The sequence below is a fragment of the Pseudomonas sp. LARHCG127 genome, from assembly GCF_052871455.1.
The window spans coordinates 56,608-114,278 of the sequence record NZ_JBIXJT010000014.1 but is presented as its reverse complement, the minus strand read 5'-3'; the positions used below and the strand labels follow the sequence as shown (position 1 = coordinate 114,278).

Sequence of the window (57,671 nt, the reverse complement as noted above, 5' to 3'; positions counted from 1 at the left end):
CACTTGCGTGTACTGCTTGCCCCCCGGCGCGCCATTGAGCGCCGCCAAGCCGTGGCCGACGACCCGTAGCATATGCGGAACCCAAGGCTCGCAGTCATCCGCGCAAGTGCCAGGACGGTAGCGCACGGTCAGCGTTTGTTGGTCGCGGGTCACGTCGGTCAAAGTCGGGTCGGAGCGCTTGATGCGGTGTTCGATGGTCAGCCAGGTTTTTTGTTCGTCGCTGGTGCCCTCGGCAACGACCGGATTCAGCGGACCGCGTTGGCATTCGTTGACGCCCAGGACGATGAGCATGCCGGTCAGGATGACCGCGAGGGTGGCGCCGCCGATTTGTACGTTCATGGACACACTCTGCTGGAGGAAGTCGCACTGTACGGTAAAGGGGGCAGGCGGTGGCAGAGCGCTTAGAGGGGGCGTGCTGGAACAGTGACGCGGTTGCCATTATCGATCAATAAATCAAGTTGAAGTAGTCGCCGTCCATCAACCTGCACAGTCGTGTATCCGCGCTTTCGCAGCGATTGCTTACCCACTTTGAAAAGGCCGGTTCCTGGATCTGTTGATAGTCCAGCTTCAGGTTGATCGCCCCGTACCTGCATGTGATGGTCGCACGGGAGGGTGTCTGCTCGCCTCCATCGTCCTTATGGATAACGTACTCGGCCCCTTCGAATTGCAACGATGCCGGGTTGACCACGTCCACCAGGCTTTCGCTCGCCCATTCGTGGTCGTCCTGTACATCGACGAAAAACACGTCTTCAACCGATTCGATGTTTCTGCGGATGTCAGTGACGGCGGGACAGGTTATTTCACCGGCCTGGACGTGGCCAATGATCAGCAAAAGCAGCACCGCGCCTCCAGCCAGTATTTTTTTCATGTGCCAGGCTCCAGGGCTCAGTTCAACGATTCACGGCTTTGGTCGGGCGGGTTACTGTCGAGGCTGACAGTTATTTATGTCAATTTTGAACTGTATATGGATGTTTGGTAACTTTTGGCTATATAAAAAAGCGCGGTTTTCGTTAAATCAGACAGTTCTTACGACCTCGGAAGAATTTTCTGTGGTGGCTATCGGCTATTAGCCTAATACCTTTAGGAACAATCTCCGCCCGCGCCAGTCCAAAGCACGCTTTACGCCGCTCATCATGGGCGGCTTTTTCGTGTTCAAGAGGATGTCCGGGATGAAGGTTTCACGCGGTTTTGCACTGTCTTGGCTGTTGATACTCGCCGCCAGCCCGGCCTTCGCGCAGTTCAGCCTTAGCGATGCCGCCAATGTGGTGTCGGCCATGCAGGGCAGCTCAGGCGAGGAAGAGGGTATGGTGGCCGCTGCACCGAAAGCGGCCGGGTTGCTCAACACCCTTGGATCGGAACTGAAAATCACGCCGGAACAGGCCATCGGCGGTGCCGGTGCGATGCTGGGGCTGGCGAAGAATCGGCTTAGCGAGCCGCAATTTTCCGAACTGAGCAAAAGTGTGCCGGGCCTGGATCAGATCGCCGGAAACAGCGCCATCGGCGGGCTCAATGGCTTGGGTGGTTTGCTCGGTGGCGGGTCGGATAACAATGCCTTGCTCGACGGCCTGCTGGGTAACGTCAAGGATACCGGCGACCTGAACAATGCCTTCAGCGCGCTGGGCATGGACAGCGGCATGATCGGCCAGTTTGCCCCGATCATTCTGCAGTACCTCGGCCAACAGGGCGTTGCCGGTTCGCTGCTGCAGAACCTGGGGGGGATTTGGGGGAATGGTGCGGGCGTTTGATGAGCGTGGCGACATCGAACATCCGCCACAGGGGTCTCAGAATCTCAAGCTGAGGTAGTCGGCGTTTTCCCGCCTGCACGTGTGAGGGAGCTGGCTGGCGCAACGCGTGTCCAGCCCCGGCATCAAGGTCGGTTCTTGGGCCGTGGGGTAATCCATCAGAACTGTTAGGTTCCCATCCCCTCGTTGCGCAATTGGGCGATGCGCCGGTCCTTTTCAGTCCAGAGCCGATTAACCCAGTCCTGCACCTGCTGGCGAAACACCGGGTCATTTTCGTAATCGCCCTGCCAGAGTGCCGGGTCCAGTTCGCGGGTCTGGATGTCGATGATGACCCGGGGCACTGCGCCGCTGATCAGGTCCCAGAACCCGGGAATGCGGTCTTGCGGATAGACCACGGTCACGTCCAGCACCGCGTCCAGTTGTTCGCCCATGGCCGCCAGCACGAACGCCACGCCGCCGGCCTTGGGCTTGAGCAGGTGGGTGAAGGGCGATTGCTGTTGTTGGCTTTTGGCGGCGGTGAAGCGGGTGCCTTCGAGGTAGTTGACCACGGTGACCGGTTGGCGCTTGAACAGCTCGCAGGCGGCCTTGGTGATTTCCAGGTCCTTGCCGGCCAGCTCCGGATTCTTTGCCAGGAACGCCTTGGTGTAGCGTTTCATGAACGGGTAATCCAAGGCCCACCAGGCCAGCCCCAGGAACGGCACCCAGATGAGTTCTTTCTTGAGGAAGAACTTGAAGAACGGCGTGCGCCGGTTGAGGGCCTGGACGAGGGCAGGGATGTCCACCCAGGATTGGTGATTGCTGATCACCAGGTAAGACGTATCGCCGCGCAGGTCCGCGCCGCCGCGGATGTCCCAGCGGGTGGGGATGCACAGGGCAAAGATCTGCTTGTCGATCTCGGCCCAGGTCTCGGCGATCCACATCACTGCCCACGAGGCATAGTCGCGAAAGCGCCCGGGCAGGACCAGTTTGAGCAGTGCGAACACCATCAGCGGTCCGAACAGCACCAGGGTGTTGAGCAACAGCAACAGGGTGACGAAACAGCCGGTGAGCAGGCGGCGCATAGATGACTCTTGCAAACGGGTGGGCGGGCCATGATAAGCAAGCTTCGGGTGGTAGGCCAAATCGGCTTGGACGAAAGTTTCACTTGGGCTTGGCTAGACTGGGCTGGCTTTTGTGGCCAGAGATTGCTCCCGCTGGGCCCAGTAGGAGCTGCCGAAGGCTGCGATCTTTTTGGACTCAAGTGTCTTTGGAAAGATCGCAGCCTCGTTTCACTCGACAGCTCCTACAGGGCCCAGCGGGAGCAATCTCTGGCCGCTGTGCGATCAACCGAACGAATTCATCAGCCACGGTCTAAAAAACCACGCCCACAATGGAAGCCCTAACTACATGAAATCAGTTCTCGCCCTGCTTTCCCTGATGGCCCTTCCGGTGCTGGCCGCCGAGCCAACCCTGTACGGGCGCTACGAATACATCGCGCTGCCGGAAATCGGCGGCGAAGTGCTCAAGGCCAAGATGGACACCGGCGCCCTGACCGCCTCGCTGTCGGCCAAGGACATCGAGACCTTCACCCGCGACGGCGACGATTGGGTGCGCTTCCGCCTGGCGACCAAGGACGCGGACAACAAGGTCTACGAACACAAGATCGCCCGCATCAGCAAGATCAAGACCCGTTCCGAAGAGGATGAGGACGACGACGAAAAGATCGCCCCCACCAAGCGCCCGGTGGTCGATCTGGAGTTGTGCCTGGGCAACGTCAAGCGCACGGTCGAGGTCAACCTGACCGACCGCAGCAGTTTCAATTACCCGTTGCTGATTGGGGCCAAGGCGTTGCGTGAGTTCGGGGCGGCGGTGAACCCGGCGCGGCGGTTTACGGCGGATAAGCCGGACTGCTGATTTCCCTGATTGACTCACCCCAAGCCTTGCGGCACCGTTCCGGCAACTTTACTGCCGGGCCCGCAAGCCATGCCTCATATTCTGATTGTCGAAGACGAAGCCGCCATCGCCGATACGCTGGTGTTTGCCCTGCAAGGGGAGGGGTTTGATACCACTTGGTTGAGCCTTGGCGCAGCCGCTCTTGAACACCAGAAAAACACCCCGGCGGACCTGATCATTCTCGATGTGGGCCTGCCGGATATCAGCGGATTCGAGACTTGTAAAAAAATCAGACGTTTCAGCGACGTTCCGGTCATCTTTCTGACAGCCCGGGATGGCGAGATCGACCGGATCGTGGGCTTGGAAATCGGTGCCGACGATTATGTAGTCAAACCCTTCAGCCCCCGCGAAGTGGCGGCCAGGGTCCGGGCGATCCTCAAGCGCGTGGCGCCGCGGCCGGTGGCGGAGGTGGGCACGGCGTTGTTTCAGGTCGATGCCGACCGCGTGCAAATCAACTATCGCGGCACCCCGCTGAACCTCACCCGCCACGAATTTCGCCTGCTCAATTGCCTGCTGGAGCAGCCCGAGCGGGTTTTCAGCCGCGAACAATTGCTCGATGCCCTGGGCGTTGCCAGCGATGCCGGCTACGAGCGCACCATCGACAGCCACATCAAGAGCGTGCGCGCCAAATTGCGCCTGGTCCGCGCCGAGGCCGAGCCGATCCAGACCCATCGAGGCCTGGGCTACAGCTACAGCCCGGGGCACAGCTGATGTCGCTGGGGATCCGGATTTTCCTGGTGTATGTGCTGTTTATCGCCCTGACCGGTTATTTCGTGCTCAACACGGTCATGGAGGAAATCCGCCCCGGCGTGCGCCAGTCCACCGAGGAAACCCTGGTGGACACTGCCAACCTGATGGCCGAGATCCTGCGGGACGATTTCAAGGCCGGCACCCTCAACCAGAATCGTTGGCCACAATTGCTCAGGGCTTATGGCGAGCGCCAGCCGGCGGCGACGATCTGGGGCTTGCCGAAAAACCAGGTCAGCCATCGCATCTATGTCACCGATGCCAAGGGTATCGTGGTGCTCGATTCCAGTGGCGTGGCGGTGGGACAGGATTATTCACGTTGGAACGACGTCTACCTGACCCTGCGCGGCCACTACGGCGCCCGTTCGAGTCGCAGCGATCCGGACGATCCGGCGTCTTCGGTGATGCACGTCGGTGCGCCGATTCGCGACAACGGCCGGATCATTGGCGTTGTCACCGTCGCCAAGCCCAACAGTTCCTTGCAGCCTTATGTCGATCGCACCGAGCGGCGGCTGTTGATCTATGGTGCCGGGCTGGTCGCCCTGGGCTTGTTGCTGGGCGGCTTGTTGTCCTGGTGGCTCAGCGCGGCACTGCGGCGTTTGACGATCTACGCCCAGGCGGTCAGCCAGGGGCGTCGGGTGGAAGTGCCGCATTATCGTGGCGGTGAATTCGAGCAACTGGCCGGTGCGGTGGAGCACATGCGCACCCAACTCGAAGGCAAGGCCTACGTCGAGCGTTACGTGCACACGCTCACTCACGAACTCAAGAGCCCGCTGGCGGCGATTCGTGGCGCTGCCGAGCTGCTGCAAAGCGACATGCCCGCTGCCCAGCACCAGCGCTTTGTCAGCAACATCGACAATGAAAGCGTGCGCATGCAGCAGTTGATCGAGCGCTTGCTCAACCTGGCCCAGATCGAGCAGCGCCAAGGGCTGGAGGAAGAAGTCGCAGTGCCGCTGGCGGCGCTGATGGCTGAGTTGCTGGAAGCGCGCGGCGGTTGGATTGAAAGTCGCCAGTTGACGGTTGAACAGCAGATCGCTGGCGACCTGGCACTGACGGGAGAGCCGTTCCTGTTGCGCCAGGCCTTGGGCAATCTGCTGGAAAACGCCTTGGACTTCACCCCCATCAACGGCCTGCTGCGAGTGAGCGCCGAGCGCCGTGGGAATCGTGTCGAGATCCGCCTGTTCAATCAGGCCGCGCCGATCCCCGACTACGCACTGCCGCGCTTGAGCGAGCGCTTCTATTCCCTGCCGCGCCCGGACAGCGGCCGCAAGAGCACCGGCCTGGGGCTCAACTTTGTCGAAGAAGTGGTGCAGTTGCATGGGGGGCAATTCAGTATTGGCAATGTCGAGGGTGGGGTGGAGGTGGTGCTGAGGTTGCCCTGAACACCCAGTTACTCAGTTTGGAACACTCTTGTGGCGAGGGAGCTAGCTCCCGCTGGGCTGCGAAGCGGCCCCTTTTGCGACTGCTTCGCAGCCGAGCGGGAGCAAGCTCCCTCGCCACAGGTTTCATGGGTCAGGTGGATTTCAGTCTCCACACAATCTCCACATTTCCCCCATAAACCCCTCACACAACCACCCCAGACTCTCCCTCATTCGAACAGGGAGAGCCCCACATGAACCGCAGCCTCGCCATTAAACTGGGCATGATCGCCCTCTTGATCCTCTTGCTGATGATCCCGCTGTTGATGATCAATGGCCTCATCGACGAGCGCCAGGAGTTGCGCGACGGTGTGCTGCAGGACATCGCCCGCAGCTCCAGCTACAACCAGCAACTGATCGGGCCGATGATCGTGGTGCCGTTTCGCAAGAGCGTGAAGGTCTGGAACACCAACGAGAAGACCGGTGTGCGTTTCCTGGAAACCGTCGAACGAACAGGCGAGTTATATTTTTTGCCTGAGCAATTCGAGCTCGACGGCCAGATCCGCACTGAAACCCGTGCCCGGGGCATCTACGAAGCGCGGATGTTCCACGCCGACAACCGTATCGATGGCCGCTTCAAGGTGCCTGAGCGCTACGGTGTCGCTGCCAAGGACTTTGCCGATTACCGTTTTGACGAGCCGTACCTGAGCGTCGGCATCAGCGATATTCGTGGCATCGAGAATGCGTTGACCTTGACGCTGAACCAGCAGACCGTTGATTTCCTGCCCGGCTCGCGACTCGGCTGGCTGGGGCAGGGCGTGCATGTGCCGCTGCCGATGATCACCGCCCAGGGCGGCCCCGAGCTGACCTTCGGTTTTGACCTGCGCCTGCAAGGCACGGGCGACTTCCAGATTCTGCCGGTGGGCAAATCCACCAAGGTGCACCTGTCGGCCGACTGGCCACACCCCAGCTTCATCGGCAACTACCTGCCCACCAACCGCGAGATCAATGAGCAGGGTTTCAGCGCTGACTGGCAAACGTCGTTTTTCTCCACCAACCTGTTGGAAACGCTGCAAGCCTGCGAGCCTAGCGATAGCTGTGAAGCGTTCCGCAGCCGTGCCTTCGGGGTGAGCTTCATCGATCCGGTGGACCAATACCTCAAGAGCGACCGGGCGATTAAATATGCGTTGCTGTTCGTCGCGCTGACCTTCGCCGGCTTCTTCCTTTTCGAAGTGCTCAAGAGCCTGGCGGTGCACCCGGTCCAGTACGCCTTGGTGGGCGTGGCGCTGGCATTCTTCTACCTGCTGCTGTTGTCGTTGTCGGAGCACATCGGCTTCACCCTGGCGTACCTGGTGTCGGCCAGTGCCTGTGTCGTATTGATCGGGTTTTATGTCTGCCATGTGCTGCGCAGCGTGAGCCACGGCCTCGGGTTTTCGGCGGGGCTGGCGGGCTTGTACGGCTTGCTCTACGGCCTGTTGAGCGCTGAGGACTACGCACTGTTGATGGGGTCGCTATTGTTGTTCAGCCTGTTGGGCGTGTTCATGGTGTTGACCCGCAAGCTGGACTGGTATGGGGTCGGGTCGAAGCCGGCCGCGGCGATGAACTTCGAGTTGGGAGAGGTGAAGTGAGCCGGTCGCTGGGGTTGCGGGAGGACCAACGGGTGCGTGAAGTGTTGGTGATGCGCATTGCTGGGTTGTTTCCGCTGGATCCGTGCGCTGCCATCGCGAGCAAGCTCGCTCCCACAAAGAACACCACAGTCCCCTGTGGGAGCGAGCTTGCTCCGGGCGGCGTTCCGACGATGAGGCCGGCACGGTTAACGCAAGGCTAAACCCTGGGCACCGTCTCGATCATCGAGGGCCGCACGCTCACCTCGGCAAACCACTGCGCCAATTGCGGATTGGCCTTGCGCCACTCCAGGTCGGGATGGCGCAGGTCCAGGTAGCCCAGGGCGCAGGCCACGCTGATGGAGGCCACGTCGAAATGGCTGGCCAATTCGGCAATCGCCTCGGCTTCGAGCAGGCCCAGGGCACGGCGAATCTTGTCCCGTTGCGCATCGAGCCATTCGTCCCAGTGTTTTTCCACGGGGCGTAGCGCGGTTTCGTAGCGGATCATCACCGCCGCATCCATGATCCCGTCGGCCAGGGAGGCGAGGGTCAGGCGCCGCCAGCGCGCCGCGCCGTCCCGGGGGATCAACGGGTTGCCAACGTGCTGGTGGTCGAGGTAATCGAGGATCACGCGACTGTCATGGATCACTGTTCCGTTGGCCAGGCGCAGGGCCGGGATCTTGCTCAACGGGTTGTCATCGATGAGCGCCCGGTCCGGCTTGACCGGCGTGAGCTGGCTAAGCTGCAACGCCACGCGGTCTTGCTGGCCGGTTTCGTGCAGCAGCACCAGGACCTTGCGCACGAAGGGCGAAGCGGGATTGTGGAACAGCGTCATGCTGGGGGTGGACATGCGGGTATCCTCGATTGGGCGGCAGGGGCTTAGCCTAGACAGTTGAAGGGCGGCTGGCGAGCGGCGGATTGACCGATATCTCCACTGTGGGAGCGAGCTTGCTCGCGATGGCGGCGTGTCAGTCGACATCAATGCAACTGGCCTTCCGCTATCGCGAGCAAGCTCGCTCTCACATTGGCTCTGTGTTTGGCTGGCGTTATCCGCGTTTGATCAAGCCCCAAGTCCCCAGCACCGTGGGTATGCCCAGCCCAACCCAGCTCACCGCATCCCAGCCTCCGTCACCGAGCAATGCACTGAACAATCCCGCAGCGCTTAGCGCACCAATCATCACGGGAATACCAAACACCTTCCAGAAATTCGACTGCCGAGGCCTCACGAAGCAACCTCCGCGCCGACGGTTGCACGTTTGGCGGCCTTGCGCCGAACCACCCACAGATACACGCCGCTGCCCAGGACAATGATGGTCAGGACATCGAGGGTCGCCCAGAAGATCTGCATCGGCCGGCCACCGTAGTCGCCGAAGTGCAACGGCAGGGACAGGCTCATCATGTCCATGTACCACGGTCGTTCGGCGACGGCGGTGACGTCCAGGGTGGTGGCATCGATCAGCACGGGCGTGAGCAGGTGCGAGGTCAGGTGGGTGTCACCTTTCATGAACACGCTGTAGTGGTGCTCACTGGAGAACAGCGTACCGGGGAAGGCGATGAAGCTGGGCTCCATGCCCGGCGCGACGTCCTTGGCGATGTCCAACAAGCGCGTGGCAGGAGCCAGTTGGGTCAGCGGCGGGGCGTTGCGGTAGGGTTCGACCATGGCACTGAGGCTGTCGTTGCGCCACGCCGCGATGAGCAGGTCGGCGCACGCGGCGATGACGCCGGTCACGCCCACGGTCAGTGCCCAGACCAGCGTGACCACGCCGATCAGGTTGTGCAGGTCGAGCCAGCGCAGGCGCGTGGATTTGTCCTGGCGCACCGTGGCGAACTTCAAGCGGCGCATGAACGGTAAATACAGCACCACCCCGGAGACGATGGCAATCACGAACAACAGCCCCATGAAGGCCAGCAGCAGCTTGCCCGGCAAGCCGGCGAACATGTCCACGTGCAGGCGCAACATGACCATCATGAAACCGCCATTGGCCGAGGGCATTTCCAAGGCTTCGCCGGTGCGCCCGTCGAGCATGAAGGTGTGGGAGGAATTGGGTTCGGTGCCCGGCGTCGGCGCCATGATGGTGATGACGCCGTTGGGCTCGTCCTCGTCCCAGCCAAAATACTGGACCACTTCACCTGGGCGATGGGCCTTGGCTTTTTCCACCAGTTGCTGCAAGTCCAGCGGCGGCGTGCTGGCCGGCATCTCCCGAAGCTCGGGGGCGTCGCCCAGCAGGTGTTCGATTTCATGGTGGAAGATCAGCGGCAGCCCGGTGATCGCCAGCATCAGCAGGAATACGGTGCAGATCAGGCTGGTCCAGGTGTGGATGAAGGACCAGCGGCGAATGGTTTTGCTTTTCATGAGCGATCCGAATGCAAGAGGGCACCTGGGGATAACACTGTTCACCTGGAGGACAGCCATTGTGGCGAGGGAGCTTGCTCCCGCTGGATTGCGCAGCGATCCCAAGCTTTTGGGGCTGCTGCGCAGCCCAGCGGGAGCAAGCTCCCTCGCCACGGTTTTCCTTACATGAACAGCTTCGCCAATTGAGCACCCTCAAAAGGTTTTGCAAATGCTAACCGTTTACCATTTGTAATTCACGCTGGCGACGACATTACGTTGGTCACCGTAGTAGCAGTAGAAGCCGTCGCAAGTGGACAGGTAGTCCTTGTTGAAGATGTTTTTGGCATCCACCGCCACCGTGACGCCCTTGAGGGTCTTGTTCAAACGACCCAGGTCGTAATGGGCCGAGGCGTCGTACACGGTGTAGGACCCGACATGGCCCCAGTCGGTGTTGGTGGTGTTGCCGTAGGTGTCGCCGACATAACGCACACCGGCGCCGACACCGAAGCCATCCAGCGGGCCGTTGTGCCAGGTGTAGTCCGCCCAGGCAGTGGCCTGGTTACGCGGCACCTGGGCCATGCGCTTGCCTTCTTCAGCCGCGGTGCCCTTGGTGATTTCGCTGTCGTTGTAGGTGTAGGAACCGACCAGTTTCAGATTGTCGGTCACGTTGCCCGAGGCTTCCAGTTCCACGCCCCGTACTTGGACTTCACCCACTTGGCGGGTGACATTGTTTTCGGTCACGGAGTTGTTTTTCTGGGTCAGGTCGAACACCGCGGCGGTCAGCAAGGTCTTGGTGCCGGGCGGTTGGTACTTGATACCGGCCTCGTACTGTTCGCCTTCGGTCGGCTTGAACGCTTCGGTGCTGTTGACGATTGAACCTGCCGCCGCCTGGAACGACTGGGCGAAGGAAAGGTACGGCGTCACACCGTTATCGAAGACGTAGCTCAATGCCGCGTTGCCGCTGAATTTCTTGTCGCGCTGGGTGTTGGTGACGTTGTTCAGGTTGTGGAACACGGTGCCGGTGTGAATCCAGTCTTCACGACCACCGAGGGTCAGGCGCCAGTTGTCCAGGGCAATCTGGTCCTGGACGTACAGGCCGGTCTGGTGGGTCTTCTGGTTGTAGTCATACATGGTGAAGTACTGGACGTTGGAGAAATCCTGTCCATAGGTAGGGTTGTGGATGTTGCTGGTCGGCACGCCAGTCGAACCCCAATCCCAGCGCGAATTGCTGTTGGAGCGCTGGTGATCCAGGCCCAGCAGCAGGGTGTGGCTGAGGGCGCCGGTCTGGAAGTCGGCCTGGAAGTTGTTGTCCACGGCGAACTGGCTGATGTCTTCATTGATGACGCTGGCGCTGCGCTTGACGTTGCCGTCGGCGTCCACCGATTGGTCGGGGCCGTCTGGCCAGAATTGGCCGCCAGCCGAGATACCTTGGGTTTCCAAATCGCTCTTGGTATAGCGCAGGTTCTGGCGGAACTGCCAGGTATCGTTCAAGCGATGTTCAAACGCATAACCGAGCGCGTAGTAGGTGCGGTCGTAGAATTCCCAGTCCGGATCGCCCAGGTTCTTGTGGTGGGAAATCTTGCCCGCCGGCGAGGACAGCTTGGTGCCTTGCAGTGGCAGGAATTGCCCGGTGATGCCGGTGTCGTCGCGGGTGTATTGCGACAGGAAGGTCAGGCGCGTGTCGTCGTTGATGTTCCAGGTCAGGCTCGGCGCGAGGTTGTAGCGCTTGTCCGGGATGTGATCGACCTGGGCGTTGCTGTCGCGCACGGTGCCGCTGACCCGATAGAGGAACTGGCCTTCGTCATCGACCTTGCCGGTGCTGTCGAAGTTGATCTGCTTGTGTTCGTAGCTGCCGGCCTGCAGCTCGACTTCATTGCTGCTTTCGGCTTGTGGGCGGCGGCTGACCATGTCCAGCATGCCGCCGGGTGGCGTCTGGCCGTAGACCGACGAGGCCGGGCCACGCAGCACGGCGATGCGCTCAAGGTTCCAAGGCTCGATTTTCGGCGTGATGTAGTTGCCCCTGGGCAGCGGCAGGCCATCGAGGAACTGGGTCGGCACGAAGCCGCGCACCAGCAGCCAATCGTTACGCGAGTCCGAGCCGTAGCCGCTGCTCTGCACACCGGCGGTGTAGCGCAGCGCGTCGTTGAGGTTGAGCACGGAGCGGTCTTCCATCTGCTGGCGGGTGACCACGGAGACGGAGCGCGGCAGTTCGACGACCGGCGTATCGGTCTTGGTCCCGGCGGCGGTGCGGGTGGCGGCGTAGCCCTCGGTCGGGCCCCACGCGGTTTCACTGAGACCGGCGCCGATCACGCTGGTTTCCGGCAGGGCCATGACCCCTTCAGGCATGGCCACCAGGCTGTAGGTGCCGGCGCTGCTTTGTTCCAGTTGCAGGCCGGTGCCGCGCAAGGCCTCGCGCAAGGCGCCGGTGGCGTCGAACTGGCCTTGGACCGGGGCCGAGGTCTTGCCCGAGGCCAGGGACGGATTCAGGCTCAGCGCAAGGCCGGCCTGGCTGGCAATCTGGTTCAGGGTGCTGGCCAGGGGCGCGGCGGGCAGGTTGTAGGCGCGCACGCTGGTGGCCTGTTCGGCGGCCAGCAGGGGGGCGCTGGTCAACGGGGCGGCAAAGGCAATGGCAACGGCCAACAGGCTGGGGCGCAACAGGGTGTCTAGCGGGCGGGACATACGGCGGCTCCTGAATGGAAATATTTCTCAATTGCCTGAGTGCCGGATGAAAATCGAAAAGTGATAGGGCTGGATGAAAATAATTTAGATTCTGTTTGCGGGCGGTGGTTTTTTGGTGGGACGAATGGCCTCATCGCGAGCAAGCTCGCTCCCACATTGGAATACGAAGCCCTGTGGGAGCGAGCTTGCTCGCGATGAGGCCATCACTGACAACAATGTGCTTCAGGGCTTGGTTTCAGCCCGCGGCCCCACCACCACCCACCACCGCGTGTGATGCTCGACCTGCACCGGCAAGGTCGGCAGCAAGGCGGTCAGGGCCAGGTCGGTGTCGTGCAGCGGGAAACTGCCGGTGATGCGCAGGTCGGCCACTTGTGGTTCCACGCCCAGGTAGCCGCGCCGGTAACGGCCCAACTCATGGACCAGGTCTTCGAGGCGGGCGTTGTCCACCACCAGCATGCCGCGGGTCCAGGCGTCGGCGCCGGGGTTCAGGGCGATGGTAGGGCCGAGACCGTCGTGGCGCATCAGCACTTGTTGGCCTTCGCGCAGGATCTGTTCGACGTCCGTGGCCTGGGGATGCGCCGCCACGGCGGATTTCAACACGCTCAGGCGCGTGCCTTCGTCTTCACGCTTGACCAGGAATCGTGTGCCCAAGGCACGCAGGCTGCCTTCGCGGGTCTCGACGATGAACGGACGCGGGTCGTCGTGGCCGGTCTCCACCAGGATCTCGCCTTCCTGCAGGATGATGCGGCGCTGTTTGTCATCGAAACGCACGTCCAGCGCGCTGTGGGTGTTGAGGTTGATCAGCGTGCCGTCGGCCAGGCGCAGGGTGCGTTGCTCGCCCGTCGCGGTGCGCTGGTCGGCCAGCCAATAGTCCAACGGCAGGTAACGCTCCCCGGCAAACAACGCCAGGCCGATGGCCGCGACAACGCTGGCAAGGCCGCTGCCCACCTTGCGTATCCGCCGGCGAATGCTCACCCGCGATTGCAGCAACGCCGCCCGCGCCGGCCCGTTGGCCAAGCTGAAGCGCTGGTCGAGCATGCCTAGCTGTCGCCAGGCCCGGGCGTGTTCTTCATCGGCGGCATGCCAGCGGGCGAACGCTTCCCGCTCCTGGGCGCTGCTCGAGTCCAGGGACAACTGCCAGGCGATGGCGGCGTCCAGCACGCTGGCCGAGACCGGTTTGGCATGGACCTGGTTCACGTCGGTTCTCCATACAGGGCGATGTAGCACTGGCGGATGCCCTGCGCCAGATACTGCCGTACCCGCGGCACCGAAACCCCCAGGCGCTCGGCAATTTCGGCGTGGCCGAGGCCGTCGAGGCGGTTATAGAGGAAGGCTGCGCGGGCCTTGCTCGACAGTTTGCCGAGCAGGCGGTCGATGGCCTTGAGGTCTTCCAGGATGATTTGCTGTTCTTCCACCGAGGGCTGCTCGGCCTCGGGGATCAGCATCAGTTCGGTGAGGTAAGCCTGCTCCAAGGCTGCGCGCCGGAAATAATCGAACAGCAGGCCCTTGGCGATGGCCACCAGAAACGCCCGGGGCTCGCGGGGTGCTTTCAGTTCCTCGCGACCCAGCAAGCGCACGAAAGTGTCCTGGCTCAGGTCCTCGGCCCGGTGCGCACAGGCCACGTTGCGTCGCAGCCATGCCAATAGCCAAGCGCGATGGTCACGGTACAACGCACCAACCAAATCACTATGGGGAGTGGGGACTGACGACACGGATCATCACCGATGTTTTAAGTAACGAGAATTGTTCGCGATTGTGGCAGAGGGTGGGGAGGGAAAGCAATTGGCGCTGGTCGGGACGAACGACTCAACACCCCTGTGGGAGCGAGCTTGCTCGCGATTGCGGTGAATCAGCTGCGTTGACATCGACCGACACTGCGCTATCGCGAGCAAGCTCGCTCCCACAGGGAGGGCTTTATGTGCCCAAGGCTTCTAAAGCGAAGGCGCCTGCTGCCGCCGTTTCCACTGGCCCAGGCGCTGTTGCAGCTCAAGCGCACTGTGGATCTGTTGCTGACGGGCGCGGCTGAACAGGATCAGCGCCAGTTCCGCCGTGGCCAGGGCGTCGGCGCTGGCGTTGTGGCGGTCGAAGACTTGCAGCTTGAACCAGTCGATCCACTCGTCCAGGCCGGACCTGCGCAGATGGGCCTGGGGGCAAAGCATCGGGGCCAGGTCCGCCACGTCGAGAAACGGATGCTGCAGGCGATAGCCCAGGTAGTCTTTCAAGGCGCGCCCGAGCATGTGGGAATCGAACGGCGCGTGAAAGGCCAACAGCGGACTGTCGCCGATGAATTCCATGAACGCCAGCAGCGCCTCTGCCGGGTCGCTGCCAGCGGCAATGGTGCTGGGGGCCAGGCCATGGATCAACACGCTTGGCCCGAGTTTCTGCTTATCGCATTGCAAGGTCCGTTCGAACTGTTGGCTGAAGTCGATGGCGCCGTCTTCAATGACCACCGCGCCGATGGACAGCACTTGGTCCTTGTTCAGGTTCAACCCGGTGGTTTCCAGATCCACCACGACCCAGCGTTGCTCCCGCAGGTTGCTTTCACTCAGCGGCGAAGGCGCGGGGAGGCGCTCCAGGCGCTGTTGCAGCGCATCGGGTACCGTCGGTTGGGCCGGGCGCAGCCAGGAAAAAATACTCACAACTGATACCTCAGCGTCAGGCTGCTTTGCAGGCGTTGGGCTTGGCGCAAGGATTCACGCAGGATGCGTCGATCCAGATGGTTGAGGCTGTCGGGGTCTACGCGGTTGGAATAAGGCAGGTTCTCGCGGGTTTGCAGTTGATGTTGCTGCATGCGGGTCTGCTGGATGAAGTGATAGGCCTCTTCATAGGCCGCGCCATCGAGCGGTTCGATCACCTCCTTGACGACCAATTGCCGCAAGCGCTCCAAGGTGTTGTTGGCTTCGATGCCGTTGGCCAGTGCCAGCAGGCGGGCGCCATCGACGAAGGGTGTCAGGCCCTGCACTTTCAAGTCCAGGGTTGCCTTTTCACCATTCTTGCGGCTCAGCACGAAATCCCTGAAGCGGCCCACGGGCGGGCGATGGCGCAGCGCATTCTCGGCCATCATGCGCTGGAACAAGCGATTGTCGGCCACCTGGCCGAGGATCTGCTGGCGCAACTGCTCGCAGCCTTGCTCTTCGCCCCAGACCACCCGCAGGTCGAAATAGATGCTCGAGCCCAGCAGGTTTTCCGGCGTCGCTTCACGAATGAATGCCGAGAAGCGCCGGGCCCATTCGGCGCGGGACAGGCACAGCTCGGGGTTGCCGGCCATGATGTTGCCCTTGCACAAGGTGAAGCCGCACAGGGCCAGGCTCTGGTTGATCTGTTGGGCGATGGGCAGCAGCAAGCCACGAATCTGCGCGGCATGGGCGGCGTCCCGGGCGTCGAACAACATGCCGTTGTCCTGGTCGGTGTGCAGGGTTTGCTCGCGCCGGCCTTCACTGCCGAAACACAGCCAACTGAACGGCACGCCCGGGTCGCCCTTGTCGGCCAGGGTCAGTTCGATGACGCGGCAGACGGTGTGATCGTTGAGCAGGGTGATGATGTGGGTGATCTGGGTCGACGACGCACCATGGGCCAGCATGCGTTCCACCAGTTGTCCGATCTCACCGCGCAGGGCCACGAGGTTTTCCACCCTGGGGGCGTTGCGGATGGTCCGGGCCAGGTGCACCAGGTCGACGCGCTGCAAGGAAAACAGATCGCGCTCCGACACCACGCCACACAGGCGCTGGTCCTTGACCAGGCAGACGTGGGCGATGTGGCGCTCGGTCATGGCGATGGCCGCGTCGAAGGCGCTGTGGTCCGGCGAAAGGAAGAAGGGTGCTTGGGTCATATGTCCTACGATGGCCTGGGAAAAGTCCCCGGAACCATCGGCCACAACCTGTCGGAGGTCGCGCAGGGTGAAAATCCCCACCGGCGCTTTTTGCTCATTCACCACCACGATGCTGCCGACCTGCTGCTCATGCATCAGCTTCACGGCTTCGCGCAGCGGTGTGTCCGGGCTGCAACTGACCGGGTGGCGCATCGCCAATTCACCCAGTCGGGTATTGAGGGAGTATTGGGTGCCGAGGTTTTGCGCCGATTTTTGCTGGACCTGTTGGTTGACCTGGTCGAGCAAGCTGCTGACCCCGCGCAGGGCGAAGTCGCGAAACGGGCCGGACAAGGCGAACAGCTTGATGAAGGCGAGTTTGTTCAGTTGCAGGCAGAACGTGTCTTCGCCGGCCCGGTGCTCGGTGCGCGTGGCTCGCTCGCCCAGCAGCGCGGCGAGGGGGAAACATTCGCCGGTAGTGATCTCGAAGGTGGTCTCGGTGCCACCCTTGGCCGAATGCGGACGTTCGCCCACCACCCGGCCCTGCTTGACGATGTAGAAGTGTTCCACCGGGCCGTCGGCCGGCTTGATGATGGTGTCACCGGGTGCGTAGAAACGCAGCAGGCATTGCTCCACCAGATAGGCCAGGTGGGCGTTTTCCATTTGGTTGAACGGGGGAAAGCGCTGGAGAAACTGCAGCGTCCCCTGGATGTTTTGCAACACCGCGGTTTTCCCTGCCTGGATGAAGGCGTCCGCTTTTTTCATAACCATTACGCAGTCTTATTCGAATTGTTGTGGTCGGATCTGTTTCCCATGGTCGGCCCCTCAGCGCAGGGTGCCCATTGGACGTAAGTCTAGGTCGGTACCTAAGGCTGGCTTACGGAAAAGTCCTACGCTAGACGTCAGAAAAATCTTCGTTGAATGTTCTTGGAAAAAAATCCGACGAAGTGCACATTGAAGCGCCTCGGAACGATGTCTGACCACTGTGCCAGGGGATCGATTTATAGAACGTAGAGAGCACCATGTCCGACCACGATATTTTGAGTGATGCCGAGCGCGAGGCGCTGAGTGCCGTCATGCTGGAACCTGACCTGCCGCCGCAGCGCGTCTTGATCGTTGACGACGACAAGGACGCACGGGAGCTGTTGTCGGAGATCCTGGCATTGGACGGGATTCACTGCATGACCGCCGCCAGTGGCGAAACGGCACTCAAGATGCTGGAAACCAAGCCGTCGATCGGTCTGCTGATCACCGACCTGCGCATGGGCAACGTCGATGGCCTGGAGCTGGTGCGCCTGGTGCGCGAGTCCGAGCGGGCGGCATTGCCGATCATCATCGTCTCGGGCGATGCCGACGTGAAGGATGCCATCGAAGCCATGCACCTGAGCGTGGTGGATTTTTTGCTCAAGCCGATCGATACCGAAAAGCTGTTGGGGTTGGTCAAGCATGAGTTGGGGATGGATCTCTAGCCCATCTTCTTCAATCGTGCCGAAGTGCTTTTGTGGCGAGGGAGCTTGCTCCCGCTGGGCTGCGAAGCAGACCCTTTTTCCAGAACTCGGAATCTAATTGACTGTATTGCGGTCGCTGCGCGACCGAGCGGGAGCAAGCTCCCTCGCCACAAAAACAGTCAGGTGTTGCAAATGAAAAAGCCCTGATCGAGAGATCAGGGCTTTTTTGTGTGCCGCGTCTACCGCTCAATCACAACCCATTGGCTGCCTTGAACTCACGACGACGGCGGTGCAGCACCGGCTCGGTGTAGCCATTCGGCTGTTTGGTGCCTTCGATCACCAGCTCGACCGCCGCCTGGAAGGCGATGTTGCTGTCGAAGTCTGGTGCCAGCGGGCGGTACAGCGGATCGCTGGCGTTCTGGCGGTCGACCACCGGCGCCATGCGCTTGAGGCTTTCCATCACTTGCTCTTGAGTGACGATGCCATGGCGCAGCCAGTTGGCGATGTGCTGGCTGGAAATACGCAGCGTCGCACGATCTTCCATCAGGCCGATGTCATTGATGTCCGGAACCTTGGAGCAACCGACGCCCTGGTCGATCCAGCGCACCACGTAGCCAAGGATGCCCTGGGCGTTGTTGTCCAGTTCGTTCTTGATCTGCTCCGGCGTCCAGTTCGGGTTGACGGCCAGCGGGATGGTCAGGATGTCATCCACCGACGCGCGGGCGCGCTTGGCCAGTTCGGCCTGGCGGGCGAACACGTCGACCTTGTGGTAATGCAGCGCGTGCAGGGCGGCGGCGGTCGGCGAGGGAACCCACGCGGTGTTGGCGCCGGCCAGCGGGTGAGCGATTTTCTGTTCGAGCATCGCCGCCATCAGGTCCGGCATCGCCCACATGCCCTTGCCGATTTGCGCGCGGCCTTGCAGGCCGGTGCTCAAACCGATGTCGACGTTCCAGTTTTCATAGGCGCCGATCCACTTCTCGGCTTTCATGTCGGCCTTGCGCACCATCGGGCCGGCTTCCATGGAGGTGTGGATTTCATCGCCGGTACGGTCGAGGAAGCCGGTGTTGATGAACACCACGCGCTCGCTGGCGGCCTTGATGCAGGCCTTGAGGTTGACCGTGGTACGGCGCTCCTCGTCCATGATCCCGACCTTGAGGGTGTTGCGCGGCAGGTTCAGCACGTCTTCGACGCGACCGAACAGCTCGTTGGTGAACGCGGCTTCTTCAGGGCCGTGCATCTTCGGCTTGACGATGTACACCGAACCAGCGCGGCTGTTGCGGCGCGAGGTGTTGCCGTTGAGGCTGTGGATCGCCGCCAGGCTGGTGACCAGGCCGTCGAGGATGCCTTCCGGCACTTCGTTGCCATCCTTGTCCAGTATCGCGTCGATGGTCATCAGGTGGCCGACGTTGCGCACGAACAGCAGCGAGCGGCCGTGCAACGTGACGCTCGAACCGTCGACGGCGGTGTAGACACGGTCAGGGTTCATGGTCCGGGTAAACGTCTGGCCGCCCTTGGCGACTTCTTCCGACAGATCACCCTTCATCAGGCCGAGCCAGTTGCGGTAGATCACCACTTTGTCATCGGCATCGACGGCGGCGACCGAGTCTTCGCAGTCCATGATGGTGGTCAGTGCGGCTTCCATCAGGATGTCTTTGACACCCGCGGCGTCGGTCTGGCCGACCGGGGTGCTGGCATCGATCTGGATTTCGAAGTGCAGGCCGTTGTGTTTCAGCAGCACGGCGGTCGGTGCCGAAGCATCGCCCTGGAAACCGATCAACTGGGCATCGTCACGCAGGCCGCTGTTGCTGCCGCCCTTGAGGGTGACCACCAGTTTGCCGTCGATGATTTTGTACGCGGTGGAATCGACATGGGAGCCGGCCGCCAGGGGCGCCGATTCGTCGAGGAAAGCACGGGCGAAGGCGATGACCTTGTCGCCGCGGACCTTGTTGTAGCCTTTGCCTTTTTCCGCACCATCGGCTTCGCTGATGGCATCGGTGCCGTACAGCGCGTCATACAACGACCCCCAGCGGGCGTTCGAGGCGTTGAGGGCGAAGCGGGCGTTCATCACTGGCACCACCAGTTGCGGGCCGGCCATGCGGGCAATTTCGTCATCGACGTTTTGGGTCGTGGCCTGGAAATCCGCCGCTTCTGGCAGCAGGTATCCAATGTCTTGCAGGAAGGCTTTGTAAGCCACGGCGTCGTGAGCCTGGCCGGCACGGGCCTGGTGCCAGGCATCGATCCGCGCCTGGAAATCATCGCGTTTGGCGAGTAGGGCTTTGTTCTTCGGGGCCAGGTCGTGGATGACCTTGTCGGCACCGGCCCAGAACGCGTCGGCGGTGAGGCCGGTTCCGGGAATGGCTTCGTTATTCACGAAGTCGAACAGGACTTTGGCGACCTGCAGGCCACCGACTTGAACGTGTTCAGTCATTGCTTGCCTCACTCTGCTCAGCTATTTCGCTTTTCAGCTCTTCGATTTTGACAATGAAGCCTCGGGACATTTAAACCACAAACCCCGGAACCAGTACATGCCATCGCTGGCGGCTGGGTATTCAAGCCTTGCTGACGGGGCTTTTCAGGGATGCGACTGGCCTTAAGCAGACATCGGTACAACAGGGGTATCGCGATTATGTAGTGCGCGCTGCGGAATACTACATGATCAATTGCGGTTGTGAAAATTAGACTAATTGCGTCGTTCCGCGACCGACTAAAGTGTTACGGTCACGTCGGGACACGGGATGTTCTCAAAAAACAGAGTGATTGTTCCAGATAATTTTAGGTTTCGTGCACAAACCCCCTGGGCGCGGGTGTGTGCACCCCCTTCTGTGCGAAGCACTGATCCAACCCTTCTGGGCCCGCTACGCGGTCCAGCGGGAGCAAGCTCCCTCGCCACGAAAGCGCGACCGTGTTGATTTTCTGCCTTGCCTATACTGTCTCTTCCATCAACAAGAGGACTGCGCCATGGACCACCTCGTCATCACTGTTTTCGCCCCGGACAAGCCCGGGCAGGTCGAGCGCATCGCCGATTGCATCGCCGCCCATGGCGGTAACTGGCTGGAGAGCCGCATGTCGCGCTTGGCCGGGCAGTTTGCCGGGATCCTGCGAATCAGCGCCCCGGCCGAGGCCCATGAAGAATTGATCGAAGCGCTGCAAGGGTTATCGGCCCACAGTATTCGTGTGTTGATCGCGCAAAGCCCCGTCGAGGAGTCCTGCTCCTGGAAACCCATCACCATGGAGCTGGTGGGCAATGATCGTCCCGGTATCGTGCGGGACATCACCCGGTTGTTGAGCGAGCAGGGCGTCAATGTCGAACGCTTGGTGACCCATGTCCGGCCGGCACCGATGAGCAGCGAGCTGCTGTTTCATGCCGAGGCGTTCCTGGGCGTGCCCTTGACCCTGTCGCTGGAGGCGTTGCAGGAACGCCTTGAGACCTTGGCCGATGAGTTGATGGTAGAACTCAAGTTCAGCGACGAAGCGTGACGAGGGTTATCCAAGGAAAAACTGCGCCTGCCTGTGGATAACCTGTAGAGACCTAGCCCCAGCCCAGGCCTGCCGGGGCTCAGCGGCAGATGATCAAAAAATCACCAGTTTTCAAGGGCTTGTGCACAAACGGCGGGGATCACGCTGTGGATAACCTTGGGAAGGATAAGCGCAGGCCACGCCAGGCGTGGCCTGTAGAGATTTGTATGTTTTTTGATCAGTTACGTCGGCGCATGCTGATCACGGCATCGACGCTGTACACCGCCAGCCCGGCCCAGATAAACAGGAACGCTACCAGCGTGCTGGACGACAGATGCTCACCGAACAGCAGCACGGCGAGCAACAGCACCAGTGTCGGCGCGATGTACTGGAGAAAACCGATGGTCGTGTAGGGTAAATGCCGGGTTGCGGCGTTGAAACACACCAACGGCACCAGCGTCACGGGGCCGGCCGCTACCAGCCACCAGGCTTCGGAGGTGGTCCAGAATGCCGCCTGGGCACTGGTGGCCGTGGGGTTGAACAGCAACCAGGCGATGGCGATTGGCACCAGCATCCAGGTTTCCACCACCAGTCCCGGCAAGGCCTTGACCGGCGCCTGTTTGCGGATTAGCCCATAGAAACCGAAGGTCAGCGCCAGCACCAGCGACACCCACGGCAGGCTGCCCACTTGCCAGACCTGCTGCGCCACGCCGACTGCCGCCAATCCTACCGCCAGCCATTGCATGCGGCGCAGGCGCTCACCGAGGATCAACATGCCCAGCAACACGTTGACCAGCGGGTTGATGTAATAACCCAGGCTGGCTTCGAGCATGCGCTCGTTATTCACTGCCCAGACGTAGGTCAGCCAGTTGGCCGCGATCAGCGTCCCGCTCAGGGCGAGGATCGCCAGGCGTTGTGGATTGTCCCGCAGTTCGCGCCACCAGCCCGGGTGTTTCCACACCAGCAGCAACGCCGCGCCGAACAGGGCCGACCACAGCACCCGGTGGATGATGATTTCCACCGACGGCACGCTGGCGATGGCCTTGAAGTAGATCGGGAACAGACCCCAGATGATGTAGGCACTCAGGCCCAGGATGTACCCGCGACGCGGGTTGGCGGCTTGCATGCAGAATCCTTGCTTAGGCAGCTAACAAAGGGTGATTGTAAGGAGATTTGTCTGGTTGTGCTGTGAACCTTGTTAGGAAGTGGTTCCACCGCAGGCCCCCTGTGGGAGCGAGCTTGCTCGCGATGGCGGTGGAACAGCCGCCATTTATATTGACTGACACGCCATTATCGCGAGCAAGCTCGCTCCCACAGGAGATTTGCGGTGGCTGTTGGGGCCGAGACCAATCAGAACAGCTTCAACGGCTCTTCATTGAGCGCCGCCAGTTGCTCGCGCAACGCCAGCACCTGGTCGCCCCAGTAGCGTTCGCTGCCGAACCACGGGAAGCTGCGGGGGAAGGCCGGGTCGTCCCAGCGCCGCGCCAGCCAGGCGCTGTAGTGCATCAGGCGCAGGGCCCGCAGCGGCTCGATCAGCGCCAGTTCACGGGGATCGAAATCATGGAACTCCTGGTACCCGTCCATCAATTCCGACAACTGTCCCAGGCATTCCTGGCGATCGCCGGCGAGCATCATCCACAAATCCTGCACCGCCGGGCCCATGCGGCAATCGTCGAGGTCGACGATGTGGAACACCTCATCGCGGCACATCATGTTGCCGGGATGGCAATCGCCGTGCATGCGGATGTTCTGGTGGGGTGTGGCGGCGTAGACCTCTTCGACGCGCTTGAGCAGGTCCCGGGCGACCGACTCGTAGGCCGGCAGCAGGCCGCGGGGGACGAAGCCGCTTTGCAGCACTGTCTCCAACGAGTCGTGGCCGAAATTCTTCACGCCCAAGGCTTCACGGTGCTCGAATGGCCGGGTCGCCCCGAGCGCGTGCAGGCGCCCAAGCAGTTGTCCCAGGCGATAGAGTTGGTCGAGATTGCCCGGCTCCGGCGCTCGGCCGCCGCGACGGGGAAACAGGGTGAAACGGAACCCGGCGTGCTCGTGCAGGCTGGCGCCGTTGTGGATCAGCGGCGCCACCACGGGCACTTCGTAGTCTGCAAGTTCGAAGGTAAAGCTGTGCTCTTCCAGGATCGCTTCGTTGGTCCAGCGCTGGGGGCGATAGAACTTGGCGATCAGCGGCTCGGAATCTTCGATGCCGACTTGATAGACGCGGTTCTCGTAGCTGTTGAGGGCCAACACGCGGGCGTCGCTGAGAAAGCCGATGCTTTCAACGGCATCGAGCACCAGGTCGGGCGTGAGGGTTTCGAACGGATGGGACATGCTGACTCCTGCGCAGCGGCAGGGCTGCCGCGTCCGGCCCAGCATGGTAGCGCAGACAGAGGCAGATAGGTGGTGGCTGTGGTGGCTGTACTGAAGCTATCGCGAGCAAGCTCGCTCCCACAGGGATAGACGGTACGCCGAAGATCCATTGTGGGAGCGAGCTTGCTCGCGATGAGGCCCAATCAGGCGCCGATGACTCCGCCATCCTCCCGGGTGATCACCATCACCGACGAGCGCGGCTTGCCGTTGGGCAGGTGCTCAGGGAAAGTGGAGCCGCCGCTGGGATGCTGGATCCCGACGAACAGCGTCTTGTAGTCCGGCGCGAAACTGATCCCGGTCACTTCGCAGCCTACCGGCCCGACCATGAAGCGGCGGATCTCACCGCTGTTGGGGTCGGCGCACAGCATCTGGTTGTTGCCCATGCCCGCGAAGTCGCCTGCGTTGCTCGAGTCACCGTCGGTCTGGATCCACAGCCGCCCGGCCTTGTCGAAGCCCAGGCCATCGGGGCTGTTGAACATGTTCTGCGGGTTGATATTGGACGACCCGGCCTTCGGCGTACCCGCGTGTACCGTTGGGTTGCCGGCGACCACGAACAGGTCCCAGTCGAAGGTCTTGGAGGCGTGGTCGTCACGGTCGGTGCGCCAGCGCAGGATCTGCCCATAGACGTTCTTGGCCCGCGGGTTCGGCCCGTCCACTGGCTGGCCGGCATCGCCACGCTTGGAGTTGTTGGTCAGGGTGCAATAGACCTGGCCGTCCTTGGGGCTGACCACGATCCACTCCGGGCGGTCCATGCGCGTGGCGCCAACGGCAGTGGCGGCCAGGCGCGCATGGATCAACACCTCGGCCTGATCAGCGAAACCGCTGCTGGCGTCGATGCCGTTCTTGCCATGGGTCAATTCGATCCATTGGCCTTTGCCCTTGGGATGGTCCGGGTTGCCGTCGCCGGCATCGAAGCGCGCCACGTACAAGGTGCCATGGTCCAGCAGGTTGCGGTTGGCCTTGGCATTGCGATGGTTGATGCGCTCGCGGCTGACGAACTTGTAGATGAACTCGCCACGTTCGTCATCGCCCATGTACACCACGGCGCGACCGTCATTGGTCTGCGCAAGGGCCGCGTTTTCATGCTTGAAGCGGCCCAGGGCGGTGCGCTTCACCGGGGTGGACTCTGGATCGAACGGATCGATTTCCACTACCCAGCCGTGGCGATTGAGTTCGTTGGGGTTCTTCGCCAGATCGAAACGCGGGTCGTGCAAGTGCCAATTGATTTCGCTGCTGGTGACGGTGGCGCCATAGCGTTTTTGTGCCGCGTCGAATTGCAGGTCCGACTTGCTGCTGCCGAAGCAGTCAGTGAAGTTCTCTTCGCAGGTCAGGTAGGTGCCCCACGGGGTCATGCCGTTGGCACAGTTCTGGAACGTGCCGAGCACTTTCTTGCCACTCTTGTCGGCGCTGGTCTTCAGCAGATCGTGGCCAGCGGCCGGGCCGCGCAGGCGGATTGGCGTGTTGCCGTGGATCCGGCGGTTGTAGCGCGAGTCCTGGACGAATTGCCATTGGCCGCGACGGCGCTGGATTTCGATCACCGACACGCCTTCGCTGGCCTGGGCCTTGCGCACGTCTTCGGCCGACTGCGGTTGGCCGCCGTGAGGGAACAGGTATTGGTAGTTGGTGTACTCGTTGTTGATCGCCAACAGCGCCCGGTTCTTGTCGCCGGGGAATTCGAACAGGCTCATGCCGTCGTTGTTGTCGCCAAACTGCACTTCCTGTGCACGGGCGGTGCCATTGCCGCTGGGGTCGAACGCCGGTGCATTTTTCTTCAGCGGCTGGCCCCAACTGATCAGCACCGAGGCCTTGTAGCCTGGCGGCAAGGTAATGGTGTCGGCGGTGGAGGCGGCAATGCTGTTGAAGCCCAGCATGCTTTTATTGCCTTCGCTCACGGCGGCCGCCATGACGCTGCGGCTCAGCAGGTTGCCGCCCAGGAACATCGCCGCGCCGCACAGGGCGCCAGCGCCGATGAAACGGCGACGGCTCAGGCCGACGATCTTTTCCAGGTCGGTGGATTGGTTTTCTTCTAATAGGCTCATCATCAGGCTCCCTGCTGGTTTTGGCAGTCACCTTAAAGCGGGTCGATGAAACTATTGTTGCAACGCGCTACAGCGGTGTGCCGAGCAGCACATTTGTCGCTGAAAACGTCACTTGCACAGGCGAGCCGGTTGCCAGGTCCTGCGCTTGCAACTGTAGCGGATCGGCCAGGGCGCACAGCGTCTGGCCGTTGGGCAGGCCGATGCGCACTTCGCTGGGACCGTTTTCGGCGGCGTCGACCTGCTCGATCACGCCGCGCAAAATATTGATCCCCGGTTTTTCCCCTTGCTCGACAGGATGCAATTGCAGCCAGCCGGCCTTGATCAACGCCACCACGTCGGTGCCGACTCCCAACTCCAGGCGCAATGTGCTGTCGTGGGTGATCTGCGCTTCGATGACCAGGCCCCGGGCCAGCTCCAGGCGTACCCGGTCGTTATGTCCCTGGGCCTCGATGCCCAGGACTTTGCCGTGCAATTGATTGCGGGCGCTGGTGCGCAGCATCAGGCGGCTGAGCAGGCCCAGGTCGCCAGCGTCTTCGCTGGCTTCGAGCAGTTGCACCTGCAGTGCTTGCAGGCGCAGATACAGGCGCAGCACCCGTTGGCCTTCCTCCGACAGCTTGGCGCCGCCACCGCCCTTGCCGCCGACGCTGCGCTCCACCAGCGGTTGATCCGCGAGGTTGTTCAACTCATCGATGGCGTCCCACGCCGCCTTATAGCTCAGGCCCGCGCTCTTGGCGGCGCGGGTGATCGAACCTTGTTCGGCGATGTGCTGCAGCAGGGCGATGCGTTGAGGTCGCCGGACGATGTGCTGGGTCAGGAGCGTGGGCAATGACATGACAGAAAACTGCGTGCGAAGGTCGATGGGCGGACGTTGGCGCCTTGGGCGCGGCACGTCAAGCCGGCTCACCGGGTTTCGGCGTGCGGGCCAGGCAGTACACATCGACCCGCGCGGCGCCGGCATCGAGCAATAGAGCCGCCAGCGCCTGGGCGGTGGCGCCGGTGGTGAGCACATCGTCGACCAATGCCAGGTGACGGTCACGCAACGTTGCCTGGGGCACCAGGGCAAAGGCCTGGCGCAGGTTATGTCGTCGGGCCTTGGCATCGAGGGCCTGTTGGGCGGGGGTATCCTGGGTGCGGCGCAGCAGGTTTTCTTCGCAAGGGATGGCCAACGATCCACTGAGCCAGCGGGCCAGCAGCGCCGCTTGGTTGAAACCCCGCTGGCGCAGGCGTCGCGTCGCCAGTGGCACCGGTACCAAGGCGTCGGGCCGTTCCAGCCCTTCGTCGAAATGATGTTGCAGCGATTGCGCCAGCAGTTCGCCCAGCAGCCGGCCGAGAGGCCATTTCGCCTGATGCTTGAAACGGGTGATCAGGCTGTCCACCGGGAAGTCATAGGTCCAGGGCGCCAGGACCCGTTCGAAGGCCGGCGGTCGCGAGGTACATTGGCCGCAACGCAACCCGGCCATGGGCAACGGCAGGGCGCAGACGCTGCATTGATCGCCGAGCCAGGGCAGCTCGCTTTCGCAGGGGGTGCAGATAGGCTGCGGCGTATCGGTGCTTTCGCCACACAGCAGACAGAATTGTTTGTTTTTTAACCAGATGTAAACCGGTCCTTTGTATCGTGGTTGACAGCGCATGACTCTTCCTTAAATATGCCGAACATCCGTGTCGCGCCTGTGGGTATTCCATGCCCCAGGCGCCAGCCAAGCATAATCAAGGAAATGCCCATGAGCGCCAGCACCACTGCCAACCTGCGTCATGACTGGTCTTTGGCCGAAGTCAAAGCACTCTTTGTCCAGCCATTCAATGACCTGTTGTTCCAGGCGCAGACCGTGCACCGCGCGCACTTCGACGCCAATCGCGTCCAGGTTTCCACGCTGCTGTCGATCAAGACCGGCGCTTGCCCGGAAGATTGCAAATATTGTCCGCAGTCCGGTCACTACAACACCGGGCTGGATAAAGAGAAATTGCTCGAAGTGCAGAAGGTCCTCGAAGAGGCTGCACGGGCCAAGGCCATCGGTTCGACCCGTTTCTGCATGGGCGCGGCGTGGAAGCACCCGTCGGCCAAGGACATGCCGTATGTGTTGGAAATGGTCAAGGGCGTGAAGGCCATGGGCCTGGAAACCTGCATGACCCTGGGCCGCCTCGACCAGGAGCAGACCGAAGCACTGGCCCAGGCTGGCCTGGACTACTACAACCATAACCTCGACACCTCGCCGGAGTTCTACGGCAGCATCATCACCACCCGCACCTACAGTGAGCGCCTGCAAACCCTGGCCTACGTGCGTGATTCGGGAATGAAGATCTGCTCCGGCGGGATCCTGGGCATGGGCGAGTCCCTGGATGACCGCGCCAATCTGCTGATCCAACTGGCGAACCTGCCGGAGCACCCGGAATCGGTGCCGATCAACATGCTGGTCAAGGTCGCCGGCACGCCGCTGGAGAATGCCGAAGACATCGATCCGTTCGATTTCATCCGCATGCTCGCCGTGGCGCGGATCATGATGCCCCAGTCCCACGTACGTCTTTCCGCCGGTCGCGAAGCGATGAACGAGCAAATGCAGGCCCTGGCATTTTTTGCCGGCGCCAACTCGATTTTCTACGGCGACAAGCTATTGACCACCGCCAACCCGCAGGCCGACAAGGACATGCAGTTGTTCGCACGCCTGGGCATCCAACCCGAAGCCCGCGAAGAACATGCTGACGAAGTGCACCAGGCGGCCATTGAACAGGCGTTGGTGGAGCAGAAGAGCAGCGAGCAGTTCTACAACGCCGCTGTTTGATCACGCACCGATTCCCGGATTGGCATGCAAGGCCCTGTGGGAGCGAGCTTGCTCGCGATGGCGATGGAACATTCAACATTTATGTCGACTGGCTCACCGCTATCGCGAGCAAGCTCGCTCCCACAAGGGGCTTTGGCCAATCCTTAAACAGTTGAGGCCTGCATGCCCTTCGATCTCGCCGCACGCCTGGCTGCCCGTCGTGCCGACAATCTCTATCGCCAGCGCCCGCTGCTCGAAAGCCCCCAGGGCCCGGAAGTGGTGGTGGACGGCCAGCCCCTGCTGGCGTTCTGCAACAACGATTACCTGGGCCTGGCCAACCATCCGCAAGTGATCGAGGCCTGGCGCGCGGGGGCGGCCCGTTGGGGCGTCGGCGGTGGCGCTTCCCATCTGGTGATCGGCCACAGCGGTCCGCATCACGCCCTGGAAGAAGCCTTGGCCGACCTGACGGGGCGTCCGCGAGCGTTGCTGTTCACTACCGGTTACATGGCTAACCTCGGCGCGGTCACCGCGCTGGTGGGGCAGGGCGACACGGTGCTGGAAGACCGTCTCAACCACGCCTCGTTGCTCGACGCCGGGCTGCTGTCCGGTGCGCGCTTCAACCGATACCTGCACAACGATGCCCGGAGCCTGGCCCAACGCTTGGAAAAAGCAGTGGGCAACACCCTGGTGGTCACCGACGGTGTTTTCAGCATGGATGGCGATGTGGCCGATTTGCCGGCGCTCGCCCGTGAAGCCAAGGCCAAGGGCGCCTGGCTGATGGTCGACGATGCCCACGGTTTCGGTACGTTGGGCGTTGCCGGCGGCGGTGTCGTCGAACATTTCGGCATGAGCCGGGAGGACGTGCCGGTGCTGGTCGGCACGTTGGGCAAGGCGTTTGGCACGGCCGGTGCCTTTGTGGCGGGCAGTGAAGAACTGATCGAAAGCCTGATCCAGTTCGCGCGCCCCTACATCTACACCACCAGCCAGCCGCCGGCCCTGGCCTGCGCCACCCTCAAGAGCCTCGAACTGCTGCGCAGCGAACATTGGCGGCGCGAACACTTGCAGGTGCTGGTCCGCCAGTTCCGCCAGGGCGCCGAGCAGATCGGCCTGCAACTGATGGACAGCTTCACGCCGATCCAACCGATCCTGATTGGCGATGCGGGGCGGGCCATGCGCATGTCGCAGATGCTGCGTGAGCGCGGGCTGATGGTGACGGCGATCCGTCCACCCACCGTGCCGGCCGGCAGCGCTCGCTTGCGTGTGACCCTGACCGCCGCCCACAGCGAGGCCCAGGTGCAGCTATTGTTGAATGCACTGGCCGAGTGTTTTGCCCTGTTGGGGCCGGAGCCAAGCCATGCGTGATCGACTGATTCTAATACCCGGTTGGGGCTTGGGCGTTTCACCGCTGGAACCGCTGGCGGCGGCCCTGCAAGGACTCGATGAACACCTGCGGGTGGAAATCGAACCGTTGCCGGCATTGCTGTCGAGCGATCCCGATGAATGGCTCGAAGAGTTGGACGCCACCGTGCCCCAGGACGCCTGGCTCGGCGGCTGGTCCTTGGGCGGCATGCTGGCCTCGGCGCTGGCGGCGCGTCGGGGTGAGCGCTGCTGCGGCTTGTTGACCTTGGCCAGCAATCCGTCCTTTGTCGCCCATGAACAATGGCCGAGCGCGATGGACGGCCAGACCTTCGATGGCTTTCTCGCCGGCTGTGCGGCCGACCCACGCCAGACTCTCAAGCGTTTCAGCTTGCTGTGTGCCCAGGGCTGCGCCGATCCGCGCGGCTTGTCGCGGTTGCTGTTGGCCGGGGCGCCGAACACTTCGCCCGAAGTGCTGATGGCCGGGCTCGAGCTGCTGGCGCAATTGGACATTCGCGCTGCATTGCAGAGCTTTCGCGGCCCGCAATTGCATCTGTTTGCCGGGCTCGACGCCTTGGTGGCGGCTGAGGCTGCGGGTGATTTGCTGGCCTTGTTGCCGGATGTCGAAATCGGCCTGATCGAACAGGCCGGCCACGGATTTCTTCTGGAAGACCCCCATGGTGTAGCGGGGGCGATCCAGGCTTTTTTGCATGAGTCCGGTGATGACTGATTTGTCTCTTCCCCCTTTGCCTGGTGCCTTGCCTGACAAACGCCAGGTGGCGGCTTCGTTTTCCCGGGCGGCGAGCAGCTATGACAGCGTGGCCGAGCTACAGCGCGACGTCGGCCAGCAATTGCTCGACCGCTTGCCGCCTTCGTTCATGCCGCAACGTTGGTTGGACCTGGGTTGTGGCACCGGCTATTTCACCCGCGCCCTGGGCGCGCGTTTCGGCGCGAGCAGAGGCCTGGCGCTGGATATCGCCGAAGGCATGCTCAACCATGCTCGACCCCAAGGTGGCGCCGCGCATTTTATCGCTGGTGACGCCGAGCGGCTGCCTTTGCAGGCGGCGAGCTGCGACCTGGTGTTCTCCAGCCTGGCGGTGCAATGGTGCGAGGATTTTGCCGCGGTGCTGAGAGAGGCGTATCGGGTATTGAAACCGGGCGGAGTGTTGGCCTTTACCAGCCTCTGCGTAGGTACGTTGTACGAATTGCGCGACAGTTGGCGTCAGGTGGATGGCTTGGTGCACGTCAACCGTTTCCGTGGATTCGAGACGTATCAACAGCTTTGCGCGGCCAGCGGGTTGAACGTTGTCAGTCTTGAAAACCGTCCCCATGTGTTGCATTACCCCGACGTGCGCAGCCTGACCCACGAATTGAAAGCACTGGGCGCCCATAATCTGAACCCTGGTCGGCCTGGCGGCTTGACGGGCAGGGCGCGGATCCTCGCGCTGGTTGAAGCTTATGAGCAGTTTCGTCAGGCACAGGGGCTGCCCGCGACTTACCAAGTGGTCTACGCCGTTTTGGAGAAACCGCTATGAGCCAGGCTTATTTCATTACCGGCACCGACACTGATGTCGGCAAGACCACCGTCGCGGCGGGCCTGCTACACGCGGCGCGGCAGGCCGGCATGAGCACGGCTGCCGGAAAACCCGTGGCCTCCGGCTGCGCCGTGACGCCCAAGGGCCTGCGCAACGCCGATGCCTTGGCCTTGCTGGCGGAATGCTCGATACCGTTGACTTATGCACAGGTCAATCCGGTGGCGTTCGAGCCGGCAATCGCGCCGCACTTGGCCGCCCGGGAGGCCGGTGTTGCGTTGACGGTGCAGTCGCTGTTGGGGCCGATGCGCGAAGTGCTGGCGCTGGACGCCGACTTCACGTTGATCGAAGGCGCGGGCGGTTGGCGCGTGCCGCTGGTCGGCCAGGATAACCTGTCCGACCTGGCGATAGCGCTGGGCTTGCCGGTGATCCTGGTGGTGGGTGTGCGCCTGGGTTGTATCAGCCACGCCTTGTTGACCGCCGAGGCGATCGCCCGTGATGGCTTGCCGCTTGCCGGTTGGGTCGCGAACATCATCGACCCGGCCACCTCGCGCCTGGAGGAAAACCTGGCAACCTTGGCCGAGCGACTTCCGGCGCCTTGCCTGGGCAGGGTGGCGCGGATCCAGAGCGTGACGGCTGAAGCCGTGGCCGAACACTTGCAATTGGATCTGCTGGACTGACACCCCCCAGCAAGGTTTTGCCTATGGCAAGGCACTGTGCCATTAGTGTTTTTGTCGGGCCTTTTCCCTGGCCTTCTGATTCAATGGCCACTGTCGACCCTTCAAGAAGACGAACTCTGCCATGGAAATCTCAGGAAGCACCGCGTTCTACGCCGGTCTGAGCACGATTCAGACAGGGCAGAACCGTGTCGATCAGGCCGCGGGCCAGATCGCCAACAATACGATCGAGCGTTCGGTCACCAGCCAGTCTTCCGAAGTCCAAGTGGATCGCTTGCGGTCAGTGGATCGCAGCCAGCAGTCGGACCTGGCCAGCAACGTGGTCGAAATGGCCCAGGGCAAGTCCCAGGTGGAATTGGGTGTGAGCGTCGCCAAGGCATCCGACGAAATGCTCGGTACGTTGATCGATACCTTTGCCTGATCCTGTTCTTCCAGGATTACGAAAACGCCGCGATTATTCGCGGCGTTCTTGTCTCTAACGTCTTATTGCTCAACTAATCTTTTCCTACGCGCATCGCGGAACCTTCATTGCGACGGATTTCCCGTGTCCGACATTTTCTTCGGCTGATGACGAACGGCAAAAGATCGGCGCTTGACAAGATTTGGGCGTAAACGTATGTTTCAAACAACTGTTTGACCGCTACAACAAATCCACGCGGTCGTTCATTCCCGGTTACATCAGCAGAGGTTTATCGCTATGCCTGACTACAAGGCCCCCTTGCGTGATATTCGCTTCGTTCGTGACGAACTGCTTGGCTACGAAGCGCATTATCAGAGCCTTCCGGCTTGCCAGGACGCAACTCCGGACATGGTTGATGCCATTCTCGAAGAAGGCGCCAAGTTTTGTGAGCAGGTGCTGGCTCCGCTGAACCGCGTGGGTGACATCGAAGGTTGCACCTGGAGCGAGTCCGGCGTGAAAACCCCGACCGGTTTCAAGGAAGCCTACAAGCAATTCGTCGAAGGCGGCTGGCCAAGCCTGGCCCATGACGTCGAGCATGGTGGTCAAGGCCTGCCGGAATCCCTGGGCCTGGCGGTCAGCGAGATGGTCGGTGAAGCCAACTGGTCGTGGGGCATGTACCCGGGCCTGTCCCATGGCGCGATGAACACGATTTCCGAGCACGGTACGCCCGAGCAGCAAGAGGCCTACCTGACCAAACTCGTTTCCGGCGAATGGACCGGCACCATGTGCCTGACCGAACCGCACTGTGGCACCGACCTGGGCATGTTGCGCACCAAGGCCGAGCCTCAGGCAGACGGTTCCTATAAGGTTTCCGGTACGAAGATTTTCATCTCGGCCGGTGAACACGACATGGCCGACAACATCGTCCACATCGTGCTGGCACGCCTGCCCGACGCACCGGCCGGCACCAAGGGCATTTCCCTGTTCATCGTTCCCAAGTTCCTGCCTAACGCCGACGGCACCATCGGCCAGCGCAACGCGGTGAGCTGTGGTTCCCTGGAACATAAGATGGGCATCCACGGCAACGCCACCTGCGTGATGAACTTCGACGCGGCCACCGGTTTCCTGATCGGCCCGGCGAACAAAGGCCTGAACTGCATGTTCACCTTCATGAACACCGCGCGTCTGGGCACTGCGCTGCAAGGCCTGGCCCACGCCGAGATCGGCTTCCAGGGCGGCCTGAAATATGCCCGTGACCGCCTGCAAATGCGCTCCCTGACCGGCCCGAAAGCGCCGGACAAGGCCGCTGACCCGATCATCGTCCACCCCGACGTGCGTCGCATGCTGCTGACCATGAAAGCCTTCGCCGAAGGTAACCGGGCGATGGTCTACTTCACCGCCAAGCAGGTCGACATCGTCAAATACGGCGTGGATGAAGAAGAGAAGAAAAAAGCCGATGCGTTGCTGGCGTTCATGACCCCGATCGCCAAGGCTTTCATGACCGAAGTCGGCTTCGAATCGGCCAACCACGGCGTGCAGATCTATGGCGGCCACGGCTTCATCGCCGAGTGGGGCATGGAGCAGAACGTTCGCGACAGCCGCATTTCGATGCTGTACGAAGGCACCACCGGCATCCAGGCCTTGGACCTGCTGGGTCGTAAAGTGCTGATGACCCAGGGCGAGGCGCTCAAGGGCTTCACCAAGATCGTCCACAAGTTCTGCCAGGGCAACGAAGGCAACGAAGCGGTCAAGGAGTTCGTAGAACCCCTGGCTGCGCTGAACAAGGAATGGGGCGAGCTGACCATGAAGGTCGGTATGGCAGCCATGAAGGATCGCGAAGAAGTCGGTGCGGCCTCGGTGGACTACCTGATGTACTCCGGCTATGCCTGCCTGGCTTACTTCTGGGCCGACATGGCGCGCCTGGCGGCGGAAAAACTCGCCGCCGGCACCACCGAAGAAGCCTTCTACACCGCCAAGCTGCAGACCGCGCGCTTCTACTTCCAGCGCATCCTGCCGCGTACCCGTACCCATGTGGCAACCATGCTGTCGGGCGCCAACAACCTGATGGACATGAAAGAAGAAGACTTCGCGCTGGGCTACTAAGCCTAAGCGGTTCTTCACACAGCCGCTGCTTCTTCGGGAGCAGCGGCTTTTTTGTGGCCGCTGTAAATCCCATAGCCACCGCAGGCGCTTGTGGGAGCGAGCTTGCTCGCGATAGCGGTGGATCAGCCATGCAAGTTTTGATTGGACCAATGTCATCGCGAGCAAGCTCGCTCCCACAGTGGGTCAACTGTGATCCTGAAACAATATTCATCCAACCCAACCCTAAGAAAACTTCCCGCTCTGCCGTTACAGCGATGGCAGTGTGACATCGGTCACACAGCGCAGGCACAATGCCATCCTTGATCAGCCGGGTCGGAGCTTTACCCTTGCCGCGTTCTTCCGCTGTACGCCTGAGCCATTTCCTACCGTCGTTGCTGTTGTTGGTGGCGGGGCTTGCGGCTGCCTACGTCAAGGATCTCAACGTTTTCTTCACCTCGTTGTTCAACGTTCTGCCGACGCTGGTGTTGTTGCTGGGCGGGGCGTATTGCTCCGTCTACCGACGTCAACGTGAATTGTTTCTGATGGTCACGGTGTACATCGCCTACTTCCTGCTGGATACCCAGACCGATTTCTACCGCGACAACGGCAAGGTGCGTGAAGACGCGGCGGTGGTGTTCCATCTCGTCTGCCTGTTGCTGCCGCTGTTGTTCGGGCTGTTCGCGGCGTGGCAGGAGCGCACCCATTTGTTCCAGGACATGGTGGCGCGGTTTGCGGTTTTGCTGGTTTTCGGCAGCGTGGCGCTGGCGTTGGAGCAGAGCTTCCCACAGGCGTTGTTGTTGTGGCTGTCGGAGATCCGCTGGCCCGCGTTGCACGGCGCCTGGATGAGCCTGATCCAATTGTCCTACCCGATGTTCGCCGCCGCGTTCCTGCTGCTGGCCTGGCAATACTGGCGTAACCCCCGGCCGTTGCACGCGGCGCAATTGGTGGGACTGCTCGGGTTGTTCTGGATGCTGCCGAAAACCTTCATCCTGCCATTCACCCTGAACATCATGTGCAGCCAGGTGATGTTGATGATCGCCGCGGCGGTCGCCCACGAGGCGTATCAAATGGCCTTCCGTGACGAGCTCACCGGCCTGCCGGGGCGTCGTGCATTGAATGAACGCATGCAGCGCCTGGGGCGTAACTATGTGTTGGCAATGAGCGACGTGGACCATTTCAAGAAATTCAACGACACCCACGGCCACGACGTGGGCGACCAAGTGCTACGCCTGGTCGCCAGCAAACTGTCGAAAATCGGCGGTGGCGGTAGGGCGTATCGCTACGGCGGCGAGGAATTCGCCCTGGTGTTCGCGGGCAAGACCATCGACGAATGCATGCCCCATCTGGAAGTTATTCGCCAGTCCATCGAGACGTACGCTATCCAACTGCGTAATCCCGACAGCCGTCCCCAGGATGATCAGCAAGGCCGTCAGCGGCGCTCCGGCACTGGCGCCTCCAGCGTATCGGTGACCGTCAGCATCGGCGTGGCCGAGCGCATCGAGCAGCGTACGCCCGAAGAGGTACTCAAATCGGCGGACCAGGCGCTCTATAACGCCAAGGGCGCGGGGCGAAACTGCGTGATCGCCTATGGACAGAATCGCCGCGGCGCAGTGCGCATGGAAGCCGCCGCGGGTTGAGTGATGATGGCGCATTCAGCGTCTGGACTGTGATTGTGGGCCTGGGTGGCCGGCAGTAGGTTGGAACGATCTGCTACCGGAGAAAACCACCATGCCCGAGTACAAAGCTCCCCTGCGCGACATGCGCTTTTTGATCGACCATGTCTTCGATTTTCATGGCCGTTATGCCGAACTGGGTGCCAGCGATGCCAGTCCGGACATGGTCAGCGCCATTCTCGAGGAGGGCGCTCGGTTCTGTGAGAACGTGCTGGCGCCCCTCAATCGCTCGGGTGACGAAGAGGGCTGCCATTTCGACAATGGCGTGGTGACTACGCCTACAGGCTTCAGGCAAGCCTTCGCACAGTACGTGGAAGGCGGCTGGCATGGCCTGGCGGCGGACCCAGCTTACGGTGGCCAGGGCTTGCCCAGTTCCCTGGGGTTGGTCATCAGCGAAATGATCGGATCGAGCAACACCTCTTGGGGCATGTATCCCGGCCTGACCCACGGCGCCATGTCGGCCATCCACGCCCACGGCACCGAGGAACAGAAGCAGACCTATCTCAGTAAACTCACCGCCGGCCAGTGGACCGGCACCATGTGCCTGACTGAAGCCCACTGTGGCACCGACCTCGGCATCATCAAGACCCGCGCGGTGCCCCAGGCGGACGGCAGCTACGCGGTGACCGGCGGCAAGATCTTCATCAGCGCCGGCGAGCACGACATGAGCGACAACATCATTCATCTGGTGCTCGCCAAGCTGCCCGATGCTCCGGCCGGGACCAAGGGCATCTCGCTGTTTATCGTGCCAAAGTTCCTGCCGGACGCCGCGGGTGAGGCCGGGAAGCGCAACGGCGTTTCCTGCGGATCGATCGAGCACAAAATGGGCATCAAGGCATCGGCTACCTGCGTGCTGAATTTCGACGGGGCCAAGGGTTTCCTGATCGGCGAGGCGAACAAAGGCCTTAATTGCATGTTTACCATGATGAACCATGCCCGCCTCGGCACCGGCATGCAGGGCCTTTGCCTGGGGGAGGCGAGCTTCCAGGGTGCGATCAAATACGCCAACGACCGTTTGCAAATGCGCGCGCTGACCGGCCCCAAGGCGCCGGAAAAAGTCGCCGACCCGATCATCGTCCATCCCGATGTGCGCAGGATGTTGCTCACCATGAAGGCCTTCAACGAAGGCAACCGGGCGCTGACCTATTTCACTGCGCAACTGCTCGACACCGCGCACTTGAGCCAGGACGAAACCGCTCGCCAGGAGGCCGAGGACCTGCTGGCGTTCCTCACCCCGATCTGCAAGGCCTTCATGACCGACACCGGGCTGGAGGTGACCAACCACGGCATGCAGGTTTTTGGCGGACACGGTTTTATCCGCGAGTGGGGCATGGAGCAGCTTGTGCGCGATTGTCGGATCGCGCCGATCTACGAAGGCACCAATGGCATCCAGGCCTTGGACCTGCTGGGGCGCAAGGTATTGGGCAGCCAGGGCAAGTTACTGCGTGGTTTCACTAAAATTGTCCATAAATTCTGCACCGCCAACGCCGGGCATCCGCAGCTCAACGCCTATATTGCGCAATTGGACGGGCTCAACCGGGAATGGGGCGAACTGACCACCCAGGTTGGCATGGCTGCCATGAAGAACCCGGACGAAGTGGGCGCCGCCTCAGTGGACTACCTGATGTACAGCGGCTACATCATCCTGGCCTACCTGTGGTTGCGCATGGCCTTGGTGGCCCAGGCGCAACTCGACGGTGGCACTGGAGACAGCGATTTTTGCCAGGGCAAACTGGCGACGTGCGAGTTTTACTTCAAGCGCCTGTTGCCGCGCACGACCGCTCATCGGGCCGCCATCGAGGCGGGGAGCGAATGCCTGATGAAGCTGCCGGCGGAATTGTTTGCTCTTTGACCTATTATGTTGTGGCGTGGGAGCTTGCTCCCGCTGGGATGCGCAGCAGACCCTCTTTGTGAGCGCTGCGCACTGGAGCGCCAGCCCGGTCAAGCGGGAGCAAGCTCCCTCGCCACGATAAACATCCAAGTCTTTCTGGTGACTAAAAATAACAAAACAGTCATTGGTTGACCCTATGTGTCGCAAAAGTTGTTGAGGTACACTCGGGTCACTGCGAAAACCGTCTTTTACGAACAATTGTTTAGATCCTGCGAGGTTTGCCATGGCTGACTACAAAGCGCCCCTGCGCGATATGCGCTTCGTCCTCAATGAAGTGTTCGAGGTCGCGAAACTCTGGGCCCAATTGCCGGTGCTGGCCGACACCGTGGACGCTGAAACGGTCGAAGCGATCCTGGAAGAAGCCGGTAAAGTCACCAGCAAAAGCATCGCGCCTCTCAGTCGTTCCGCTGACGAAGAAGGTTGCCACTGGGCGGACGGTGCCGTCACCACGCCGGCAGGTTTCCCACAGGCCTACAAGACTTATGCTGAAGGCGGTTGGGTCGGTGTCGGCGGCGATCCGGTGTATGGCGGCATGGGCATGCCCAAGGCCGTTTCGGCCCAGGTCGAGGAAATGGTCAACTCCGCGAGCCTGTCCTTCGGCCTGTACCCGATGCTGACCGCCGGCGCTTGCCTGTCGATCAATGCCCATGCCAGCGAAGAGCTGAAGGCGACGTACCTGCCGAACATGTACGCCGGCGTCTGGGCCGGTTCCATGTGCCTGACCGAGCCCCATGCAGGCACGGACCTGGGGATCATCCGCACCAAGGCCGAGCCCCAGGCCGACGGTTCCTACAAAGTCAGCGGCACGAAGATTTTCATCACCGGTGGCGAGCACGACCTCACCGAGAACATCATTCACTTGGTACTGGCAAAACTCCCGGACGCGCCGGCAGGCCCCAAGGGCATTTCGCTGTTCCTGGTGCCCAAGTTCATGGTCAATGCCGACGGCAGCCTGGGTGCGCGCAACGCGGCCAACTGCGGCTCGATCGAACACAAGATGGGCATCCAGGCGTCCGCCACCTGCGTGATGAACTTCGATGAAGCCGTGGGCTATCTGGTGGGCGAGCCGAACAAAGGCCTGGCGGCGATGTTCACCATGATGAACTACGAGCGCCTTGGGGTTGGCATCCAGGGCTTGGCCACCGGTGAGCGCTCCTACCAGAACGCCGTCGAATACGCCCGCGACCGCCTGCAAAGTCGTTCGCCCACCGGTGCGCAGAACAAGGACAAGGTCGCTGATCCGATCATCGTCCACCCCGACGTACGCCGGATGCTGTTGACCATGAAAGCCTCGAACGAGGGTGGCCGGGCGTTTTCCACCTACGTGGCGATGCAACTGGACACCGCCAAGTTCAGCGAAGACCCGGTCACCCGCAAGCGCGCCGAAGACTTGGTGGCGTTGCTGACGCCGGTGGCCAAGGCGTTCCTGACCGACCTCGGCCTGGAAACCACTGTCCATGGCCAGCAGGTGTTCGGCGGTCATGGTTACATTCGCGAATGGGGCCAGGAACAACTGGTGCGTGACGTGCGCATCACCCAGATCTACGAAGGCACCAACGGTATCCAGGCGCTGGACCTGGTGGGGCGCAAGATCGTCGGCAGCGGCGGTGCGTTCTACCGCCTGTTCGCCGATGAGATTCGCCATTTCACTGCCACTGCGAACGGCGACTTGGAAGAGTTCATCAAGCCGTTGAACAGCGCGGTCGACACGCTGGATGAGTTGACCGACTGGCTGCTGGACCGGGCGAAGAGCAACCCGAACGAAATTGGCGCAGCGTCGGTGGAGTATCTCCAGGCGTTCGGCTACACCGCGTATGCCTATATGTGGGCGCTGATGGCCCGGGCTGCCTTGGGCAAGGAAAACCAGGATGATTTCTACGCGAGCAAACTCGGGACGGCGCGGTTCTACTTCGCTCGCCTGCTACCGCGTATCCACTCCTTGAGCGCTTCGGTAAAGGCGGGCAGCGAGTCGCTGTTCCTGCTGGAAGCCAGCCAGTTCTGAAACGATGAGGCTGTGTAAGCATTTGCTTACACAGCGTGCTGGCGTTTTCCCTCTATCGGCCAATTGGATCCAGGACTAACCTAGCTTCCATGGACGTAGCGCAGGACGCGCAAAGTAACAACACGGACACGTAGGATTCTGCCAGGACGGCGGAGTGAAATGGATGTCAGGGAAACAGTCTGCAAAGCCCCGCTTCGGCGGGGTTTTCTTTTGCCTGCGTTTTTTATTCTTGCAGGCGCCTAACCCTTGGGGCTGCTTCAGCATGGGTCCCACTGAACCCTGACGAGCGGTCTGGGGTCAATGAGCTATATGGCAATTTGGCCATCGTCGATCAGGGAGTCATCCATGGATTTCATTCGCATTATTATCGCCATCCTGCTGCCGCCACTGGGAGTGTTCCTGCAAGTCGGTTTTGGCGGGGCGTTCTGGTTGAATATCCTGCTGACGCTGTTGGGTTACATCCCAGGCATCGTGCACGCGGTGTACATCATCGCCAAGCGCTGAACTCATCGGCCATACAAATACCCCTGTGGGAGCGAGCTTGCTCGCGATAGCAATGGCCCAGTCAACATTTTCATAGACTGACACTCCGCTATCGTCGGATCGCCGCCCGGAGCAAGCTCGCTCCCACAGTTTTTTGGCGTCCTATAGGTCGCTATCCATCACCTTGCGATAGAACAACCACTCATGCTCCAGCGCATGGGCCTGGTTCGCCGCCTTGCGAAAACCGTGGCGCTCATCCGGATAGTAGTGCGCCTCGACCGCCACGCCGTTGGCCTGTAAAGCGCTGACCATGTCGCGGGTTTGCTGCGGTACCACCACGGCATCCAACTCTCCTTGGAAAAAGATCACCGGCACGCGGATGTTCCCGGCGTGCAACAGCGGAGTGCGGGCGCGATAGCGTTCGGCGTCCTGTTGCGGGTCGCCGATCAGCCAGTCCAGGTAATCACCTTCGAACTTGTGCGTGGCCCGGCCGAGGGCGACAGGATCGCTCACGCCATAGAGGCTGGCGCCGGCACGGAATACATCCTGGAACGCCAAGGCGCAGAGGGTCGTGTAGCCACCGGCACTGCCACCTCGAATGAACGCGTAACGGCTGTCAATCAGGCCTTGTTCATCCAGATAGGCGACCACCGCGCAGGCGTCCTCGACATCCACCACGCCCCAATTCAAATGCAGCGCCTGCCGATACGCCCGGCCATAACCGCTGCTGCCGCGGTAATTGAGATCGGCAACGGCAAAGCCGCGCTGGGTCCAATACTGAATACGCGGATCGAACAGGGGATAACAGGCCGAGGTAGGGCCGCCGTGAATGAACACCACCAAGGGCGGCTTCGCTTGTGCATTCATGGCCGGGTAAAAGAACCCGTGGGCTTCACCTGACCCGGATGGATAGCGCAGGGTTCGCGGACGACTGATCTGTTCGATGGGTAATGGCGTGACACCGCCGGCCAGCACCACTACTTCATGATGTTGTCGCTCGATGGCAATGACTGCCGATGGATGAGTCGGCGAGGCGGCAATGGCGTAGATGAACCGCTCATCCAGCGCCAGGCTGCGAAAGCGGCTGTAGGTGCCGGTGAAATCGTCGCTGGCATTGTCACGGCGGCACAAGCCCAGGCGTCCGAAACCTGCTTCGGTCCAACTCGCCAGGTAGGTGTGTTCGTCCAGCGGCAGCCAGGTACAGCCACCCAGTTGCCACGGCGCTGGGGCATGATCGGCTGCGGCGGCGGGCAGGGGTTCTAAACCCTGGGCCGATTCCATCCAGGGCTGCCAGTAACCTCCGCGATCAGTCAGGCAATAAAGGCGACTGGCCGCGTCGAAGCGCGGTTGCTGGATGGATTCTTCCTCACCGTTGCCGGCCACACAGCGCGGCTCACTCCACCCAGAAGCAGTGCGCTCGGCCAGCATCAAGCGCGTTGCTGTCCAGGGTTGGTGCGGACGGCTCCACTCAATCCAGGCGAGCCGCTGGCCGTCCGGGCTCAGGGTTGGCGAAGCGTAGAAATCGGCGCCTTCGGCCAACAGATACCGTTGATGATCCGCCAATCCGATCGACACCAGGCGATGCTGGTTGGCCTGTTCTTCCACCGCCAACACCTGGCCGTCGGCAAAGCCAAGGTCCCCATAGCGGCACTCACCGAAGGTCAGCGCCACGGGCTGTTCGCCACTCAGCGATTGATGGTACAGCTGTTGGTCGGCCTCGTTGACGAACAGCACGCCATCATGGCTCAGGCAGAACGATCCGCCGCCGTATTCATAGACCCGACTTCGGGCGCTGAAGCCATCTGGCGTCAGGCAGCGGGCCTTGGCGTCTTGCCAATGCCAGATCCGGCAGGCGCCGTCCGCGGGGCGGTATTCATTCCAGAACAAGCCCAAGGGTCCGACTTGCAGGTCGGCGAAGTCGGTGCCGGCGGCAACGGCCTGGGTTGCGCTGAAAGGCTCAGCCTTTAGCGATGAGGCGCGAGTTTCGTTCATTGCGAAAGGCCAGTTGTTCAATGGTTTGTGTGGCGTGCTCGGCGTCTTCACGCGCCTTGAGGATCACCCCGTGATGTTCGGACTTGCTGCACACCGGGTCGGCGTTGCTGGCATCGCCCGTGAGCATGAACGCCTGGCAGCGACAGCCGCCGAAGTCCTTTTCCTTTTCATCACAGGAGCGGCACGGTTCGGGCATCCAGTCATAACCGCGAAAGCGGTTGAAGCCGAACGAGTCGTACCAGATGTGCTGCATGCTGTGGTCGCGCACATTGGGAAATTGCACCGGTAGCTGTCGGGCGCCGTGACAGGGCAATGCCGTGCCGTCCGGCGTGACGGTGAGGAAAATGCTGCCCCAGCCGTTCATGCAGCCCTTGGGGCGTTCTTCATAGTAGTCCGGTGTGACAAAGATCAGTTTGCACGGGTTGCCTTCGGCTTCCAGCTTGGCCCGGTACTCATTGGTGATGCGCTCGGCGCGCACCAGTTGCTCCCGGGTGGGTAGCAGGCCGACGCGGTTGAGCTGCGCCCAGCCATAGAACTGGCAAGTGGCGAGCTCGACGAAGTCGGCTTCCAGGGCGATGCACAGCTCGATGATGCGGTCGATCTTGTCGATGTTGTGCCGATGGGTCACGAAGTTCAGCACCATCGGATAGCCGTGGGCTTTCACCGCCCGGGCCATTTCCAGTTTTTGCGCGAAGGCTTTCTTCGAGCCGGCCAGGAGGTTGTTTACCTGTTCGTCGCTGGCTTGGAAACTGATCTGGATATGGTCCAGGCCGGCCTTTTTGAAGTCGCTGATTTTCTGTTCGGTCAAACCGATGCCAGAGGTGATCAGATTGGTATAGAAGCCCAGCCTGCGCGCTTCACCGATCAATTCGGCCAGGTCCTGGCGCACCAACGGCTCGCCACCGGAAAAACCCAACTGCGCGGCGCCCATCTCCCGGGCTTCGCGAAACACCTTGAACCACTGCTCGGTGCTCAGTTCCTTGCCTTGCTCGGCGAAGTCCAGCGGGTTGGAGCAGTATGGGCATTGCAGCGGGCAGCGATAGGTCAGCTCGGCCAGCAGCCACAGCGGCAGGCCGACGGCGGGCTTCTCAGGCAAGGGTGATCCAGTGCTGTGCACGGGCGACCTCCATGAATTGCTCGACGTCGTCACCGAGTTCCGGCACGTCGGCAAACTGCTTCGCCAACTCGTCGATGATCGCCGCGACATCCCGTTCACCATCGATCAGGCCTCCGATCAGCGCAGCGCTGTCGTTCAGCTTGATCATGCCTTCAGGATAGAGCAGCACGTGGCCTTTCTGGGCCGGTTCGTACTGGAAGCGATAGCCGGGGCGCCAGTTGGGTTTTTTGCTGCGATCGAAACTCATAAGGCGATTCCTTTGTGCCAAACCCGTTGGTCGGTCACGGTGTGATAGGGCGGGCGGTTCAGTTCGTAGGCCATGGTCATGGCGTCGAGCATGCTCCAGAGGATGTCCAGTTTGAACTGGAGAATCTCCAGCATGCGTTCCTGCCCTGCGCGGGTGGTGTAGTGCTGCAAAGTGATCGCCAGGCCATGCTCCACATCACGCCGGGCCTGGCCCAGGCGAGTGCGGAAATATTCGTAGCCGGTCGGGTCGATCCACGGGTAGTGCTGCGGCCAACTGTCCAGGCGCGACTGGTGGATCTGTGGGGCGAACAGTTCGGTCAACGAGCTGCTGGCGGCTTCCTGCCAACTGGCCCGGCGGGCGAAGTTGACGTAGGCGTCCACCGCGAAGCGCACGCCCGGCAGCACCAATTCCTGGGAGCGCAGTTGATCGGGGTCCAGGCCCACCGCCTGGCCCAGCCGCAGCCAGGCTTCAATGCCGCCGTCTTCGCCGGGCGCGCCGTCATGGTCGAGCAGGCGCTGGATCCACTCGCGGCGGATTTCCCGGTCCGGGCAGTTGGCCAGGATCGCGGCGTCCTTGAGCGGGATATTCACTTGGTAGTAGAAGCGGTTCGCGACCCAGCCCTGGATCTGCTCGCGAGTGGCATGGCCTTCATACATCGCCACGTGATAGGGGTGATGGATGTGGTAATACGCGCCTTTGGCACGCAGGGCGGCTTCGAACTCGGTGGGGGACAGGGGGGTGTCAGTCATTTCGGTCTCCGGGAATAACCGTTGGCGGCGGTGGTGCCTGGTCTAGCCTCTTCGCGAGCAGGCTCGCTCCCACATTGGGTTTTTATGCGCAGCAAATATCAGGTACGACCGGGATCCCTGTGGGAGCGAGCCTGCTCGCGAAGGCGGTCTATCATCCGGCACAAACATTGTGCGCACTTCCACAACCTACAACTCAATACTCATTCCGTCGTAAGCCACTTCAATCTTTCGACGTACAAGCTCGGCCCGCTCGGCCGAGTCTTCGTCCAGGATCGGGTTGGTGTTGTTGATATGGATAAGGACCTTGCGCTGCTCGGGCAGTTGCTCCAGCACTTCCAGCATGCCGCCGGGGCCGTTTTGAGCCAGGTGGCCCATTTCCCGGCCGGTGCGGGTACCGACGCCACGGCGCTGCATTTCATCGTCGTCCCACATCGTGCCGTCCACCAGCAGGCAATCGCTGCCGGCCATGATCGCCAGCAGCGACTCGTCGACCTTGCCCAGTCCCGGGGCATAGAACAGCTTGCCGCCTGTGCGCAGGTCTTCGACGATCAGCCCGATGTTGTCGCCCGGGTGCGGGTCGAAGCGATGGGGCGAATAGGGCGGCGCTGCGCTGCGCAGGGGCAGCGGGGTAAAGCGCAGGTTCGGGCAGGCGGCGATGGTGAAGCTCTGGTCGAGTTCGATGCGATTCCAGCTCAACCCGCCGTTCCAATGGGTCAGCATGTTGAACAGCGGAAAGCCGGTGCTCAGGTCTTCATGGACCATGTCGGTGCACCAGACTTGGTGCGGGCAACCTTCGCGCAGGCTGAGCAGACCGGTGGTGTGGTCGATCTGGCTGTCCATCAGGATGATCGCGCCAATGCCGGTGTCGCGCAGGGCCCGGCCCGGCTGCATGGGGGCAAAGCCCTGGAGCTGGGCGCGAATGTCCGGAGAGGCGTTGCACAGCACCCAGTTCACCCCGTCATCGGACAGGGCGATGGACGACTGGGTACGCGCCTGGGCCCGCAGGCTGCCGTTGCGAAAACCTGCGCAATTGGCGCAGTTGCAGTTCCACTGGGGGAAACCGCCACCGGCGGCGGAACCTAGAATCTGGACGAACATGGCTGCTCCATCTGCAAACCGAAATAAAAACGCCTCGGCTGGCCGAGGCGTAGTGCTGCGTGCTTGAGCGCCTGCAGCAATCAGCGGCTGGCGAAGTACATGGTGACTTCGAAACCGATACGCAGGTCGATATATGCGGGTTTGGACCAAGACATGGGAATACTCCTTTGGTTGGGGGAATCAGGTTCGATGGAACGATGGAAACCTATACATATAGTCCACCTCCGTTCGGAGATGTTCAGATGCTTAGGCGGCTATGTTACTAAATCTGACAAATTCGTTCGCCGCGATTCTCGAAGAAAGCTCATTACAGCGGCTGCAATGATCATTGCGCCCCTTGCCAACGCTCTGTCGGGCAGGCGCCATTGCTCAGGCAATACCATCCCCCGGCAGCGTCGATCAAACCCTGGGCGGCGGCTCGTAGTTGTGGGCGATCCAGTTGCAGGATGGCATCGGCCAGTCGCTCAAGATAATCCGACGGGCGGCCAGCCAACTTGCCCTGCCAGAGCAGTTCGGCGGCCTGGGCGCGGGGCAGGGCATCAGTTTGGAGTTGAGCGGCGAGCGCCTGTTGCTGGTCGGTCAGGGACGCATCATCGAGCTGCTGGATCAACGCCGGTAACCCGGCCAGGAATGTCTCGATGTGGGCGATCAGTTGCGCCGCCGAGACGCTGGGCGACTGGACGCCGAACAGCAACCCGGTTAGCCCATCGACCTGCTTCAAGCCGCTGAACACGGCATAACCCAACTGCAGCTCCACCCGCAGGCGCTGATAGAACGGCGTCTGGCACAACTGTGCCAGCAACCGCCAGGCGGCTTCGTCAGCCAGCGCCAGGGTGGCGGTCGGGCAAAACAGCAACACGGCCGCTTCTTCACCGTGGGTCTGGAGCCTGTGCCAAATGCGTTGCCCGCGCGACGCCATCGCCAAGCTGATGTCCTCGCTGGCGATGCCTGGCACACGGGCCAACGCCGGGCCCAGTGCCCCTTGAGTGGCGGCCGACAGACCGATGGACAGTCCATCCCAGCGGGCCGTTGTCCACACGCTTTGGTCGCTGTCGGGCATTGGCAACGCTGGCGATTGCCGGCAATGATTCGGCAGCGCTTTGAGCAGGTGTCGAATGGGTATCGGTGTGGGTTCGTGGGCGGCCTGAGCCATGGGCAGCGGCTGTGAAAGCTTCGCCAGGACGTGTTCGAGCACCCGCGGCATCGGGGCCTGCAAGCCGACCAGTTTCAGCAGCCATTGGTGAGCGGACGGTTCGAAACTGATGTCCACGCCGGCCTGGCGCGCATCCTCACGCACCTCCTCCAGATGCCGGTCGAGCCGGGATTGAAGATCCAGCGGTGCCTGAGTCGTCAGTTGCCAGCGCAGGTACACCGCGCCTTCACGACCGTTGTCGGGCAGCGCCTGGCTGAACTGCATGGGCGAGCGTTCCCGCCGGCCTCGGGAGCGGTCCTGGGCGAAGGTGCGCAAGCCACGGTGGGCGCTGGTCTGTCCGCGTATCAACCCGGCGCGAGGCGCTTCGCTTGGCGTTTGCAGGAACGGGTTGGACGCGGGTAGTTGCCATTGTCCCGTGACGTTGTCGACAGGGTGCAGTTGCTTGAGGATTTCCCTGAGCTTCAGGAGGTCATTTGCCAACAGCGGCCCGTCACGTCCTTCACAATCCCAGCGGGCCAACTGCAAGGCTGACCCTGTTTCCTGCCGGCGCTGCAGCAGTGCGGTGAACTCCTGGCGCAACGGCGCCCAGTCGTCCTGGGCGGCAAAGAAGCCCAACCAGTCGTGCAGCAACGGCTGGATCTGCGCCGCTGTCTGGGCGTTGGCGTGCGTGAATTCGATGTGCAGCAGCGCCTGTCCGGCAAACTCATACAGCGCGGTGGCCTTGAGGCTGTCAGCCAAGTGGAGTTGACGCAACAGGGCGAGCAGGCCGCCCGGTTTGCTGGAGTTCAGCCACGTACACAGAAAGTCCAAGGCTTGGGGCGAGGCGCTGGGCAAATCTTCAAAGGCGAACAGCAGATCAAGGCAACCCTCGCGGGCCTGTTGATAACTCGTCTGGGGTGATGCCATCAACTTTGGCGGTGCCAACCTGGCAAGCGCTTCGCCGGCAGGTATGTGGCTGTCGAACTGTTCAGCCAGCGCTTTCAAGGCGTCGATGCTTTGCGGGCCGGCCAGGCTCAGGCTCATCTGGCCGCTCTGGTAGAAGCTGCGGTAGAAGTCATGCAACGCGCTTTGGAATTCGACCTGCTCCACCGCGAGGCTGTCGCGATTACCCGCATGAAAACCCCGCAGCGGATGGGTCGCCGACAGGCCGTCATGCAAGGCAAGCTGTCGCTGGGCTGCAGCATCCCGGGACCAGGCGATGAACTCGGCGTGTAGCACTTCCCGTTCACGCAACTGATCGGCCTCATCCAGGCGTGGGTGAGCGAGCATGTCCCCCAGCCGTTCCAGTCCGTCGGCGAAGGTGGCGGGTGGCAATTCGAAGAAAAAATCCGTGGTGCGTTCGCTGGTGCGCGCATTGACTTGGCCACCATGGCGCTGCACGTAGGCCATCAGGTTCTCCCCAGCGGGAAAACGCTCGGTGCCGAGGAAGAACAGATGCTCGAGCAAGTGCGCCAATCCCGGCCAGGCCAGGGGCGCGTCATGGCTACCAGCCGCGACTCGCAATACTGCAGCGCCGCGCTTGAGGCCTGGGACGTGACGCAATGTCACCCGCAAGCCGTTGGCCAGGGTTTCAGTGTGGGGGCGGAGGGAGTCGGGGGCCGGCATGAGCGCTTCCAGAACAAAGATGCGCTCATGCTAGCGGATTAGGCCGCGTTCTCAATCCTCAATCAGTGTTTGTGCAGGTCGTCGTAAAGCTCGGGGCGGCGATCATGCAGGTAGTTGTAGGCCGCTCGGGAATCGTCCATCAGTTGTCGATCCAGTTCTGCGACGATCAAGGCCTCGTCCAACCCCGCAAGCGCCGGTCGGCTGCCATTCGGTGCGGCGATGCTGCTTTGGCCGCAATACAGCAGTTCACCTTCGTGGCCGCAGTAGTTGGCGTAGGCCACGAAGCACTGGTTCTCGATGGCGCGGGCACGGACGGTGATGTCGGCGATGAACTCGTAGGGTTGCATATTGGCGGTCGGCACCAGGATCAGCTCGGCGCCGGCCAGGGCCAGGCGGCGGGCGTTCTCCGGGAACTCCAGGTCGTAGCAGATCAGCAGGCCGAGCTTCCAGCCGTTGAGCTCGACGATAGGCAGCGCTGAGTCGCCAGCGCTGAACATGGCGTGATCGAGATCACCGAACAAGTGGCTCTTGCGGTAGTTGGCCAGGCGCTCGCCCTGGGCGTCGATCAACTGCACGGCGTTGTAGATCTGCCCGTCTTCGCTGCGTTCGGGGTAGCCATAGACAATCGCCAGGCCGGCCGCCTTGGCAATGCGGCCGATCTGTTGCGCCCACTCGCCGTTGTAGACCTCGGCCAATACATTCACCGCGTCGACGCCGATGTTGTAGCCAGTCATGAACATCTCCGGCAGTACCAGCACGTCGGCGCCCCTGGCCTCCAACGCTACCTGGTGCAGGCGTTGCAGGTTGCCGGCTGGATCCAGTGGCAGCGGTGGGCATTGGTAGAGGGCTACACGCATCAAAAACTCCTTTTATTCAGGTAGGGCGATCGGACCGATCTCATGGAACACATCACCTGGACCCGGGTTCTCGGCGTGGGTTTCTCCGCCGAAGTGCTTCATGATTCCCCACACGGCATTGAGTGAGGTCTGTACTGCGCCTTCGACCCAGGCAGGTGTCCATGAGACGTCATCGCCGGCGATAAAGATCCCGCGTTGTTCGGCCGGCATGTCGTCCTGCATGAAATGCGCGTACATGCGCTGGTTGTAGCGATAGTGGCCGGGCAGGGCGCCCTTGAAAGCGCCGAGGAAATGCGGATCCGCTTCCCAGGACACGGTGATCGGGTCGCCAATGATGCGTGCGGCGATGTCCACCTTGGGGTAGATCTTCTTCAGGGCATCGAGGGCCAGCTTCACGCGTTTTTCCACCGGATGCGGGAGCATTTTCAGCGCGTCGCTCATCCAGGAGTACGACAGGCAAATCACGCCGGGCTTGTCGTCGCCGTTGTCGAACAGATAGGTGCCACGGGTCAGGCGGTCGGTCAGGGTCATGCTCATCAGGTCGCGGCCGGTTTCCGGGTCCTTGTCCTTCCAGAACGGCCGGTCGACCATCACGAATGTCTTGGACGATTGCATGTAGCGGGTGCGGTCCAGGGCCATCCACATCTTTTGCGAGAACAGCGCTTCTTCACATTCGATCTGGGTGGTCAGCAGCCAGCTCTGGCAGGTGACCAGCACGGCGGCGTACTCGCGGGTATTTTCCCAGACGTCCGTCACGCTGAACCGGCCATCGGCCGCACGGGCAATGCGCTTCACGCCGCTGCGGGGGGCGCCCAGGTGCAGCGAATTCAGGCTGGTTCCTTCGGGCCAGTGCGCACAGCGTTCCGGCACGTGGTTCCAGATGCCGTGGGGCACCTGTTCGACGCCGCCGACCACCAGATGCTGGTGGTCGTCGCAGTTGGTCATTACGACGCGGAAGATTTCCAGCATCGAATTGGGGAAATCCGAATCCCAACCGCCCGTGCCGAAACCGACCTGGCCGAACACTTCGCGGTGCTGGAACGAGAGCTTGGCGAACGCCTTGGAGGTGGCGACGAAGTCGTAGAAGGTGCGGTCGTCCCAGAGAGGCACCAAGGTGTTCCACAACGCCTTGAGACGGGGCACGTCGCGGTCGCGGATCGCTTGCTGGATCTCGCTGAAGCGTGAGCCGTCTTCCAGCGCATCGGCCCAGGCGTCGGCGACTTCCTGGAACAGGGCAGGAAGGTCCGCCAGTTTCTGGGCGTAATAGGTCTGGCCTTCCAGGTCGATAACCGTGCTGCCGGACGCCGGGGTCAGCGGGTTGGGAAACGGTTTGGTCTCCAGCCCCAGTTTGTCGACGTAGTGGTAGAACGCGGTGGACGACACCGGAAAACGCATGCCGCCCAGCTCGGCGATCACCCCTTCAGCGCCGTTGAACGCCTGTGAACGCAGGCGCCCACCCATCTTCGACGCCTCGTAGACCACGGGCTTGAGTCCCAGCTTCATCAGCTCGTACGCCGCCACCAGACCGGCGATCCCTGCACCGACAATCGCCACTTCCGTACCCTGGTTGTGCGCGGGAATACTGCCCAGGCCGGCCGGATGTTCAATCCAGTCGTCAAAGGCGAAAGGAAAGTCCGGCCCGAAAATGGTGATGGGCTTCTTACCGTCTGCTGGGTGGCGATTGTTCTTGTTCATGGCTGACCTTGATGGGCGACTCGACGCGGCTTCGCGTCTGAGTATAGGAAAGATGCCAGCCATTCTAGGGAGGGTGGAACACGTTAATAAGACACAATATGTCGTCGTTTTGAATATCTTCCAGTCATTTCGACCAGTTATTCCATCGTAATGACGAAACCAGTCCGCTGTGGGAGCGAGCTTGCTCGCGATGACGTCAGTTCAGTAACGCTTGCATGGACTGACAGACCGCTATCGCGAGCAAGCTCGCTCCCACAGGTTAAGTGGCGCAGGGCTAGACGGGCTGGCCCCGGTCGATCTTGCTGCTGAGGATGATCGAGGTGGTGGTTTTCTCGACACCGTCCACGCTGCCAATCTGGTCCAGCAGTTGATCCAGCTGTTCTGGAGAGTCGGTGCGCAGCCAGGCGACGTAGTCGAACTCGCCACTGACCGCACACAACTGTTGGACCTGGGCCATGGCGCTCAAACGTCGCAGCACGTCCTTGCCGGAGCGCGGTTGGACCTTGATGCCGACGTAAGCCTGCAGGCCGCCGTCAATCACCCGTTGGCCCAGGCGCACGCCATAGCCGGTAATCACCTTGGTCTTTTCCAGGCGCGCCAGCCGCGACGTCACGGTCGTGCGGGCGATGCCCAGTTGCCGAGCCAGCATCGCGACGCTTTCCCGGGCGTTGATTTGTAGCGCCGCGATCAGTTGCCGGTCGATTTCGTCGAGGACGGGGGGGCGGGTGTCAGTCAAGGTGGGCTCCGGCGCAGGCATCGATGGCGGCATGTTACAGGCTCTCATGGGCGAAGTAGCCAACGGCAGGCAAAGCCAGTGCGCGCCAGGCGCAGGCCAGGTGCGTCTGTGACGTCCTGAGCCAGAAACCGTCCTGGCAAACCAACTGTTCAGCGGGCAACTGCAACAGAGCATCCAGGGAGAACGCCTGCACTGAACCAGGGTCGTCATCGTCTTCGGCTGCCCAATCGCGCTCAAAGCAACGTACATGCAGTTGCTCGTCGAAGCGTTCAAACAGCGGTCGGTTGCCCAGCCATTGTGGGTGCACCCGCAACGTGTGCTGCTGGACGTCCAGAAGCAATAATTGCCAGCCCCGGTAGCTGCCACACAGTTCTGCCGCATCGGTCGCCATGCAAGTCAGGGCGAGATAACGGGCATCCGTCGACCAGATCATCGAGGGCGCCAAGTCGACCAACGCGCAGCCTGAGACTGTCAGCAAATGGCCTCCGAGCCGGGGCGTCTGGGCACGCACCCAACTGTCGGCATATTCCGTTTCGCTGCCGAACAACCAGGCGGCATCCCGGTGGTCAGGCGCGGGCAGGATGAAGTCGCCGTCGGCGTTGGCCACTTGCGGGCAATCCACCAGGCGCCAGGGGGCGATGCTGTGCAATTGTGGACCCGTCACCTGCAGCTCCACGGTGTTGTAGAACAGCCGGGAACGTTCGTCGGGATGAAAGAATGCAGGATCACCGCCAATCGGCGGCGCAGGAATGTTGAAGCGTTGCAGTGCGCTGCTGTCCAGATCCTGGTCAAGACGACCGGCTACCACCGCCAGGCTCAGCCGGCCATCACGAAAATCGAGGATGCGCTGCACCCACATCGGCGGCCCTACCAGCAGGCGTCGATCCTTCACGTCGGCAACCACCCCATGGGTGGTTACGGTCGTTGACTGTTCGAAGGGCAGCAGTGCCAGGTAACGTCCGCAGTCAGAGACGCGGTGATCCAGCAGCCAACTTCCCGGCAAGTGCCAGTCACCGATCTGGCAACGATAGCTTCCCAGCCCGTCGGAATTATCGACAAGCCAGGTCAGCCGCGCGCGTACTCCGTCCTGCATCGGTTGCGTTTCAATGAATGAATCGCCGCGCTGGCCTTGGCTGTCCAACGGCATCGCGATGGTCATGCGGGTCAGCGTAAATTCGCCAACCTGCACGCGACCTTGGGCGTCGTGACCGGCCTGGGTCTCGGTATCGCCGTGGATGCTGTCCAGGCGATAGCCATACCGGCCGGAGCCCGGTCGCGCATAGTCGAGGTACGAGCCGATAAATACGTGATGGGTGTCGAGGCCCAGCAATTCATGCCAGTAGAAGGATGGTTCCGCTTCCCGCCTCACCCAGGGCGACGGCAAGGCCCGCCAGCTGTTGTCGAGCTGCCACAACCAATACTGGTCGCCATCTGCTTGGGCATCCTGCGCCTGAGCCAGGCACACCAGGGCGCGATGATCGCTGCTCCAGATCAACGGCGCATCGGCCGCCATCTGCAGGCCGGACGGTTGCTCGTTGATGCTGATGGTATAGCGCGGGGAAACCAGCGGTTCCAGCGGTTGGGCCAGGTTGCGAAAGGTCGCGGGCAAGGCGATGTCGCCCCGCAGGCAATGCTGACCATCAGGGGAGCGCCGTTCAAAGGTCTGTTGAACCTGTTCGGGATGCCAATCGGATTCCAGCCACAGGTCAGCGAAGGGTAGCAGGTGCGTAACACTGGCCGTCTGGAATAGCTCAGGCAACCGAACTTCGCGAACGCTGTCGTTCACCAGTGGGCTATGACGCCCGCTCAGAACGCCGAGGTCAAAAGCGTCCAGCTCCCAGAGTTCGCTGTCGGCGCAGCGATACACCTGACGCTGCTGGCGGTCGAGAATCAGCAGGCCCCAGTCCTGCCGGGACGGTATTGTCGCGGCGAAGTAGCGCCCGTCGCGGGAGAACAGGGCCGAGGAACCCAAACCGAGAAGGAGGGCGCCATCAGGGAACAGATAGTCGCAATAGGTCGGGCCGCCCATGGCGATTTCGCCGTGGTTGAAGACCCGGATCGGCTCGCCTTCAGGGGTCAGCAATGGCTCATTTCCACCCCAGGCACTCGGCCCTTTGCTGGAAACGGGCGCCAACCCAAGGCGCCGCTCCCAGCGACTGACGCAGGCGAGCCCGACGATGATGCCGACAATCGCCACCAAAATACCCCACCACTCAGGCAACGCCCGACCCAGGCTGAAGCCCAGGCCAAACACCGCGCCGACCGCCAACCGGGCAATGCCCCGGCCCATCGCCAAAAAGCCCAGGCGAGCGGCAAGGCCCATCAGCAATCCGAGGCAGACTACCGCCAGCAAGGCCAATGGGGGCGGCAGTATTGTGACGAAAAAGGCTGGTACCAGCAGGATGCCGAGTTGCCAGAACAGTTCAAGAAACAGGCGGGGGAGGCTGGGGCTGGCGATGATAGGCGTCTCGGTGAGGGAGGGGATTTTTATTGTAATGGAGCGAAAGAGGCTAACGGGGAGAACTGCTCCCTATGGGACACAGCGGTTTTGATTTTTTTACAAGTTAGGTATACGTTACATCTTAATTAGATTGTTGCGTATACAGAACATGGACTATGCCCTTATCACAACGCGTCTTGGCCAGCAGGTCCGGCAGCGCCGCCTGAATCGCGGTCTGACCCAAGCCGATCTCGCTACTTTGGCGGGTATCACCCGGCAGAAGGTCATCGCCATTGAAAAGGGTGACCTGTCGGTGGGCATGCTCGCCTACGCGCGAATTCTGGGAGCTCTGGATTGTGAGTTCGCCGTGGTGCCAGCTGCAATGACCACGCTTGACGAAATCCAGGGAGTGTTCGACTGATGACGACCTTACTACAGGTTGCGGTGCCTGAAGGCGACAGTGGGAAAATGTTTCAGGGCAGTGGTGGAGACTACCTGTTTCGTTATCACGAAGAAGCTAATGCGCAGGCTGCGATCAGTTTATTGATGCCTGTGCGCCTGGATGAATATCGTCATCGAGAACTGCACCCGATCTTCCAGATGAATCTGCCGGAAGGTTACGTCTTGGAGCAGCTACGTAACCGCTTGGCCAAAGTGGCGAACGTCAACTGAGCTGTGTGAGCGGGCACCGAATATGGTTGCGGCAATCAGGCAATGTGCTGAGCCGTTTATGAAAACCTTCGGATAGGGCGTAATCCCTTTCTGAAAACTCAAAAGCCGCGCAATGCGCGGCTTTCAATTTGGTGGGCCCACACGGACTCGAACCGTGGACCAAAGGATTATGAGTCCTCTGCTCTAACCAACTGAGCTATAGGCCCTCAGTAGGCCGCGGATTATAGCGACGGTTTCTCGGCTGTGCTATCCGAAAAATCCGATACGGCCACACGTAGAAACGTTGCGGCGAACTCCTCGGCGCACAGGGGCAGGCTGACGATGTAGCCCTGGATCTGTTCGCAACCCTCTTCGGTCAGGAATTGCTGCTGGGCCAGGGTTTCGACACCTTCGGCGATGATGGTGAACTGCATGCTGCGGCCCAAGGCGATGATTGCCCGCACGATGGCCGCATCGTGGGGGTCATCGGGCAGGCCGCGGACGAAGGACTGGTCGATCTTGAGGATGTCCAGCGGCAGGCGCTTGAGATAACTCAGGGAGGAATAGCCCGTGCCGAAGTCGTCGATGGCCAGTTGCACGCCGAGCTTTTTCAGCTGGTGCAGCACCGTCAGGGCCTCTTCGGCCTGGCTCATGATGAAGTTTTCGGTAATTTCCAGTTGCAATAAGTCGGGCTTGAGTTGGTGTTCGCGCAGCAGTTGTTCGATACGCCCCAGCAAGTTGGGTTGACGCAGTTGGGCGCCGGCCAGGTTGACCGACAGTGGGCCGAGGCTTTCGTAGGTGCTGTTCCATTCGCACAGTTGCCGGCAGGCACGTTCCAGAACCCAGTCACCAATTTGCAGGATCATGCCGTTTTCTTCCGCCAACGGGATGAAGTGTTCGGGCGGGACGTCGCCAAATGTCGGGTGATACCAGCGGATCAGTGCCTCGGCGCCTACCAATCGATTGTCGACGAGGCTGATTTTCGGTTGGAAGGACAGTGACAGCTCGTTGCGTTCAATCGCCCGGCGCAGCTCGTGTTCCAAGGCCACGCGCTCGCTGGCCTGGGCGGTGAGGTCGCGGGTGTATTTCTCCACCCGGTTGCGCCCCTTGGCCTTGGAGCGGTACATCGCCGCGTCGGCATTCTTGACCAGCGTGGCGACGTCGCAGCCATCCTGCGGGTAGAGGCTGGTGCCGATGCTGGCGCTGATGAAGAACTCGTGTTCGCCGGCCTGGAACGGTGCGGTAAAGCAGTTCAACAGTTTCTGGGCGATGTGCTCGGCATCGCTGGGCTGCTGCAGGCCCGGTAGCAGGATAATGAACTCGTCGCCGCCCAGGCGCGCCACGGTGTCGATGTCACGCAACTGCTCGCGCAAGCGCACGGCGATGCCCTTGAGCAGCAAGTCGCCGACCGGGTGTCCGAGGCTGTCGTTGATGTGCTTGAAGCGGTCCAGGTCCAGGAACAGCACGGCACCCTGGCCGCCGTTTTCCTGCTGGCTGTTGAGGGCCGCCAACAAGCGGCTTTCGAACAGCGTGCGATTGGGCAGGCCTGTCAGCGGGTCGTGGTGAGCCTGGTAATCGAGCCGGGCCTGGGCGTGTTTGAGGCTGGAGATATCGGCGAAGACGGCGACGAAATGGGTGATCTGTCGGTCCCGATTGCGTACCGCGCTGATGGTCAGCCAACTGGGGTAGAGCTCGCCGTTCTTGCGCCGGTTGGAGATCTCTCCCTGCCAGTGTCCCTCCGCTGTCAACTGGTGCCACATCGCCGCGTAAAACGCGCTGTCATGCAGGCCGGAAGCCAACAGCCGGGGGGTGTGGCCCAAGGCTTCGGTTTCGCTGTAGCCGGTGATTTCGGTGAAGGCTCGGTTCACGGCGCTGATGTGTTGTTGGGTATCGGTGATCAGCACGCCTTCGGCAGTGCTTTCGAACACGGTGGCGGCCTGTTGCAGTTTTTCCTGCATCAGGTGGCGTTCGGTAATGTCCCGGGCGATGGTCAGCATGCAATCTTCGTTGCCGATGGGCAGCGGGCGGCTGGACACTTCGCAGAGCCGTATCTGCCCGTCGTTGCGACGGATATGGCAGCTGAAATCCCTGACGAAGCCGTCCCGTTTCAGCAGGTCGAGCATCTGTTTGCGCTCGTTGAGATTGACCCAGATGCCCAGGTCCAGGGTAGAGCGGTCCACCGACAGGGCGCTGTTGAAGCCGGTAATGCGGCTGAATCCTTCGTTGACTTCAATCAGCAAGCCATCGCTTTGCCGGGACAGCAGCAATCCATCGGGCGAGGCGTGGAATGCCTTGGCGAACTTCTCTTCGGATGTCTGCAGTTGTTGCTGGGTTTCCTTGAGCTGGCTGATGTCCCGCACCACCACGACCAGGGCGGGTGTCGTGTCGAGGTCGAAGGGCTCGGCGGAGATCAGCCCGGTGAACACCTGGCCATTGCTGCGGCGAAAGGGCATTTCCAGGTTGCGAATGCTGCCGGCCTGCAAGCGCTGCAACAGGCCCGGCCCCACACCCTGGATGCCCCAGATATCCAGTGCGGTTGCGCTACGCCCTATCACGTCTGCGGCACTCAAGCCGATCTGCTCTTCGAAGGCCTTGTTGACCTCCAGCAGGCAACCGTCAAACAGCCGCGCAATCACCAGGATATCCGGGCACTGGCGGAACACCGAGGCAAACTTCTGCTCCGAAAGACGCAGGGCTTCCTCGGTACGCTTGGCTTCACTGATATCGATCATCAGCCCGCGCATCAGCGGTTCGTGCCCGTGTTCGATCAGGCTGACAATATCGCGTACCCACAGACAGCGGCCATCGGCGGTGATCACCCGGTAATCGATGCAGTGGTCGCGCCCGGCCAACACTTCATGATCACAGTAGCTCTGGGCACGGATCAGGTCGGCCGGATGAATGATGTTGCGCCAGAAACCTGGGACCAGCCAATGGGAGAGGGGATAGCCCAACAGGTCTTCGGCGTGGGGC

At 61.6% G+C, this 57,671-nt stretch carries 48 protein-coding genes, 1 tRNA gene and 1 pseudogene (2 of these 50 only partly in view); 20 read left to right on the top strand and 30 right to left on the bottom strand.

Annotated features, from left to right (window positions below; genetic code table 11):
• Positions 1–339 carry the 5' portion of a hypothetical protein gene (locus tag ACIPQ1_RS22580; RefSeq protein ID WP_411385821.1) on the bottom strand. Its footprint begins 237 nt before the window's first position, so only the first 339 of its 576 coding nucleotides appear in the window; it begins with the start codon at positions 337–339; its stop codon lies off the left edge, out of view.
• A gap of 106 nt (positions 340–445) precedes the next feature.
• A complete protein-coding gene (locus tag ACIPQ1_RS22575) occupies positions 446–868 on the bottom strand; it encodes a DUF3757 domain-containing protein (protein ID WP_411385820.1) in 423 nt (140 codons plus the stop codon).
• A 301-nt stretch (positions 869–1,169) separates the two neighbouring features.
• Between ACIPQ1_RS22575 and ACIPQ1_RS22570 the strand changes: the two genes are divergently transcribed.
• Complete coding sequence (locus tag ACIPQ1_RS22570) at positions 1,170–1,745, top strand: DUF2780 domain-containing protein (protein ID WP_250962094.1); 576 nt, start codon at positions 1,170–1,172, stop codon at positions 1,743–1,745.
• Between the two features lie 164 nt (positions 1,746–1,909).
• Here the strand turns inward: ACIPQ1_RS22570 and ACIPQ1_RS22565 are convergent, their stop codons facing one another.
• Positions 1,910–2,803, bottom strand: coding sequence for an acyltransferase (locus ACIPQ1_RS22565; RefSeq protein WP_411385819.1), 894 nt, complete (start codon positions 2,801–2,803; stop codon positions 1,910–1,912).
• A gap of 325 nt (positions 2,804–3,128) precedes the next feature.
• Here ACIPQ1_RS22565 and rloA2 point away from each other — a divergent pair, with 325 nt between their 5' ends.
• From rloA2 to creD, 4 genes are all read left to right on the top strand, one after another.
• On the top strand, positions 3,129–3,635 hold the full coding sequence (gene rloA2 / locus ACIPQ1_RS22560; protein WP_411385818.1) for a retropepsin-like aspartic peptidase RloA2: 507 nt from the start codon (positions 3,129–3,131) through the stop codon (positions 3,633–3,635).
• Positions 3,636–3,704: 69 nt separating this feature from the next.
• The gene (gene creB, locus ACIPQ1_RS22555) at positions 3,705–4,385 is read left to right on the top strand and encodes a two-component system response regulator CreB (protein ID WP_186706919.1); all 681 of its coding nucleotides are present in this window, start codon (positions 3,705–3,707) and stop codon (positions 4,383–4,385) included.
• A complete protein-coding gene (gene creC, locus ACIPQ1_RS22550) occupies positions 4,385–5,803 on the top strand; it encodes a two-component system sensor histidine kinase CreC (protein ID WP_411385817.1) in 1,419 nt (472 codons plus the stop codon). Before creB ends, creC begins: the two co-directional genes overlap by 1 nt.
• A 230-nt stretch (positions 5,804–6,033) precedes the next feature.
• Positions 6,034–7,407 (top strand): cell envelope integrity protein CreD, encoded by a 1,374-nt coding sequence (creD, locus tag ACIPQ1_RS22545; protein ID WP_446534804.1) that lies wholly within the window; start codon positions 6,034–6,036, stop codon positions 7,405–7,407.
• A gap of 196 nt (positions 7,408–7,603) precedes the next feature.
• Here the strand turns inward: creD and ACIPQ1_RS22540 are convergent, their stop codons facing one another.
• From ACIPQ1_RS22540 to ACIPQ1_RS22505, 8 genes are all read right to left on the bottom strand, one after another.
• Positions 7,604–8,233, bottom strand: a complete 630-nt coding sequence (locus ACIPQ1_RS22540; RefSeq protein WP_411385815.1) for a glutathione S-transferase — start codon at positions 8,231–8,233, stop codon at positions 7,604–7,606.
• Between the two features lie 196 nt (positions 8,234–8,429).
• Entirely contained in the window at positions 8,430–8,609 is a 180-nt protein-coding gene (locus ACIPQ1_RS22535; RefSeq protein ID WP_411385814.1) for a hypothetical protein, read from the bottom strand.
• Positions 8,606–9,736 (bottom strand): PepSY-associated TM helix domain-containing protein, encoded by a 1,131-nt coding sequence (locus tag ACIPQ1_RS22530; RefSeq protein WP_411385813.1) that lies wholly within the window; start codon positions 9,734–9,736, stop codon positions 8,606–8,608. Before ACIPQ1_RS22530 ends, ACIPQ1_RS22535 begins: the two co-directional genes overlap by 4 nt.
• A 219-nt stretch (positions 9,737–9,955) precedes the next feature.
• Positions 9,956–12,394, bottom strand: coding sequence for a TonB-dependent siderophore receptor (locus ACIPQ1_RS22525; protein ID WP_411385812.1), 2,439 nt, complete (start codon positions 12,392–12,394; stop codon positions 9,956–9,958).
• A gap of 222 nt (positions 12,395–12,616) precedes the next feature.
• Positions 12,617–13,591 carry a FecR domain-containing protein gene (locus ACIPQ1_RS22520; RefSeq protein ID WP_446534803.1) on the bottom strand — a complete coding sequence of 325 codons (975 nt, stop codon included), beginning with the start codon at positions 13,589–13,591 and terminating at the stop codon, positions 12,617–12,619.
• The gene (locus tag ACIPQ1_RS22515) at positions 13,588–14,106 is read right to left on the bottom strand and encodes an RNA polymerase sigma factor (protein WP_018607416.1); all 519 of its coding nucleotides are present in this window, start codon (positions 14,104–14,106) and stop codon (positions 13,588–13,590) included. The genes ACIPQ1_RS22520 and ACIPQ1_RS22515 overlap by 4 nt, the downstream gene beginning before the upstream one ends.
• Before the next feature lie 219 nt (positions 14,107–14,325).
• The gene (locus ACIPQ1_RS22510) at positions 14,326–15,033 is read right to left on the bottom strand and encodes a 3'-5' exonuclease (RefSeq protein WP_446534802.1); all 708 of its coding nucleotides are present in this window, start codon (positions 15,031–15,033) and stop codon (positions 14,326–14,328) included.
• Positions 15,030–16,964 (bottom strand): putative nucleotidyltransferase substrate binding domain-containing protein, encoded by a 1,935-nt coding sequence (locus tag ACIPQ1_RS22505; protein WP_446534813.1) that lies wholly within the window; start codon positions 16,962–16,964, stop codon positions 15,030–15,032. The genes ACIPQ1_RS22510 and ACIPQ1_RS22505 overlap by 4 nt, the downstream gene beginning before the upstream one ends.
• Before the next feature lie 257 nt (positions 16,965–17,221).
• Between ACIPQ1_RS22505 and ACIPQ1_RS22500 the strand changes: the two genes are divergently transcribed.
• Complete coding sequence (locus tag ACIPQ1_RS22500; protein ID WP_053126003.1) at positions 17,222–17,668, top strand: response regulator; 447 nt, start codon at positions 17,222–17,224, stop codon at positions 17,666–17,668.
• A 229-nt stretch (positions 17,669–17,897) separates the two neighbouring features.
• Here the strand turns inward: ACIPQ1_RS22500 and ACIPQ1_RS22495 are convergent, their stop codons facing one another.
• The gene (locus ACIPQ1_RS22495; protein WP_446534801.1) at positions 17,898–20,075 is read right to left on the bottom strand and encodes a malate synthase G; all 2,178 of its coding nucleotides are present in this window, start codon (positions 20,073–20,075) and stop codon (positions 17,898–17,900) included.
• Positions 20,076–20,605: 530 nt separating this feature from the next.
• Between ACIPQ1_RS22495 and ACIPQ1_RS22490 the strand changes: the two genes are divergently transcribed.
• A complete protein-coding gene (locus ACIPQ1_RS22490; protein WP_250962107.1) occupies positions 20,606–21,124 on the top strand; it encodes a glycine cleavage system protein R in 519 nt (172 codons plus the stop codon).
• Positions 21,125–21,341: 217 nt separating this feature from the next.
• Here the strand turns inward: ACIPQ1_RS22490 and rarD are convergent, their stop codons facing one another.
• The 5 genes from rarD to ACIPQ1_RS22465 form a co-directional block, all read right to left on the bottom strand.
• Positions 21,342–22,229: an EamA family transporter RarD gene (rarD, locus tag ACIPQ1_RS22485; RefSeq protein WP_446534800.1), complete on the bottom strand. Its 888-nt coding sequence runs from the start codon at positions 22,227–22,229 to the stop codon at positions 21,342–21,344.
• 224 nt (positions 22,230–22,453) lie between these two features.
• Positions 22,454–23,428 carry a serine/threonine protein kinase gene (locus tag ACIPQ1_RS22480; RefSeq protein ID WP_186729618.1) on the bottom strand — a complete coding sequence of 325 codons (975 nt, stop codon included), beginning with the start codon at positions 23,426–23,428 and terminating at the stop codon, positions 22,454–22,456.
• A gap of 182 nt (positions 23,429–23,610) precedes the next feature.
• A complete protein-coding gene (locus ACIPQ1_RS22475) occupies positions 23,611–25,506 on the bottom strand; it encodes a PhoX family protein (RefSeq protein WP_411385807.1) in 1,896 nt (631 codons plus the stop codon).
• 67 nt (positions 25,507–25,573) lie between these two features.
• Positions 25,574–26,338, bottom strand: coding sequence for a TOBE domain-containing protein (locus tag ACIPQ1_RS22470; protein ID WP_250962111.1), 765 nt, complete (start codon positions 26,336–26,338; stop codon positions 25,574–25,576).
• A gap of 58 nt (positions 26,339–26,396) precedes the next feature.
• On the bottom strand, positions 26,397–27,137 hold the full coding sequence (locus ACIPQ1_RS22465) for a double zinc ribbon domain-containing protein (RefSeq protein WP_411385806.1): 741 nt from the start codon (positions 27,135–27,137) through the stop codon (positions 26,397–26,399).
• A gap of 90 nt (positions 27,138–27,227) precedes the next feature.
• Between ACIPQ1_RS22465 and bioB the strand changes: the two genes are divergently transcribed.
• The 11 genes from bioB (at position 27,228) to ACIPQ1_RS22410 (ending at position 40,379) form a co-directional block, all read left to right on the top strand.
• On the top strand, positions 27,228–28,283 hold the full coding sequence (gene bioB, locus ACIPQ1_RS22460; RefSeq protein WP_014340550.1) for a biotin synthase BioB: 1,056 nt from the start codon (positions 27,228–27,230) through the stop codon (positions 28,281–28,283).
• Between the two features lie 162 nt (positions 28,284–28,445).
• The gene (bioF, locus tag ACIPQ1_RS22455) at positions 28,446–29,624 is read left to right on the top strand and encodes an 8-amino-7-oxononanoate synthase (RefSeq protein WP_411385805.1); all 1,179 of its coding nucleotides are present in this window, start codon (positions 28,446–28,448) and stop codon (positions 29,622–29,624) included.
• Positions 29,617–30,348 (top strand): alpha/beta fold hydrolase, encoded by a 732-nt coding sequence (locus ACIPQ1_RS22450; RefSeq protein WP_411385804.1) that lies wholly within the window; start codon positions 29,617–29,619, stop codon positions 30,346–30,348. The genes bioF and ACIPQ1_RS22450 overlap by 8 nt, the downstream gene beginning before the upstream one ends.
• Complete coding sequence (bioC, locus tag ACIPQ1_RS22445; protein ID WP_411385803.1) at positions 30,341–31,153, top strand: malonyl-ACP O-methyltransferase BioC; 813 nt, start codon at positions 30,341–30,343, stop codon at positions 31,151–31,153. The genes ACIPQ1_RS22450 and bioC overlap by 8 nt, the downstream gene beginning before the upstream one ends.
• Positions 31,150–31,830: a dethiobiotin synthase gene (bioD, locus tag ACIPQ1_RS22440; RefSeq protein WP_250962116.1), complete on the top strand. Its 681-nt coding sequence runs from the start codon at positions 31,150–31,152 to the stop codon at positions 31,828–31,830. The genes bioC and bioD overlap by 4 nt, the downstream gene beginning before the upstream one ends.
• Positions 31,831–31,951: 121 nt before the next feature.
• Positions 31,952–32,248, top strand: a complete 297-nt coding sequence (locus ACIPQ1_RS22435; protein WP_446534799.1) for a pyrroloquinoline quinone biosynthesis protein PqqE — start codon at positions 31,952–31,954, stop codon at positions 32,246–32,248.
• A 276-nt stretch (positions 32,249–32,524) separates the two neighbouring features.
• Positions 32,525–34,330, top strand: coding sequence for a phenylacyl-CoA dehydrogenase (locus tag ACIPQ1_RS22430; protein WP_053125979.1), 1,806 nt, complete (start codon positions 32,525–32,527; stop codon positions 34,328–34,330).
• Between the two features lie 326 nt (positions 34,331–34,656).
• Positions 34,657–35,946, top strand: a complete 1,290-nt coding sequence (locus ACIPQ1_RS22425) for a GGDEF domain-containing protein (RefSeq protein ID WP_186706942.1) — start codon at positions 34,657–34,659, stop codon at positions 35,944–35,946.
• A gap of 91 nt (positions 35,947–36,037) precedes the next feature.
• Positions 36,038–37,834 (top strand): acyl-CoA dehydrogenase C-terminal domain-containing protein, encoded by a 1,797-nt coding sequence (locus ACIPQ1_RS22420; RefSeq protein WP_446534798.1) that lies wholly within the window; start codon positions 36,038–36,040, stop codon positions 37,832–37,834.
• 262 nt (positions 37,835–38,096) lie between these two features.
• Positions 38,097–39,875 (top strand): acyl-CoA dehydrogenase C-terminal domain-containing protein, encoded by a 1,779-nt coding sequence (locus ACIPQ1_RS22415; protein WP_446534797.1) that lies wholly within the window; start codon positions 38,097–38,099, stop codon positions 39,873–39,875.
• Positions 39,876–40,220: 345 nt separating this feature from the next.
• Positions 40,221–40,379 carry a YqaE/Pmp3 family membrane protein gene (locus tag ACIPQ1_RS22410; protein WP_003177654.1) on the top strand — a complete coding sequence of 53 codons (159 nt, stop codon included), beginning with the start codon at positions 40,221–40,223 and terminating at the stop codon, positions 40,377–40,379.
• Positions 40,380–40,520: 141 nt separating this feature from the next.
• Here the strand turns inward: ACIPQ1_RS22410 and ACIPQ1_RS22405 are convergent, their stop codons facing one another.
• The 11 genes from ACIPQ1_RS22405 to ACIPQ1_RS22355 all read right to left on the bottom strand — a co-directional run bounded on the left by ACIPQ1_RS22405 (position 40,521) and on the right by ACIPQ1_RS22355 (position 53,930).
• On the bottom strand, positions 40,521–42,350 hold the full coding sequence (locus tag ACIPQ1_RS22405; RefSeq protein WP_446534796.1) for a prolyl oligopeptidase family serine peptidase: 1,830 nt from the start codon (positions 42,348–42,350) through the stop codon (positions 40,521–40,523).
• Positions 42,316–43,446: a pyrroloquinoline quinone biosynthesis protein PqqE gene (gene pqqE, locus ACIPQ1_RS22400; RefSeq protein ID WP_189656235.1), complete on the bottom strand. Its 1,131-nt coding sequence runs from the start codon at positions 43,444–43,446 to the stop codon at positions 42,316–42,318. Before pqqE ends, ACIPQ1_RS22405 begins: the two co-directional genes overlap by 35 nt.
• Positions 43,439–43,714, bottom strand: a complete 276-nt coding sequence (gene pqqD, locus ACIPQ1_RS22395) for a pyrroloquinoline quinone biosynthesis peptide chaperone PqqD (RefSeq protein ID WP_446534795.1) — start codon at positions 43,712–43,714, stop codon at positions 43,439–43,441. Before pqqD ends, pqqE begins: the two co-directional genes overlap by 8 nt.
• On the bottom strand, positions 43,711–44,463 hold the full coding sequence (gene pqqC, locus ACIPQ1_RS22390) for a pyrroloquinoline-quinone synthase PqqC (protein ID WP_446534794.1): 753 nt from the start codon (positions 44,461–44,463) through the stop codon (positions 43,711–43,713). The genes pqqD and pqqC overlap by 4 nt, the downstream gene beginning before the upstream one ends.
• 186 nt (positions 44,464–44,649) lie before the next feature.
• A complete protein-coding gene (gene pqqB, locus ACIPQ1_RS22385; protein ID WP_446534793.1) occupies positions 44,650–45,561 on the bottom strand; it encodes a pyrroloquinoline quinone biosynthesis protein PqqB in 912 nt (303 codons plus the stop codon).
• 80 nt (positions 45,562–45,641) lie between these two features.
• Positions 45,642–45,716: a pyrroloquinoline quinone precursor peptide PqqA gene (gene pqqA, locus ACIPQ1_RS22380; RefSeq protein WP_003177660.1), complete on the bottom strand. Its 75-nt coding sequence runs from the start codon at positions 45,714–45,716 to the stop codon at positions 45,642–45,644.
• Between the two features lie 170 nt (positions 45,717–45,886).
• Entirely contained in the window at positions 45,887–48,319 is a 2,433-nt protein-coding gene (gene pqqF, locus ACIPQ1_RS22375) for a pyrroloquinoline quinone biosynthesis protein PqqF (protein ID WP_446534792.1), read from the bottom strand.
• Positions 48,320–48,381: 62 nt separating this feature from the next.
• Positions 48,382–49,176: a carbon-nitrogen hydrolase family protein gene (locus tag ACIPQ1_RS22370; protein WP_411385795.1), complete on the bottom strand. Its 795-nt coding sequence runs from the start codon at positions 49,174–49,176 to the stop codon at positions 48,382–48,384.
• Positions 49,177–49,188: 12 nt separating this feature from the next.
• The gene (locus ACIPQ1_RS22365) at positions 49,189–50,871 is read right to left on the bottom strand and encodes a flavin monoamine oxidase family protein (RefSeq protein WP_411385794.1); all 1,683 of its coding nucleotides are present in this window, start codon (positions 50,869–50,871) and stop codon (positions 49,189–49,191) included.
• A 274-nt stretch (positions 50,872–51,145) separates the two neighbouring features.
• On the bottom strand, positions 51,146–51,607 hold the full coding sequence (locus ACIPQ1_RS22360) for an Lrp/AsnC family transcriptional regulator (protein WP_018607342.1): 462 nt from the start codon (positions 51,605–51,607) through the stop codon (positions 51,146–51,148).
• Positions 51,608–51,641: 34 nt separating this feature from the next.
• Entirely contained in the window at positions 51,642–53,930 is a 2,289-nt protein-coding gene (locus ACIPQ1_RS22355; RefSeq protein WP_446534791.1) for a hypothetical protein, read from the bottom strand.
• Between the two features lie 286 nt (positions 53,931–54,216).
• Between ACIPQ1_RS22355 and ACIPQ1_RS22350 the strand changes: the two genes are divergently transcribed.
• Both ACIPQ1_RS22350 and ACIPQ1_RS22345 read left to right on the top strand, forming a co-directional pair.
• Entirely contained in the window at positions 54,217–54,468 is a 252-nt protein-coding gene (locus tag ACIPQ1_RS22350; protein WP_250962128.1) for a helix-turn-helix transcriptional regulator, read from the top strand.
• A pseudogene (locus ACIPQ1_RS22345) lies at positions 54,468–54,716 on the top strand (HipA N-terminal domain-containing protein); the annotation flags it as partial. The gene ACIPQ1_RS22350 and the pseudogene ACIPQ1_RS22345, both read left to right, overlap by 1 nt.
• 132 nt (positions 54,717–54,848) lie before the next feature.
• Here the strand turns inward: ACIPQ1_RS22345 and ACIPQ1_RS22340 are convergent.
• Both ACIPQ1_RS22340 and ACIPQ1_RS22335 read right to left on the bottom strand, forming a co-directional pair.
• Positions 54,849–54,925: transfer RNA gene (locus ACIPQ1_RS22340), tRNA-Ile, on the bottom strand.
• Between the two features lie 15 nt (positions 54,926–54,940).
• Positions 54,941–57,671 carry the 3' portion of a bifunctional diguanylate cyclase/phosphodiesterase gene (locus tag ACIPQ1_RS22335; RefSeq protein ID WP_411385792.1) on the bottom strand. Its footprint extends 1,013 nt past the window's final position, so 2,731 of the gene's 3,744 nt are visible here — the last part of the coding sequence; the start codon falls outside the window, past its right edge — the gene reads right to left on this strand; it ends in the stop codon at positions 54,941–54,943.

Coding starts and splice junctions, on each gene's coding strand:
- ACIPQ1_RS22575 (WP_411385820.1), bottom strand. CDS start 868: ATGAAAAAAATACTGGCTGGAGGCGCGGTGCTGCTTTTGCTGATCATT.
- ACIPQ1_RS22570 (WP_250962094.1), top strand. CDS start 1,170: ATGAAGGTTTCACGCGGTTTTGCACTGTCTTGGCTGTTGATACTCGCC.
- ACIPQ1_RS22565 (WP_411385819.1), bottom strand. CDS start 2,803: ATGCGCCGCCTGCTCACCGGCTGTTTCGTCACCCTGTTGCTGTTGCTC.
- rloA2 (WP_411385818.1), top strand. CDS start 3,129: ATGAAATCAGTTCTCGCCCTGCTTTCCCTGATGGCCCTTCCGGTGCTG.
- creB (WP_186706919.1), top strand. CDS start 3,705: ATGCCTCATATTCTGATTGTCGAAGACGAAGCCGCCATCGCCGATACG.
- creC (WP_411385817.1), top strand. CDS start 4,385: ATGTCGCTGGGGATCCGGATTTTCCTGGTGTATGTGCTGTTTATCGCC.
- creD (WP_446534804.1), top strand. CDS start 6,034: ATGAACCGCAGCCTCGCCATTAAACTGGGCATGATCGCCCTCTTGATC.
- ACIPQ1_RS22540 (WP_411385815.1), bottom strand. CDS start 8,233: ATGTCCACCCCCAGCATGACGCTGTTCCACAATCCCGCTTCGCCCTTC.
- ACIPQ1_RS22530 (WP_411385813.1), bottom strand. CDS start 9,736: ATGAAAAGCAAAACCATTCGCCGCTGGTCCTTCATCCACACCTGGACC.
- ACIPQ1_RS22525 (WP_411385812.1), bottom strand. CDS start 12,394: ATGTCCCGCCCGCTAGACACCCTGTTGCGCCCCAGCCTGTTGGCCGTT.
- ACIPQ1_RS22505 (WP_446534813.1), bottom strand. CDS start 16,964: ATGAAAAAAGCGGACGCCTTCATCCAGGCAGGGAAAACCGCGGTGTTG.
- ACIPQ1_RS22500 (WP_053126003.1), top strand. CDS start 17,222: ATGTCCGACCACGATATTTTGAGTGATGCCGAGCGCGAGGCGCTGAGT.
- ACIPQ1_RS22495 (WP_446534801.1), bottom strand. CDS start 20,075: ATGACTGAACACGTTCAAGTCGGTGGCCTGCAGGTCGCCAAAGTCCTG.
- ACIPQ1_RS22490 (WP_250962107.1), top strand. CDS start 20,606: ATGGACCACCTCGTCATCACTGTTTTCGCCCCGGACAAGCCCGGGCAG.
- rarD (WP_446534800.1), bottom strand. CDS start 22,229: ATGCAAGCCGCCAACCCGCGTCGCGGGTACATCCTGGGCCTGAGTGCC.
- ACIPQ1_RS22480 (WP_186729618.1), bottom strand. CDS start 23,428: ATGTCCCATCCGTTCGAAACCCTCACGCCCGACCTGGTGCTCGATGCC.
- ACIPQ1_RS22475 (WP_411385807.1), bottom strand. CDS start 25,506: ATGAGCCTATTAGAAGAAAACCAATCCACCGACCTGGAAAAGATCGTC.
- ACIPQ1_RS22470 (WP_250962111.1), bottom strand. CDS start 26,338: ATGTCATTGCCCACGCTCCTGACCCAGCACATCGTCCGGCGACCTCAA.
- ACIPQ1_RS22465 (WP_411385806.1), bottom strand. CDS start 27,137: ATGCGCTGTCAACCACGATACAAAGGACCGGTTTACATCTGGTTAAAA.
- bioB (WP_014340550.1), top strand. CDS start 27,228: ATGAGCGCCAGCACCACTGCCAACCTGCGTCATGACTGGTCTTTGGCC.
- bioF (WP_411385805.1), top strand. CDS start 28,446: ATGCCCTTCGATCTCGCCGCACGCCTGGCTGCCCGTCGTGCCGACAAT.
- ACIPQ1_RS22450 (WP_411385804.1), top strand. CDS start 29,617: ATGCGTGATCGACTGATTCTAATACCCGGTTGGGGCTTGGGCGTTTCA.
- bioC (WP_411385803.1), top strand. CDS start 30,341: ATGACTGATTTGTCTCTTCCCCCTTTGCCTGGTGCCTTGCCTGACAAA.
- bioD (WP_250962116.1), top strand. CDS start 31,150: ATGAGCCAGGCTTATTTCATTACCGGCACCGACACTGATGTCGGCAAG.
- ACIPQ1_RS22435 (WP_446534799.1), top strand. CDS start 31,952: ATGGAAATCTCAGGAAGCACCGCGTTCTACGCCGGTCTGAGCACGATT.
- ACIPQ1_RS22430 (WP_053125979.1), top strand. CDS start 32,525: ATGCCTGACTACAAGGCCCCCTTGCGTGATATTCGCTTCGTTCGTGAC.
- ACIPQ1_RS22420 (WP_446534798.1), top strand. CDS start 36,038: ATGCCCGAGTACAAAGCTCCCCTGCGCGACATGCGCTTTTTGATCGAC.
- ACIPQ1_RS22415 (WP_446534797.1), top strand. CDS start 38,097: ATGGCTGACTACAAAGCGCCCCTGCGCGATATGCGCTTCGTCCTCAAT.
- ACIPQ1_RS22410 (WP_003177654.1), top strand. CDS start 40,221: ATGGATTTCATTCGCATTATTATCGCCATCCTGCTGCCGCCACTGGGA.
- ACIPQ1_RS22405 (WP_446534796.1), bottom strand. CDS start 42,350: ATGAACGAAACTCGCGCCTCATCGCTAAAGGCTGAGCCTTTCAGCGCA.
- pqqD (WP_446534795.1), bottom strand. CDS start 43,714: ATGAGTTTCGATCGCAGCAAAAAACCCAACTGGCGCCCCGGCTATCGC.
- pqqC (WP_446534794.1), bottom strand. CDS start 44,463: ATGACTGACACCCCCCTGTCCCCCACCGAGTTCGAAGCCGCCCTGCGT.
- pqqB (WP_446534793.1), bottom strand. CDS start 45,561: ATGTTCGTCCAGATTCTAGGTTCCGCCGCCGGTGGCGGTTTCCCCCAG.
- pqqF (WP_446534792.1), bottom strand. CDS start 48,319: ATGCCGGCCCCCGACTCCCTCCGCCCCCACACTGAAACCCTGGCCAAC.
- ACIPQ1_RS22370 (WP_411385795.1), bottom strand. CDS start 49,176: ATGCGTGTAGCCCTCTACCAATGCCCACCGCTGCCACTGGATCCAGCC.
- ACIPQ1_RS22365 (WP_411385794.1), bottom strand. CDS start 50,871: ATGAACAAGAACAATCGCCACCCAGCAGACGGTAAGAAGCCCATCACC.
- ACIPQ1_RS22355 (WP_446534791.1), bottom strand. CDS start 53,930: ATGGGCCTTGCCGCTCGCCTGGGCTTTTTGGCGATGGGCCGGGGCATT.
- ACIPQ1_RS22350 (WP_250962128.1), top strand. CDS start 54,217: ATGGACTATGCCCTTATCACAACGCGTCTTGGCCAGCAGGTCCGGCAG.